Origin of the sequence: Aquabacterium sp. (genome assembly GCF_029946005.1) — a bacterium.
Classification (GTDB): Bacteria; Pseudomonadota; Gammaproteobacteria; order Burkholderiales; family Burkholderiaceae_C; genus Aquabacterium.
This window is the reverse complement of record NZ_JAQSDR010000008.1, coordinates 172,737-230,042: the sequence shown is the minus strand read 5'-3', so window position 1 is coordinate 230,042 and position 57,306 is coordinate 172,737. Positions and strand designations below refer to the sequence as shown.

The following is a 57,306-nucleotide window of genomic DNA, read 5'->3' as shown; positions in this document are numbered from 1 at the left end:
CCCCTGCTACGTCTTCCACACCTGCAATGCCTACGACCTGGACGATGGCGGCGTGATGCTGGACGTGGTGGTGCATGCCCGCATGTTCGACCGTTCGCGCATTGGGCCGGAGGCCGATGGCACCCGCATCACCTTTGAGCGCTGGCACATCGATCCGGCACGTGGCGCCGTGAAGCGCACCGTGATATCGGAGCAGAACCAGGAGTTTCCGCGTTGCAACGAGACTCTGAACACGCGCCCTTACCGCTACGCCTACACGGTGGGCTTCAGCAACGCCGAACAAGCGCGCGGACTGTTCCGCCATGATCTGCACACCGGCACCACGCTGACCCACGACCATGGCGCCGGGCGCTCCACTGGCGAGGCCGTGTTCGTACCGCGCCAAGGTGGCACGGCCGAAGACGACGGCTGGCTGATGGCCTATGTGCACGATGCCAACACCCAGCGCAGTGACCTGGTCGTGGTCAACGCGCAGGACCTGACCGGACCGCCTCAGGCCATTGTTCACCTGCCCGTGCGCGTGCCGGCAGGCTTTCACGGCAACTGGATCCCTGACAGCCACTGAGCACATCATTAAAATGGGCCGTTAACCACCCTCGGGGCCAGCCATCATGTCGCTTGAATTGATCGAAATTGAAACGGGCGACCAGCCCACGGCCAGCATCATCGTGTTGCACGGCCTGGGCGCGGATGGCAATGACTTCGTGCCGGTGGCCGAGGAGTTGAACCTGGCCTCGGTGGGGCCAGTGCGCTTCATCTTCCCGCACGCGCCCACGCGGCCGGTCACCATCAACGGTGGCCACGTGATGCGGGCCTGGTATGACATCACGGGCGCCGACCTCACGCGCCGTGAAGACGAACAAGGCCTGCGCGAATCACAAGCCACGGTCGAAGCCCTGATCGCCCGCGAGAAATCACGGGGTGTGCCCGCCTCGCGCATCGTGGTGATGGGGTTTTCGCAGGGCTGCGCCATGGCCCTGCAGACAGGGTTGCGCCATGAAGAGCGCCTGGCAGGCATCGTCGGCCTGTCAGGCTACCTGCCACTGGCCGCTCAGACGGCCACTGAACGCCACACGGGCAACCACGAGGTGCCCATCTTCATGGCGCATGGCACACACGACCCGATCGTGCCCTTCGTCCGTGCCACGGCTTCACGCGACACGCTGCAATCTTTGGGCTACCAGATCGAGTGGCATGAATACCCCATGCCGCATTCAGTCTGCGCCGCCGAGATCGCCGACCTCAACCGCTGGCTGCTGCACGTGCTGAAACCGGCCTGAGCCCGCCACCATGTTGTGGGATGTTTTTTGCCGCGTCATCGACAACTTCGGTGACATCGGTGTGTGCTGGCGCTTAAGCCATGACCTGGCAGAGCGTGGTCACGCGGTTCGGTTGTGGGTGGATGATGCCAGTGCCCTGGCCTGGATGGCCCCTGCGGCGCTTCGGTCACCGAGCGTCCAGGTGCTTCATTGGGATGCAGAAGTCCTGGAACCCGGCGACATCGTCGTCGAGGCCTTTGGCTGCAACCCGCCAGACGCCTTCGTGGCCCGCATGCAGCGCCCTGCGCCGCCAGTGTGGATCAACTTGGAATACCTGAGCGCCGAGCAGTGGGTGGAGCGCTGCCATGGCTTGCCCTCACCCGTGATGAGCGGGCCCGGCGCGGGCTTGTCCAAATGGTTTTTCTACCCGGGCTTCACCCGCGCCACAGGCGGGCTGCTGCGCGAAGCAGACTTGATGAGTGCACGGCAGGTCTGGGAGGCGACCCCGCACCAGCATCGGGACCAATGGCTGGCGACTTTGGGCATCAGCGTGCGCCCCCCGACTGCTCGGTGCCTTGCGCTTTTTTGCTATGAACAGGCCCCTGTGGGCGCCCTGTTGGATGCGCTGGCCGCCGGTGGCTATCCCACACAGGTGCTGCTCACCCCAGGCTTTGCCACGCAACTGGCCCGGCAGTGGCAAGCAGCAGCAGCGCCGACCAGCCACCTGAGCCTGCACGAGTTGCCACCACTCAGCCAGCGCGAGTTTGACCGCCTGTTATGGGCCTGCGACCTCAATTTTGTGCGCGGCGAAGACTCCGCCGTTCGCGCCCTTTGGGCCGGCCAGCCCCACCTTTGGCACATTTACCCTCAGGAAGACGGTGTTCACGCGGGCAAGCTGGAAGCCTTCATGGACCGATGGATGGCCGACTGGCCCGATGATTTGGCCTCCGACGTGCGCGGGCTTTGGCTGAGCTGGAACGGTTTGACGCCTGCTTCAGCACGGGGGTTTGAGTCGCTGAATGGCCTGTTGGACGACCCGCGATGGGCCGCCGGCAGCCATGCCTCCCGGCAAAGATTGCTTGAAATTGGTGATCTGGTGACTCAGCTTTGCGGATTTGTCCTGGATAGGCGTTAAAATCCAAGGCTTTGCTCAAACACGACCCCCTCGGGAATCCACCATGAAAACCGCACAAGAAATCCGCGCTGGCAACGTGATCATGCAGGGCAAGGACCCGATGGTCGTCCTGAGAACCGAATACAGCCGCGGTGGCCGTGGCGCCGCCACGGTCCGAATCAAGATGAAGAGCCTGCTGAACGGCTTCGGTCAAGAAACCGTGTTCAAGGCCGACGACAAGATGGACCAGGTCATCCTCGACAAGAAGGAGTGCACCTACTCCTACTTCGCCGACCCCATGTACGCCTTCATGGACGCCGAGTACAACCAGTTCGAGATCGAAACCGAGAACATGGGTGACGCGATCAACTACCTGCAAGACGGCATGGCTGCTGAAGTCGTGTTCTACGACGGCAAGGCCATCTCGGTCGAACTGCCCACGACCATCGTGCGCGAAATCGAAACCGAACCCGCCGTCAAGGGCGACACCTCTGGCAAGGTCATGAAGCCTGCCCGCGTGGTCGGCACCGGCTTCGAGATCCCCGTGCCCCTGTTCGTGGATTCGGGCGACAAGATCGAAATCGACACCCGCACGCACGAGTACAAGAAGCGCGTCTAAGTCACAGCGCTTCACCGGCACCCTCATGAGGACACCCTAGCGGTGTCCTTTTTCATTGCCGCTGCGAAAACCCATGCGCTTGTCCTGAGTCAAGCAGGGTGAATCAAGTCACCGGCTGGCCGAGTTGGCATATTCCGCGTAAATTGGTGCGCAGCGCAAGCTACTTTCTCCTGCATGGGTTTCAAAGGAGCCAGTAATACACCACCAAAGGAAACAGATGGCGGCACCAAAGACGGCGAGCCCGTCACCATGATCAGGGCGTTGCAGGGCTCATTGCAGCGCAAGCTGCTGGCCATGATGCTGCTCACCACGCTGGCAGCGTTGGTGGTGGCACTGGGCGCCATGATCACTTACGACCTGCGCGCCTACCACCGCGGTTGGGTCGATGACATGACTGCGCAAGCCCAATTGCTGGGACGGACCACCGCGCCCGCCTTGTCGATTGACGACAAGCGCGCGGCCAGCGACAACCTGGGCACCCTGCGATTTCAGCCGAAGGTCCGTGCCGCCGCCATCTATGGCCCCGACGGTTCGCTGTTCGCCACCTATGCCGCCCTGGGCGAAAAAGCCCCCCTGCCCCCGCGTGCGCAAGCCGACCAAGTCGACATCAGCAAAGCCAGCCTGGTGATCTTCACGCGCATTGTCGAGGACGACAAGGTGCTGGGCACGGTGTACTTGAAGGCCGACTATGAACTCTTTGATCGGGTCGTGAGCTACGCGGGCATCGCGGTCGGGGTTTCGGCCTTGTCGATGCTGGTCGCCTTCCTGGTGTCCATGTGGCTGCAGAAAATCGTGATGAGCCCCATCTTGGACATGGGCAAGACTGCGCGTGAGGTAGTGGCCCAGCGCGACTACTCCCGCCGTGTGAAAAAGACCAACGATGACGAGCTGGGCGAATTGGTCGACTCCTTCAACAACATGCTGATCGAGATTGAACGGCGCACGCTGGCACTGGAGACCTCCAACAGAGAGAAGGTGCGCGAGGTCGATGAGCGGCGCAACGCTCAGCACGAGATCATGCGGCTGAATGAGGAGTTGGAGCAACGCGTGCAGGAGCGCACCCGGCAGCTCGAAGCCTCGAACCAAGAACTGAATCTGGCGACGCAGGCGGCCGAAAGCGCCAACCAGGCCAAGTCCGAGTTCCTGTCCAGCATGAGCCATGAATTGCGCACCCCGCTGAACGCGATCATCGGCTTCGGCCAGTTGCTCACCTCGGACGTGATGTCGCCCACGGCCGAGCAGAAAAAGACTTTCACCGAGCACATCCTTCGGGCGGGGCGCCACCTGCTGGAGTTGATCAACGAGATCCTCAACCTGGCCCAGATCGAATCGGGTCACTTGTCGCTGTCGCTGGAGCCGGTGTCCCTTCAAGAAGTTCTGCAGGACTGCCAGACCATGGTGGAACCCCTGGGCGATCAGCGCGGCGTCCGCACACTCTTTCCCGCGTCCTGTGATCTGACCGTCATGGCCGACCGCACGCGCTTGAAGCAGGTGCTGCTCAACCTGTTGTCCAACGCGATCAAATACAACCGCGACATGGGGGCCGTGGTGGTGGACTGCAGTGCGCACGGCGAGAGGCGCATTCGGGTCGCGGTGCAAGACACGGGCATGGGGCTGACCGAGGATCAACTCAAGCTGCTCTTCCAACCTTTCAACCGACTCGGCCAGGAGGCCGGCGCGCAGGAAGGCACGGGCATCGGCCTGGTGGTGACCAAGCACCTGGTGGAATCCATGGGCGGCGAGATCGGGGTGACCAGCACGGTGGGCATGGGCAGCATGTTCTGGATCGAGCTGAACGCCAGCGAACCCATGCCGACATTCGTCCACGATGAGGTGACCACGGCCATGGCGTCCAAGATTGAGCATCACCCTCACAATTGCTACACCGTGCTCTACGTGGAAGACAACCCGGAAAGCCTCAAGCTGGTGGAGCAGATCCTGAGCACCCGGCCCGACATCCGCTTGCTCTCGGCCCCTGATGGCCGAATGGGCGTGGAACTGGCTCGGGCCCACTTGCCCGACCTGATCCTGATGGACAACAACCTGCCCGGGCTGGATGGCGCCTCGGCGCAGGCCATCTTGCGCAAAGATCCCAAGACCGAGCACATCCCGGTCATCGCGCTGACTGCCAATGCCATGCCCCGCGCCATCAACCAGGGGCTGGCGTCTGGGTTCTTCAGGTACATCACCAAGCCGATCAACGTCAAGGATTTGCTGGAGGCGATCGACGCCGGGCTGGAGTCCGCCACGGACAAAGCTGAACACTGAACGCCGATGCCTCAGCAGCCCATCCTGTATTCGTTTCGCCGCTGTCCCTATGCCATCCGCGCCCGCCTCGCCCTGAAATGCGCCCAAGTCCCGCTGGAGCTTCGCGAAGTGGTGCTTAGACACAAGCCCCAAGCCCTGCTGGCGATCTCGCCCAAAGGCACGGTGCCGGTGCTGCAACTGCCCGATGGCCGAGTCCTTGAGCAAAGCCTCGACATCATGGACTGGGCTTTGCAGCAAGCCGATCCTGAAGGCTGGCAGATTGACCGAGCTGCCCCGTTAACCCGCGATTTGATCGACCGCAACGATGGCCCTTTCAAGGCGCTGCTGGACCGCTATAAATACCCCGAGCGGCATCCTGAGCAAACGTTCTTCGACTACCGGGATCAGGCCGTCGAGTTGTGCATCCGGGACCTGAACCAACGCTTGACCGAGACGCCTTGCTTGCTGGGCGACCTGCCAAGCTTGGCCGACATGGCCATCGCTCCCTTCATCCGCCAGTTCGCCCAAGTGGATGCCGACTGGTTTGCCAGCGCACCGTTCCCCGCATTGCGGATTTGGCTGAATCAGCGGGTCGAGTCACCCTTGTTCCAGTCCGTGATGGCCAAGTACCCCGCCTGGCAGCCCGGAGATGCGCCCACCGCGTTCTAGCCAACGGCCCAGCGGGTTCATCTCATTGCCAAGCCTGGGGTCTATGTGACGGGGCGCGCAGCCCTTAGCCTTTCAGGCGGCAGACTCGCCACCATGATTCCATTTTCAATCCTTGACTTGTCCCCCATCGTCGAAGGTGGCGATGCCGCCCAGTCTTTTCGGCACACGGTGGACCTGGCCCAGCATGGTGAACGCTGGGGCTACCAACGCTTCTGGCTGGCTGAACACCATGGCATGCCAGGCATCGCCAGCGCGGCCACCGCGGTCCTGATCGGGCACGTGGCGGGGGCCACGTCCACCATCCGGGTGGGGGCTGGCGGCATCATGTTGCCCAACCATTCGCCACTTGTCATCGCCGAGCAATTTGGCACCCTGGCCTCGCTGTACCCTGGCCGTATCGACCTGGGCTTGGGGCGAGCACCCGGCTCTGATCAAGCCACGGCCCGCGCCTTGCGCCGCAATCTGGGCTCCGACGCCGACGAGTTTCCGCAAGACGTGGTCGAGCTGATGGATTACTTCTCTTCCGCGCCCAAACAACCCGTGCGCGCCGTGCCGGGCATGGGGCTCTCCGTGCCCGTCTGGATCCTGGGCTCCAGCCTGTTCGGCGCACAACTGGCCGCGGTGCTGGGCCTGCCTTACGCCTTCGCCTCTCACTTTGCCCCAGCCCAGATGCTGCAAGCGGTGGCCATGTACCGCGCCAACTTCAAACCCTCCGCGCAGCTGAGCAAGCCCCACGTCATGCTGGGCTTCAACGTGTTCGCGGCCGACAGCGACGAAGAAGGCGCTTTCCTGGCCACCTCCATGCAGCAGGCTTTTGTCAACTTGCGCAGCGGGCGCCCATCGCGCTTGCAGCCCCCCATGGCGGGTTACGCAGACCGCCTGGACCCCACGGCCCGCGCCATGCTGGACCAGGTCCTGTCATGCACCGCGATCGGCTCGCCTGCCACGGTGCGCACCGCGATCAACCAGTTCATAGAGCGCACCGGCGCCGACGAGTTGATGATCACTTCCCAGATGTTTGACCACGCCGCCCGGCTGCGCTCTTACGAAATCGCGGCAGAGCTACGGGGCGTGAAGGCGGTTTGAACTTATCCACGCCAATCCCCAGCATTTCCCCCGGTTGCCCCCAGAGTTGTCCACAGGCAGGCGGCGGCACGGCCCGTATCATCTCCACCCATGTCTGCTGTATTCCCCATTCCGTTTTCCGCCTCGGGCGCCTCTTCTTCGCTGAGCTCCGATGAAGTGTCTCGCCTGCGGGTGCCGCCGCACTCCATCGAGGCCGAACAAAGCGTGCTGGGGGGCTTGCTGCTGGACAACAGCGCCTGGGACCGGGCCGCCGACCTGCTGTCCGAAGACGACTTCTACCGCCATGAACATCAGCTGATCTTCAAGGCCATCCACCAGATGATCAACGCGTCCAAGCCAGCCGACGTGATCACCGTGTACGAGAACCTGCAGAACCTGGGCAAGTCCACCGACGTTGGTGGCATCGCCTACCTCAACGCCCTGGCGCAGAGCGTGCCCAGCGCGGCCAACATGCGCCGCTACGCTGAGATCGTGCGCGAGCGCGCGGTGCTGCGCAAGCTGGTCACCGCCAGCGATGAGATTGCCAGCGCGGCCTTCAGCCCGCAAGGCAAGCCGGTATCGACCATCCTGGACGAGGCCGAATCCAAGATCCTGAAGATCGGCGAAGAAGGCAACCGCAACAAACAGGGCTTCCACTCGATGGACAACCTCGTGGTCAGCCTGCTGGACCGCGTGCAGGAGCTGGCCGACAACGGCGCCGAAGACGTGACCGGCGTGCGCACCGGCTACGTCGAGATGGACAGCATGACCGCTGGCCTGCAAAAGGGCGACCTGATCGTTCTGGCGGCTCGCCCTTCCATGGGTAAAACCGCGTTTGCCTTGAACATCGGCGAGAACGTCGCTGTCAACGAAGGCTTGCCCGTGGCCGTGTTCTCGATGGAAATGGGCGCCTCGCAATTGGCGCTGCGGATGGTGGGCTCCATCGGCCGCATCAACCAGCAAAACCTGCGCACCGGGCGCCTGAGTGACGACGAATGGGGCCGCCTGAGCGAAACCGTCGACAAGCTCAAATCCGCCAATGTGTTCATCGACGAGACCGCCGCCTTGACTCCCAGTGAGTTGCGTTCACGCGCACGCCGCCTGGCGCGCCAGTTCGGCGGCACCCTCGGCCTGATCATCGTCGACTACCTGCAACTGATGAGCGGCTCAGGCGGCAACGAAGAAAACCGCGCCACGGTCATCGGCGAAATCTCGCGGGGCTTGAAAGCCTTGGCCAAGGAACTGCAATGCCCGGTGATCGCCCTGTCGCAGTTGAACCGAAGCGTTGAAACCCGCCCCGACAAGCGCCCCATGATGTCCGACTTGCGCGAATCCGGCGCCATTGAGCAGGATGCCGACGTCATCATGTTCATCTACCGCGATGAGTACTACAACAAGGAATCGAAAGAGCCGGGCGTGGCCGAGATCATCATCGGCAAGCAGCGTAACGGGCCTGTGGGCACCGTCAAGCTGGCCTTCGTGAAGTCCAACACCCGGTTCGAGAACCTGGCGCCAGGCAGCTACAGCAACAGCAGCGAATACTGATCGACGTCGGTTGATCAGCGGAACAGGCCCTTGAGCTGATCCTTCAGTTGCTTTTCAAGAGACTTGGCAGGTGTAGCGGGCTCGCTCGCGCCTGACGCGGCAGGTGCCACCGCGCCACCCAGTCCCAGCTTGGCCTTGAGCTCGTCTTCCAACCGGGACTTGACCGTGTTCTGCAGGGCCCCCACGGCAACCTGCGACCACGCGATCCGCCAGTCCGGCGCATCAAACGGCCCCTTCAACTTCACCGGCACCGTGACCCCATTCAAGGCATCGGCACCCACGCCGCCCTGCCCCTTGATCGTGCCGGTGACCGTCGCGCTGACGGTGTAATCCAGCTGACGCGCCATCAGGTTGATGTCGCCACGCCCGCCCAAGCGCAGGAAAGGACTCTTGGCCGCCAGGTCCTCGTTGTGGGCCACGCCGTTCGTGATCTTGAAGGTGCCCGCCATCTCGGTGAAATCGGTTTTCTCCAATTGCGATGCGCGCTGAACGGCATCGCTTTGCCCGGACAACTTCGCCTTGAACTCACGCAAGGACTTGGCCAGGTTGATGCCGCGCACCGCGCCATCGCGCAACTGCATGGCGGCCGTGCCGTTGAGTCCCGCCACCAGTTGCGACGCCTTGACCCCACTTGTATGCACATCGAGCTTGACCTGGCCAGTGCCTTCCAACACGTCCTTCTGCGCCACGTCCTTGAGCATGGCCAGGATGTCGATACCGTCGGCTTGGGCTTGCAGGGCCATGCGCTGCGGCGCGGCATCGGCCGAGCCACTGGCGACCACGCGCCCGCCCCAGGCTTTGGCCGACAGCCTGGACAAACTCAGGTGCCCCTTGTCCAGGGCTGCGTTCAATTCGGCGTCGGCCAGTTTGTATTGGCGGTACACCAGCGTGCCCGCGCTGAACTTGAATTGACCATTGATGGCCTTCAAGGCGCTCAGGTCCACAGGCGCATCAGGCGCGGCACCGCCGGGCGTGGCTGGTGCGGAAGCGGCTCCGCCCGCAGGTGCCGGCAGCAGCCGGTTCAAGTCCAAGGCCGCGAAGCGCGCATGGGCCTGCACCTGCGGCACGCCCTTGCCCAGCGTCGCTGTGCCCTCGGACGAGAATGGGTTGTCGTTGACCTGCCCCTTCAAGGCCCATTGCGCGGCCCCACCCGGTGCCATCGCGGCCCGGCCATCCATCTGAATCACCAAGGGCTGCAGCGAGGGCTCCTGGATACGGGCCTGCAGGTTCAAAGCTTCCAGCGCGCCAGCCGCTTGAACCGGTTGCGCCGACACGTTGGCGGACAACTGGCCAGCCACCTCGCGCTGGCCACCCTGCCCCGCCATGCTCACCTTGAAACCAACCTTCAGGCCCGGCACCTTGATGGCCGAGAACCCGCCCCTGGGCGACTGGCTGGCGAACTGCGCCTCCACCGCCATGGGCCCGGACAGTTTGAACTGCCCCTGCAGCGCACTGCCCTTGAGCTGATCGCCCTTGACGTCCAGCTCGGGCCAATCCAGCTTGAAGCTCAAAGCATGGCCATCCTGCTGCCCGGTCAAGGCCACGGCCAGCTTGCTCACAGCCATCAACTGCTGAGCAGGGTCGTAGGCAAAGGCATCGACGCTGACGCGGCTCTTGTCCAGCACCAGGGCCGGCTTGCCCGGCGGCCCACCGACCTGCCCCGACACCTCGGCCACCAGCGCGCGCGCCTTGAGCGACGCATGCTCACCATCCCAGGCCAACGCGCCTTCCAAACCGGCCTGCAAGGCCCGCACACCGGGCACATCGCCCGCCAAGGACAGCTTGATCTGATCGACATCGGCCGAGCCCGTGGCCAACCAGGGTGTGATGCGGAATGCGCCGTTCAAAGCGCCCTTGGCCAACTGCGGTTGGCTCACATCGAACGCGACATCCAGCTTAACGTCCGTGGGCACTCCGTCGGCCAGGCGGCCAGCGCTCAGGCTGTTCACCATCAACGCCCCTGTCAGGCCAGTCTTGGCATCCTGCACCTTAGCCTGCACCTGCTTCAACTGAATGCCCGCCACATCAAACTGCAAGGGATCGGAAGGTGCACCGGGCGATTGAGGCTGCTCGTCTTTCTTCAGCAGATCGTCGATGTTGGCGCGGCCTTGGGCATCGCGCTGGTAGGTCATCCGCACGCCCTTGGCGCTGATCTGGTCGATCACCAATTGCCGCCTGAGCAAGGGCATCACGTTGACCGACAACTCCACCTCATCCACGGCCAGGAACTCATCAGCACGCTGGTGTTCGCTCAAAGTGACCTTGGCCAGTTTGAGCCGCAATTTGGGGAAGACCTTCAACTCCATGGGCGCCCCGATCACCAAGGTGCGCTGCTTGTTCGTCTGCACCCAATCGGTCAGCAGGCTTTGGTAACGGTTGGGATCAAAGGTGATCAGCAGGTAAGACGCCCCGCCCGCCAGGCCCAGTACCACCACGCCCAATGCCAGGGCCAGACGACGCATCCAAAGTGGCATCAAGAGCTCAGTCGCGGTCGCCGCCCACAAAACCAAGGATGCTCACCAGCGACTGGAACACGTTGTAAACGTCCAGGTAGATCGCCAGGGTGGCCGAAACATAGTTGGTCTCGCCGCCGCTTGAGGCGCATACAGCATGAAGGCGGGGTTTGAGTGATTGGTCCATGCTTTGATTCTAGATCTCTGACGCCGGACCAGTCCAAAGTCTGAATAGCCAGATCCTGATCAAGGTCAAATGCCGCCACATCGACGGCGCAATGACTCGTAAAGGCAAATGGCCGCCGCAGCAGCCACGTTGAGCGACTCCTCGCCGCCAGGTTGAGGAATCGACACTGTGTGAGCACACAGCGCCATGATCTGCGGTCCCACGCCCTGCCCTTCGTGACCCAAAACCCAGGCGCAGGGCTCAGGCAGGGGCGCGCGAGGCAGTTCGTGGTCTGCATGGGAGCTGGTCGCCACCATGGGCACCTGCAAACCTGCCAAGTGCTCGGGCAAGGCCTGCTCCACCAGGTGCAATGCAAAGTGGGCGCCCATGCCGGCCCGCAGCACTTTGGGCGACCACAAAGCGGCCGTCCCCTTCATGGCGACCACCTGCAACACGCCCAAGGCCGAAGCGCTGCGCAAAATACTGCCGACATTGCCGGCGTCCTGGACGCGGTCCAGCACCACCGTGGGCACGCCCGCACGCACATCCGCCGTGGCCAGTCCATCTCCCAACAAGGGCGTCTGCACCAGGAAACCCAGGCGGGCCGGTGACTCCAGCCCCGTGAAACCCTTCCAGATCGACTCTGGCAACACGACCACCTTGTCAGCTTGGCGTGCCAGGGCCGTCAGCTTGTAGGCCAGCGGGTCACCACCATTGCCCAGGCCATGCTCACCCAGCCAGGCGGTATCGGCGATCACCGCCACAGCGGCCTTCTTGCCCCGTGCCAGGTAGGCGGAGCACAAATGATCCCCTTCCAGCCAGACTTCACCCAGCTTGCGGTAAGCGGCTGGATCCTGGGCCAGCTTGCGCAGACGCTGCACCAAAGGGTTGTCGCGCGAAGTGATGGGCTGCACGTTGGCGGGCATCACCACGGCTCGGGCCTCGCTGCCATCAAGTCAAGCGCCGCCCTGACGGGCGCAAAGCTGCGGCGATGGGCCTGAATGGCGCCATGCTCACGCAAGGCAGCCAGGTGGTCCGCCGTCGGATATCCCTTGTGCTGGTCAAAGCCATACTGAGGATGCGCTTCATGCAGTTGCAGGCACAGGCGGTCTCTGTACACCTTGGCAAGGATCGACGCGGCTGAAATGGCTTGCACCTTGTCATCGCCTTTGACGATGGCTTCGGCGGGCACCTTGAGCACAGGAATGCGGTTGCCATCGACCAGCACCAGCCCGGGCTTGAGGCGCAGGCCCTCAACCGCTCGCTTCATGGCCAGCATGGTGGCGTGCAGAATGTTGAGTTGGTCGATCTCTTCGACGCTGGCTTCGGCAATGCAACAGCACAGCGCCTTGGCCCGGATCTCGTCAAACAGGCGCTCGCGCTGGCGGGCCGTGAGCTTCTTGGAGTCGGCCAGGCCCTTGATGGGTTGCTGATCATCCAGGATGACGGCAGCGGCCACGACAGGCCCAGCCAAAGGGCCGCGTCCGGCTTCGTCCACGCCCGCCATCAGGGTGGCCACCTGCCATTGCAGGCCCAGTTGCTGCGGTTCGGTGGGTTGCTTTGGCTTAGGCACGGCGACCGTCCTCGAGGATTTGGGCAATGGCCTCGCTGGCACAACGGGCGGTATCACGCCGCAAGGTGTGGTGCAGCTCAATGAAACGCTGGCGAACCGCCAAGACCTTGGCCGGGTGGTCCAGCCAGTCCAGTACATCGGCGGCCAGTTGCTGGGGGGTGGCCGCGTCCTGAAGGCGCTCGGGCACCACGAAGTCCTTCAACAAAATGTTGGGCAAACCCACCCAGGGTAAGTAACCCAGGCGCTTCATCAGTTGCCAGCTTAAGCCACTGACGCGGTAGGCAATCACCATGGGACGCTTGAACAGCGCGGCTTCCAGCGTGGCCGTGCCACTGGCAATCAAGGTCACATCGCAGGCGGCCAAGGCCTCGTGCGAACGGCCATCCAGCAGCTGGATGTTGGCATTGGGCGCGTACTGGGCCACCAACGGCAGCACCATGTCCCGCAAGCTCGGCACCACAGGCATCACGAAACGCATGTCGGGCCGCTGGTGGCTCAGTTCGGTCACGGCCTGCAAGAACGTGGGCGCGATGTACTGGATCTCGGAGCGTCGACTGCCGGGCAACACTGCCAGCACGGGTGCATCCAGCGGTAAACCCAGGCTCTGGCGGCTGGCCTCGCACGGTGGCTCCATCGGGATGGCATCGGCCAGCGGATGGCCCACGTACGTGGCCGGGATGTTCTTGGCCGCGTACAGCTCAGGCTCGAACGGGAACATGCACAGCATGTGGTCGGTGGACTGGGCAATCTTGTTGATGCGCTTACCCCGCCATGCCCAGATCGACGGACTCACGAAATGAACCGTCTTGACGCCCTGGGCCTTCAAGCGAGCTTCCAGCCCGAAATTGAAATCAGGCGCATCGACACCGATGAACACATCCGGGCGTTGCGCCAACAGGCGATCGCCCAGTTGCCGACGGATGCCGGAGAGTTCGCTGTAGTGGCGCAGCGCATCGACAAATCCGAAAACGGACAGCTTCTCACAAGGCCACCAGGCCTCGAAGCCCTGTGCCACCATGCGGGGGCCACCAATGCCCATGGCGCTCAACTCGGGCCAGCGCGCTTTAAGCCCACCCATCAGCAGGCCGGCCAGCAAGTCACCCGAGACTTCGCCAGCCACCATGGCCACCTTGGGCGCAGCAGATCCACTCATTAAAACGGCTCCAGAGGTGCGCTCAGCGCACGATGCCGCGGGTGGACGCCACGAGGAAGTTGATCATCAAATCAACGTCCTGCCGGGCCTCGGGGTGGGTGGTGCCCAGCTCGGCGATGCGGCCCTTGGCTTCTTCCAGCGTCAGATCCTGACGGTACAAGGCGCGGTGCATTTCCTTGACCGCTTTGAGCCGCTCGGGGCCGAAACCACGGCGGCGCAATCCTTCCAGATTGATGCCGCGTGCCTCGGCCATGTTGCCCTGCGCCATCACGAAAGGCGGCAAATCCTGGCCCAAAGCCGTCGCCATGCTGGTCATCGCATAAGCGCCAATCTTGACGAACTGGTGAACGCAGGTGAAGCCACCCAGGATGACCCAATCGCCCACATGCACGTGGCCGGCAATGTGCGCGTTGTTGGCAAAGATGGTGTTGTTGCCGACCTGGCAATCGTGCGCCAGGTGGGTGTAGGCCATCATCCAGTTGTCATGGCCCAGGCGTGTGATGCCTTCATCCTGGGCCGTGCCCACGTTGAAGGTGCTGAACTCGCGGATGGTGTTGCGGTCGCCAATCACCAGTTGGGTGGGCTCGTCGGCGTACTTCTTGTCTTGCGGACTGCTCCCCAATGAAGCGAACTGGAAGATCCGATTGTCGCGGCCAATCGTGGTGTGGCCTTCGATCACACAATGCGGGCCCACGGTGGTGCCCTCGTCAATGCGCACGTGGGGACCGATGACCGTGTACGGTCCGACGCTGACGGTGTCGCCCAGTTGCGCCTGGGGATCGACCACCGCAGTGGGATGAATGCTCGCCATGTTGCTGCGCCCTCGCCTCAACCCACCGTGCGCTGCGTGCACATCAGTTGTGCCTCAACGGCCAACTCGTCACCCACCCAGCCTTTGGCATTGAACTTGTAGATACCAGCGCGATGGCGGTCAATCGTCACATCCAGAATCAACTGGTCGCCCGGCTCAACCGGCCGCTTGAAACGTGCGTTGTCGATGCCCACGAAGTAGTACACCATTTTCTCGTCGGCACTGGCACCGATGCCTTCAAACGCCAAGATGCCGGCAGCTTGTGCCAGGGCTTCCAGCATCATCACGCCAGGCATCACCGGGCGGCCCGGAAAATGGCCTTGGAAGAAGGGTTCGTTGAAGGTCACGTTCTTGACCGCGCGAATGCGCACGTTCTTTTCAATCTCCAGCACACGGTCCACCAGCAGCATGGGGTAGCGGTGCGGGAGCTTTTCAAGAATCTTGTGGATGTCCATCATCATGGTTGTTCTGTTGTTTCTCTAAGGCGCGAACGCGTTCGCGCAGGGCATGCAGATTGCGCAATGTCGCGGCGTTCTTTTCCCACGATGCATTGTCATCGAAGGGGAACACGCCACTGTACAGCCCCGGTTTGTGAATGGACCGCGAGACCAACGTGGCGGCCGAGACATTCACCCCTTCGGCCAGCGTCAGGTGACCCAATACCATGCCGCCACCGCCCACGGTGCAATGCGCGCCAATGACGGCGCTGCCCGCCACGCCAGCGCAACCGGCCATGGCCACGTGTGCGCCGATCTGGACGTTGTGCCCGATCTGGACCAGGTTGTCGAGCTTGACCCCATCGCCTAGGACGGTGTCGCCCAAGGCGCCGCGGTCCACACAGGTATTGGCGCCGATCTCGACGTCATCCCCAATGCGCACGGCGCCCAACTGTTCGATTTTCTCCCAGCGGCCCTGCGTTGGGGCAAAGCCGAAGCCATCGGCCCCAATCACCACACCGCTGTGGAACAGGCAGCGCTCGCCAATCCTGCAATCAAAGCCGATGTTGACACTGGCGGCCAAACGAGTGCCCGCGCCAATGCGGGCGCCTCGCCCGATCACGCAGTGGGGCCCGATCACCGCGCCAGCACCAATGACCGCACCGGCCTCCACCACCACCAAGGGACCAATGCTGACGCCCTCACCCAAGCTGGCGCTTGGGTCGATCACGGCACTGGGGTGGACACCGGCTGGCGCTTGAGGGCGCGTGCGGCTGGCCCACCACTGCGTCAGCCTGGCAAAGTACAGGTAAGGATCGTCCGTGACGATGACCGCGCCACGGGCTGCGGCCTCCGCCTTCAACGCGCCAGACACGATCACGCAACCGGCCGAAGTACTGGCCAGCTGGGCTCGGTATTTGGGGTGGGCCAGGAAGGTGATCGTGTCAGCTTGTGCCTGCTCGATCGGCGCGATGCGGGCAATCGGTAAAGCTGCCGACCCCAACAACTCACCACCCAGTGCCGCGACGATCTGACCGAGCTGAACCATGGACGTCGAGCCGGTCGGGTTGACCGCCCGGCTCACTTGCCAAGCGCGGTGTTGAGGGACTTGATCACCTTGTCGGTGATGTCCACGCGCGGGCTGGCAAACACGGCCTCCTGAACGATCAGGTCGTATTTTTCCTGATCAAAAATTTGCTTGACCACGCGGTTGGCGCGGTCGAGCACTGAGGCCAATTCTTCGTTCTTGCGCTGGTTCAGGTCTTCCTGGAACTCACGGCGTTTGCGTTGGAACTCGCGGTCTTGCTCCACCAAGTCGCGTTGGCGGCGACCCCGCTCACCCTCGACCAAGGTGGGCGCGTCTTTCTCGAACCTGTCAGAGGCCGATTTGATGCGCTGAGCCGTTTCGGTCAACTCTTTCTCGCGGCGGCTGAATTCAACCTCCAGCTTGGCTTGTGCGGCCTTGGCAGGCGTAGCGTCACGCAGGACACGGTCAAGATTGACGTAACCAATCTTGAATTCCTGGGCTGAGGCCGTGGCCGCGGCCACCAGCAAACCGGTGACCATCAGGGTCTTGAGGACGGATTTCATGGTCAGAATGCGGTACCGATCTGGAACTGGAGTTTCTGGATTTTATCCACATCGAACTTGCGGAAAGGCTGGCCGTAGCTGAGTTTAAGCGGCCCCACCGGTGAGACCCAGCTGACGCCTACGCCCATGGACAGGCGGAAATCATCCAGCTTGATAGGCTCTTCACTGCCCCAGACATTACCAGCGTCCAGGTATCCAAACAAGCGCAGGGTGCGGTCATTGCCAGCCCCAGGGAATGGCACATACAACTCGTTATTGATGTTGATGCGCTTGGTGCCCCCAATGTAGGCGCCCGTATTGTCGAGCATGCCCAGCGAGTTTTGTTCGAAACCCCGCACCGTGCCCAGGCCCCCGCCATAGAAATTCTTGAAGAAGGGGTACTCTTTCCCCGCCAAGCCCACACCGTAGCCAATTTGGGCATTGAAGCCAAAGGTGAAACGGTTGGTCAGCGGGAAATACTGCTGGAACTGGTAATCACCGCGCAAGTAGCGCGTGTCGCCCGCCACACCCCACTCCATGTTGACGCGTTGATAACGGCCCTGGTTGGGCGCGATCGTGCTATCGCGTGAATCACGAGCCCAGCCCACCGTCAATGGGATCGACAAACTGCTTTCGCCGAAGTTGCGGCGGTACGTCTTGTAGTTGTCAGGCAACCCCACCTCGCCCTTGATGGTGGTCTGTTCAGCGCCCAGGCCAAAGAACACGGTGTCGAATTCGGTGAAAGGCACGCCAAAACGGATGGTGGCACCAGGGGTCACGATTTCATAGTCGCCCCCCTGGCTGCTCAGCGGGCGTGAAGTCCGGTAGAACACGTCCACCGCACGCGAAATGCCGCCATCGGTGAAGTACGGATCGACCGTACTGACCACCAACGTGCGGTTGTACTTGCTGGTGTTGACTTCAACGCCCAGGTAGTTGCCGGTGCCAAAGATGTTGTCTTGCTTGATCGAGGCGGTCAGGGACAACTTTTCGGCGCTGGAGAAACCCGCCCCCAGCATCAGGTTGCCGGTGGGCTTTTCTTCCACCGTGATGGTCAGGTCCACCTGGTCTTGCGTACCCGGCACTTCCACCGTGTCGATGCCGACTTGCTTGAAATAGCCCAGGCGGTCCACGCGGTCGCGTGACAGCTTGATCTTCTGGCCGTCGTACCACGCCGATTCGAACTGACGGAACTCGCGGCGGATCACTTCATCACGCGTGCGCGAATTGCCGGCCACGTTCACCCGGCGCACGTACACGCGACGTTGCGGCTGCGAACTGAACACGGCCACGACCGTGCCTTTGTCGCGGTTCAACTCGGGGCGGAAATCTACGCGGGCGAAGGCATAGCCAAAGGCCGCGAATCGGTCGGTGAATGCTTTCGTGGTTGTGGCGATGTCTTCAGCGCGGTAGGAATCGCCCGGCTTGACGGCCACCAGGGAGCGGAAGACTTCGTCCTTGCCCAGGTAATCACCCTCCAGCTTCACGCCGGTCACGGTGTAGCGAGGGCCTTCCGTCACATTGATGGCGATGGAGATGTCTTGTTTGTCTGGCGAGATGGCCACTTGGGTGGACTCGACCCGGAACTCCAGGTAGCCACGGTTCAGGTAATAGGCCTTGATCGTTTCCAGGTCGGCGTTCAGCTTGGCCCGCGCGTACTGGTCGGACTTGGTGTACCAAGTCAGCCAACCGCCCGTGGTCAGGTCCATCTGCGACAGCAAGGTGCTTTCAGAGAACGCCTTGGCGCCGGTGATCCGGATGCTCTTGATCTTGGCCGTTTCGCCTTCGGTCACGCTGAAGGTCACGTTGACACGGTTGCGGTCCACCGGGGTGATGGTGGTCACAACCTCAATGCCGTACAGGCTGCGCGACAGGTACTGGCGCTTCAGCTCGGTCTCGGCGCGGTCGGCCAGGGCGCGGTCAAAAGGCTGGCCCTCGCCGATGCCGATGTCCTTGAGCGCCTTGACCAGGTTGTCTTTGTCGAACTCCTTGGTGCCCACGAATTCGACCTTGGAGATGACCGGGCGCTCTTCCACGACCACCACGACCACGCTGCCATCAATCTGGATGCGCACGTCCTTGAACAGCCCCGTGGCAAACAGCGAACGCAAACCAGCCGAGCCCTTGTCGTCCGTGTAGGTGTCCCCCACCCGGAAAGGCAAAGAGGCGAACACGGTGCCCGCGTCAGCCCGCTGCAGGCCCTCGACACGGATGTCCTTGAGCACGAAGGGCTCCACCGCGAAAGCGGCGGTGTGGAACATGGTCACAGCGATGAGCGCGGCGGCCAGGGTCGGTTTGAACCGATGGACAGTCTTGGAAGGGAATTGCATGCAAAGATCAGTGCGAGCCCAACATTCGGGCCAAATCGTTGTAGAGGGCAAGTGACATCATGGTGAGCATGATGGCCACGCCACCGCGTTGCAACCGCTCCATCCATACTTCTGAGATGGGTCGGCCGGTGAGTCCTTCAAAAAGATAATACATGAGGTGCCCGCCATCCAGAACCGGCAGTGGCAGCAGATTGAGCACGCCCAGACTGACGCTGACCAGCGCCAGAAAACCCAGGTAATGTACCCAACCCATTTCGGCCGAGCGCCCCGCGTAATCGGCAATGGTCAAAGGCCCGCTGAGATTTTTCAGCGAAGCCTGCCCCACCACCATCTTGCCCAGCATTTCGAGGCTCATGCGAGAGACGTCCCAGGTGCGGTTGAGCGCGAGCGTCAAGCCCTCAAGTGGCCCGTAGCTCACATCGACAACCGCAGGCGGCGATCCGATGCCGGCCTCAATGCGCGCCAGCTGCTTGCCGTCCACGTCTTTCATGGCCGGGGTGACGGTGATGTCCAGGTTTTGCCCACCGCGAAGCACCTTCAACTGGATAGGTTTGATCTGCCCCTGATCGTGGCTGGCACCTATCAGTTGCCGCAATTGGGCGGCGTCCGTGGGCACCTGGCCATTGATCTGCAAGATGCGATCACCCGCCTTCAGGCCAGCCCGCTCGGCAGGACCACCGGCGATGGCCTGGGCAATGATCGGTTCGACAAACGGCCCCGTCAGGCCAATGCGGTCCAGCAACTTGGCGTCCACATCGGCCGCCGGAATCCGGCTCAGCGCCAAGGTCAATGTGCGGCTGCCGCGCTGCTGTGGCTCGCCTGTGCCAGAAGCGTTGTGGCTGACCTGCAGGCGCAAGTCGCGCCCCGCCAAAGCGGCCTGGGTGAACTGCCACTGCAAATCGCTCATCGAGCGGATGGCTTGCCAGCCCTCCTCGGAGGCGTCGTCAGCGCCCACCTGGGCGACCGACAGGATTTCATCTCGCGCCTGTAAGCCAGCCTGATCGGCCAGGCTTTCGGCTTTGGGCTGCGCCATCCAGGGGCGCAGCTCCTGCACGCCAGCCCAATTGACGCAGGCATACAGCAACACCGCGAGCAGCAAATTGGCCGCTGGCCCGGCGGCCACGATGAAGGCCCGTTGCTTGAGCGGCTTGCGGTTGAACGCGCGGCTCAATTCTGAGGGCGCCACCGCGCCTTCGCGCTCGTCCAGCATCTTCACATAGCCGCCCAGCGGCAGCGCCGACACCACGAACTCGGTCTCACCATGCATACGGCGCCAAAGCACGCGCCCAAAGCCCACGGAAAACCGCAGCACCTTGACGTCGCATGCCAAGGCCGCACGGTAATGCCCGTATTCATGGATGACCACCAGCACACCGATGGTCACTAAAAATGCCAACACCGTCAACAACATGGCAAGGCTCCGGTTAAATCAGCGGCTCAAGCCAGATGAAATCACCTGGGCGATGCGCCTGGCCTTGGCGTCGAGCGCCAGCAGACCGTCGACGCTGTCGCAGCAGCCGGACTCTACCCCGCAATCGACCAGACTTTGGGCGTTGACCACATGAATCTGGTCAAAGCGGATGCGCCCGGTCAGGAAAGCATCCACCGCCACTTCGTTGGCCGCATTGAGCACACAGGTGCTGCCTGCAGGGCCATTCAGGGTGTCCCAGGCCAATTGAAGCCCCGGGTAACGGTGTGCGTCAGCCTCTTCGAAGGTCAAGGCGGACAGGCGGGTAAAGTCAAGTAAATCAGCCCCCGACTCGATCCGATTCGGCCACGACAGGCCGTAAGCAATGGGCACACGCATGTCCGGTGTGCCCAACTGCGCCAGCACCGAGCGGTCACGGCACACCACCATCGAGTGGATGATGCTTTGCGGGTGCAAGACCACCTTGATTCGGTCGGGCTTGAGGCCAAACAGCCAGCGCGCCTCGATCACCTCCAGCGCCTTGTTCATCATCGTGGCCGAATCGACCGAGATCTTGCGGCCCATGACCCAATTGGGGTGGGCACAGGCCTGATCAGGCGTGACATCGCGCAAGGTGGCTGGGTCCCGCTGGCGAAAGGGCCCCCCCGACGCCGTCAGCACGATGTGGTCGATGCGTTCGGCCCAGGTGCCGACATCTTCCGGCAAGCATTGAAAGATGGCCGAGTGCTCACTGTCGATGGGCAGCAAGGTTGCGCCACCTTCGGCCACCGCGCTCATGAACAAGGCACCGCCCACGACCAAAGCCTCCTTGTTGGCCAGCAGCAAACGCTTGCCCGAACGCGCCGCCGCCAGGCAAGGGGCCAAACCGGCCGCGCCCACGATGGCTGCCATCACGACGTCAACTTCAGGATGAGAGGCGATGTCGCACAAGGCCTTTTCGCCGCTGAGCACTTCGGTCGACAAACCTGCTTGCGCAATGCCTTCGCGCAGACGCTGCGCCGCATCCTCGTGTGACATCACGGCAAACCGAGGACGCCATTTCGCGCATTGCGCCAGCAACTCCTCCACGCGGCGCCCGCCACTGAGGGCAAACACCTCGAAACGATCCGGATGCCGGGCAACCACGTCCAGCGTGTTGGTTCCGATTGAACCGGTGGAACCCAGCACGCACAGACGCTGGCGACGGCCCGTGGGGATGGAGGTGTCAACCATGGCACAAGGACATCAAAGCAAGCACCAAAGGCAGCACGGGCAACAAGGCATCGATCCGGTCCAGCACCCCACCATGTCCTGGCAGCAACTGGCTGCTGTCCTTGGCACCGGCCTGGCGCTTGATGAGTGACTCGAACAAATCGCCCACCACACTCATGCCCACCAGGAAGACAATGCTCAGCACCAGGCCAACGGGCCCCAAGCCCGACAGCAGGTGGCTGTACATGCTGGGTGAATCAACCGACCAACTGCGGTCAACCGCGATCCAGGCCACCGCGAGCAGAAGCACGGCCAACATGCCGGACCAAACACCCTCCCAACTCTTGCCCGGGCTGATGCTGATGGCCAGCTTGCGGCGCCCAAAGGCACGGCCACCAAAATAGGCACCAATGTCAGCCGCCCACACCAGGCAGAAAACCGACAACAGAAAATTGAGCCCTTGGGCCTTGCTTTCAGTCAGAGCCAGCCATGCCACCACCAGGATGCCGAGCCCGAGCAGCGCACGCAAAGCCGAAGGTGACTGCTTCCAGTACACGGTGCCCCAACGCAGGGCCGAAGCCCCACCCAGCACCCACAAGACACCAGTGACCCACCACACTGCCGCAGGCACCACGAAACCAGCCAATGCATGACCGGAGACGTGGACATGGGCGGCAGCCGCGCCTCCAAGGCTCGGGTCAGACCATCCCCAAGGATCCAGATGAACAGCCTCTGCGACGACAAAGCCCAGCCCGGCCACCGCAGCGCCCATGGCCCAGGCACGCACACCCGGCCACCCATTCAAGCGCGCCCACTCCCAACCTGCGGCGCTGACGAACAACAAGCCCAAAGCGGCGAAGGGCCACAGGGCCTGTGCAGCCAGAGCAGGCAACAGGATGGCCATGAGGATCAGCGCCGTAATCACGCGTTGCTTGAGCATGTTCAGAATCTCTCTGACGTGGATTCGTCTTTGTCAACCGCGCCACCCACGGCGCCCTCGCCTTGACCCGAAGCCCCGACATCGCCAAAACGCCGCTCGCGAATGGCGAACGCCGTCAAAGCCTTGTCGATTTCAGCGGCATCGAAATCCGGCCACAGACAATCGGTGAAATACAACTCGGCGTACGCGCTTTGCCACAACAGGAAGTTGGACAGTCGAACCTCGCCACCCGTGCGGATGAACAAATCGGGATCGGGCGCATAGCTCATGGCCATGAAGCGCGACAACTCTGTTTCGTTCAGCGCCTCTGCCGATAAGCCCGCGGCCATCGCCTTCTGACATGCCTGGACAATGTCCCAGCGGCCACCGTAATTGAAAGCCACGGTCAAGGTCAAGCGGCTGTTGTCGCGGGTGCGGGCTTCTGCATCCAGCAAAGCGTTGCGGATCTTCTCTGCCACGGTGCTCAGGTCACCCGCGATGCGGATGCGCACGCCATCGGCCTTGAGCTTGGCGATGTGCTTGGACAAGGCCACCAGCAACAGGCTCATCAGGCCAGAGACTTCTTCCTCAGGGCGCTTCCAGTTTTCTGACGAAAATGCAAACACCGTCAGGTAGTCGATATCGCGGTCAGCGCAGGCCTGCACCACGGAGATCAAGGCATCGACACCGGCCTTGTGGCCCACGCCACGGGGCATGAGGCGTTTGCGAGCCCAACGCCCATTGCCATCCATGACGATGGCGACGTGGCGGGGGGCCGATGTCAGGTTGGAAGGATTGCGCTTGGCCATGTTGGCTCCAAAACAGATTGAGGCGGTCAAACCGCCTCAGACTGCATCGAGATCAATGAAAAGCCGATCAAACCGCCAGGATCTCGGCTTCTTTGGCCTGAACCAACTTGTCGACCTCGATGATCACGCGGTCGGTCAGCTTCTGAACCTCATCCTGCGAGCGGCGGTCATCGTCCTCGGTGACTTCCTTGTCCTTGAGCAGGCGCTTGGCTTGCTCATTGGCATCGCGGCGCAGATTGCGCACGGCAATCTTGGCGTCTTCGGCCTGAGCCTTGACAATCTTGATCAGGTCCTTGCGGCGCTCTTCGGTCAGCGCAGGCATCGGCACGCGAATCAGGTCACCTTGCGAAGCAGGATTCAGGCCCAGGTCGGATTCGCGGATCGCTTTTTCGATCTTGGCACCCATGCCCTTTTCCCAAGGCTGCACGCTGATGTTGCGCGCATCGATCAGGGTCACATTGGCAACCTGGCTGATGGGCACCAGCGAGCCGTAATAGTCCACCTGCACCTGATCAAGGATGCCAGGGTGGGCGCGGCCCGTGCGGATCTTGCTCAGATCACCCTTGAAGGAGTCGATGCTTTTGAGCATCTTCTGCTCAAGGGATTTTTTAATGTCTGCAATGCTCATGAAATGCTCCGGATCACACGTGGACCAGGGTGCCTTCATCCTCGCCCATCACCACACGCTTGAGGGCGCCGGGCTTGAAGATGGAAAACACCTTGAGGGGCAGATTCTGGTCGCGGCACAGCGCAAACGCTGTCGCGTCCAGCACTTGGAGATTCTTGATCAAGGCTTCGTCGAAGGTGATGGTGCTGTAGCGCGTGGCCAGCGGATCCTTCTTGGGATCGGCGCTGTAAACGCCATCAACCTTGGTGGCCTTGAGCATGATCTCAGCACCGATTTCGGCACCGCGCAAAGCGGCGGCCGTGTCGGTGGTGAAGAAGGGGTTGCCCGTGCCAGCGGCGAAAATCACCACCTTGCCTTCTTCGAGGTACTGCAAAGCCTTGGGACGCACATAGGGCTCCACGACCTGCTCTATGTTGATGGCCGACATGACCCGAGCGGTCATGCCTTCCTGGCGCATGGTGTCGGCCAGGGCCAGCGAATTCATGACAGTGGCCAGCATGCCCATGTAGTCGGCTGTGGCGCGGTCCATTCCGACCGAACCACCCGCGACGCCACGGAAAATATTGCCACCACCAATGACGACTGCGACCTCGCATCCCAGCTTCGTGATCTCCTGGATTTCTTGCACCATGCGGACAATGGTGGCGCGGTTGATGCCAAAGGCATCATCGCCCATGAGGGCCTCACCGGAGAGTTTCAGAAGGATGCGCTTATAGGCGGCCATGCAGACGTCCTTAAGTAATTGTTGTAATCAGAGTCACCGTGGGCCGCTTAAGTTTCCTCAAACAACCCACGGACGGGTCGAAAATTACTGACCCTTGGCGGCGGCCATGGTGGCGGCCACTTCCGCAGCGAAGTCGTCCTGCTTTTTCTCGATGCCTTCACCCACGATGTACATCGTGAAGCCTGTGACCGCCGTGTTGGCCGACTTCAGGTACTGCTCGACGGTTTGCTTGCCATCGGCGGCCTTCACGAAGACCTGGTTGAACAGGGAGACTTCCTTCAGGTACTTCTGGACAGCGCCTTCGATCATCTTGGTGGCGATGTCGGCGGGCTTGCCGGACTCTGCAGCCTTGGCGGTGGCCACGCTGCGCTCGATCTCGATCAAGGCGGCAGGTACGTCAGACGACGACAGCGACACGGGCTTCATGGCCGCCACATGCATGGCGACATCCTTGGCAGCCGTGTCGTCACCGGTGTACTCGACGACGACGCCGATGCGCGCACCGTGCAGGTAGCTGGCCAGCTTCTGGTCACCGCTGAAGCGCTTGAAACGACGGATGGTGATGTTCTCACCGATCTTGCCGATCAGGGCCGCCCGGGTGGCTTCAACCGTTTGGCCGGAGATTTCCAGGTTCGACAGCGCGGCCACGTCGGCCGGATTTTGCTTGGCGATCAGTTCGGCAACCGACTTGCTGAAGCCCAGGAAGTCGTCGTTCTTCGAGACGAAGTCGGTTTCGCAGTTGATTTCAACCAGGGCGCCGTTGGTGCCGTCGATGAAGGACATGACCACGCCGTCGGCGGTCACGCGCGACGCAGCTTTGGAGGCCTTGCTACCCAGCTTGACGCGCAGAATTTCTTCAGCCTTGACCGAATCGCCTTCGGCTTCGGTCAGGGCTTTCTTGCACTCCATCATGGGAGCGTCGGTCTTGGCGCGCAGTTCAGCGACCATGCTTGCGGTGATGGCGGGCATATGCTTTCTCCGTAAATCTGAAATCTGTTGTGAAAAAGGGGCTGAATCAGCCCCTGTGGTGCTCAGTCAGAGGCGATCAAGCCGCTTCGCTGACTTCCACGAATTCGTCGCCATCGGCAGCCACGGCTTGCACGACTTCGTTCACGGCGTTGGCACGGCCTTCCAGCACGGCATCGGCCACGGCCTTGGCGTACATCGCCACAGCCTTGGAAGAGTCGTCGTTGCCGGGAATGACGTAGTCAATGCCTTCAGGCGAGTGATTCGTGTCAACCACGCCGATCACGGGGATGCCCAGCTTCTTGGCTTCCAGGATGGCAATCTTGTGGTAACCCACATCAATCACGAACAGAGCGTCAGGCAGAGCACTCATGTCCTGAATGCCACCGATGTCTTTTTCGAGCTTGGCCAGGTCGCGTTGGAACAGCAGACCTTCTTTTTTGCTCAGTTGTTCCAGGCCACCGGCTTCGATCTGAGCCTGCATGTCTTTCAGCTTCTTGAGCGAACCCTTGACCGTCTTGAAGTTGGTCAGCATGCCGCCCAACCAGCGTTGATCAACGAAAGGAACGCCAGCGCGCTGAGCTTCGGAAGACACGGCTTCACGGGCTTGACGCTTGGTGCCGATCATCATGATCGTGCCGCGGCGAGCCGACAGTTGGCGCACGAACTTCAGGGCATCCTCGAACGCGGGCAGCGTTTTTTCGAGGTTGATGATGTGAATTTTGTTGCGATGGCCGAAGATGTACGGAGCCATCTTGGGGTTCCAGAAGCGGGTTTGGTGACCAAAGTGGACACCGGCTTCCAGCATTTCGCGCATGGACACTGCCATAAGTAACTCCAGAGGTTGGGTCTAGAAGCCATCAAAAATCACACCGATGCGTTGTTGCACCGGTTGCGACACCTGAGGTTTGTTGGCTTCGGGATTTGCGGTTTAGATTGTTTTATCCGAACCATTTCGGAAAAACCCCAAGATTTTAGCACGAAGGCGGGACCCGCCGCGCACGCAACCGCTGGAACTCAGCGCTTTCGCGAAGTCTTGCGCCCCACCGGCCCGTTAGGCGCCGACTTGCCGCCCTTTCCTGAGGCGGCTCCCGCAGGCTTGCCCGCCGCAGACGCCCGCTTGGCAGAACGCTTGGTTTCACGGTCCAGGCGCTGGACATCCGCCAGCTCGTCCTGAGCCGAGGCCAATGGAGCACGCCCAGGAACTTCTGCGCCGCGGTGACGACGACGCCCCCCTCCGCCGCCACCACTGGCGGGCTGATCCTCACCTTCACGCACCAGGCGAAAATCGATCTTCCGGCTGTCCAGATCGACCCGACTGACCTGGACCCGAACGCGAGCACCCGAGGCGTAGCGCAAACCACTGCGCTCGCCACGCAGCTCCTGGCGGGCCTCGTCAAAGCGGAAATACTCGCCACCCAGTTCGGTGATGTGCACCAGCCCTTCGACGTACAAGCCATCCAAGTGAATGAACAAGCCGAAACTGGTCACCGTGCTAACCGTACCGCCATATTCCTCACCCAAGCGCTCGCGCATGAACATGCACTTGAGCCAGGCTTCGACGTCGCGAGAGGCCTCGTCGGCGCGCCGCTCGTTCGAGCTGCAATGGATCCCCGCAGTTTCCCAGGCAGCAGCCTCTTCTGGCGGCAGCTTGATGCGCGCCGCGACCTTGACGGGCGGCTTGGGTAGCCCCTTGGCAGACTGGGCCGCACCGCCCTTGGCACCCGGGCGCCCCTTGAAGTAACTCGGCGATGACTGCACCGGCGGCAGTTTCAGGATGTAGCGATCACTGCCCAGCAGGGCTTTGATCACGCGGTGAACCAGCAAATCCGGGTAACGGCGGATAGGACTGGTGAAGTGGGTGTACGCCTCGTAGGCCAAGCCAAAGTGTCCGCTGTTCGTGGGCGTGTAAATGGCCTGCTGCATGGAGCGCAACAACATGGTGTGGATCTGCTGCGCGTCGGGGCGATCCTTGCTGGCGTGCGCCAATGCCTGGAATTCGCCGGGCGTGGGGTCGTCGCTGATGCTCAGACCCAGACCGAGCGCCTTGAGGTAGTTCTTGAGCAGCGTGCGCTTCTCGGGGGTTGGCCCCTCGTGAACCCGGTAAAGCGATGGCTGCTTGGCGCGCGAAATGAAGTCGGCCGAGCACACATTGGCCGCCAGCATGGCCTCTTCGATCAGCTTGTGCGCCTCGGTGCGCACGCGCGGCACGATCTTGGAGATCTTGCCGTTGTCGTCGCACACGATCTGCGTTTCGGTGGTTTCGAAATCAACCGCACCGCGCACCGCGCGCGACTTCAGCAACGCGCGGTACACCTCGTGCAGGTCCAGCAGGTGCGGCACCAGCTCAGCACGCCGCTGAGCCTCTGGCCCCCGCGTGTTGCCCAGGATGGCAGCCACCTCGGTGTAGGTGAAGCGCGCATGCGAGCAAATCACAGCCGGGTAAAACTGGTAAGCGTGGACTTCGCCTTCAGCCGTGACCAGCATGTCGCACACCATGGACAGGCGCTCGACCTCGGGATTGAGCGAGCACAAGCCGTTGGACAGCTTCTCCGGGAGCATGGGAATCACTCGCCGCGGGAAGTACACCGACGTCGCGCGCTCATACGCATCGCGGTCCAGCGGCTCACCGGGCTTGACGTAGTGGCTCACATCGGCAATGGCCACCAACAAGCGCCAGCCATTCGGCCCTTTGCTGCGCCCGATCTTGGCGGGCTCGCAGTAAACGGCATCGTCGAAGTCGCGCGCATCTTCGCCATCGATGGTGACCAGCGGCACGTCGGTCAAATCAATGCGGTTCTTGCGATCAGCCGGGCGAAGCTTTTCAGGCAACTTGGCGGCCTGCGCCAGCACGTCGTCATTGAAACGATGCGGCACCTCGTACTTGCGCACTGCGATTTCGATTTCCATGCCGGGGTCGTCGATGCCCCCCAGGACCTCGACCACGCGGCCAACCGGCTGGGCATGCAGCGAAGGCAATTCTGTGAGCTCCACCGAGACAACCTGCCCTGGCTCCGCATTGGCAATGCCCTTGGCAGGAATCAGGATGTCTTGTCCAAAACGGCGATCTTCGGGCGCCACCACCCAGGCGCCCCCCTCATGCAGCAAGCGCCCAATGATGGGTGTTTTGCGGCGCTCCAGGATTTCAAGCACCTGTCCCTCGGGGCGACCCTTGCGGTCGAAGCGCAACACACGGACCTTGACGCGGTCCCGGTGCATGACGCTGCGCATCTCTTGTGGCGGGATGTAGATGGTGGATTCGCCATCGTCGGTGCTCACGAAACCGTGGCCATCACGGTGGCCATGCACGGTCCCGACGATTTCACTCATCAGGCTCACTAAATGTTGTGTTTGAGTTGTCATATGTCTTATTTTGATGCTATAATTGCGCTCTTCGCAGTTGGCGCCGGAAACATATTTCCGGATGCTGAAAGCGAGGGAAGCTGCAGATTTCTGGCCCAGGTGGCGGAATTGGTAGACGCACTAGTTTCAGGTACTAGCGGGTAACTCCGTGGAGGTTCGAGTCCTCTCCTGGGCACCAGATGCTGCGGTTGATTTTGCTGGAAAATCGGTTGAAAAAATCGAAAAGATTGAACACCTGCCCAGGTGGCGGAATTGGTAGACGCACTAGTTTCAGGTACTAGCGGGTAACTCCGTGGAGGTTCGAGTCCTCTCCTGGGCACCAGATTCAAAAAAAGCCGCATGAATAACATCATGCGGCTTTTTTATCGTCCTTGAAGATCAGATAAACCGGGGCGCAAGAAAAAAGGCAACAGACCCTCGGCCTGTTGCCTTTCGTGAACACCGCCATCCAGCCTGAAGTCAAACCGGGAAGCGCTTGAGCAAAGCATCAGGCCGCAAGGTGTCGTAGTCTTCGAAGGGCTGATGGATCCATGGACTGGTGGGCAAGGTCTCCACAAAGAAGTCCGGCGTGTAGCTGGACACACCTTTGACCCACAACACGGCCGACTTCAATTCGGTGATGGCCGGCATGCTGCGCAAGCGATCCACCACCGCGCGCAAGGTCACGCCCGAATCAGCCAAGTCGTCGACCAACAACACTCGGCCAGCCAACTCGCCCTTGGGCATGGTGATGTACTGAGCCATGTCAAGGCGCCCTTGAAGGGTGCCGCCGTCATCGCGGTAAGAGCTGGTTGCCATGATGCCCAGAGGCCGGTCGAAAATGCGCGACAGCACATCGCCTGGACGCAGACCGCCTCGTGCCAGGCAAAGGATCTGATCGAACTCCCAGCCCGATTGATGCACCTGCAGCGCCAGGCGCTCGGTCAGGTGGTGGTACTCCTCCCAAGACACATACAAGTGCCTGCCGTCATCGGTGAGCATGGGGTCTCCTATCTCGTGATCTCGAATGCTAGGGCTGGCTGCCATGGCCGGATTGCGCTTCAAAGCACGTCATCTTTGTAAGGATGGCGAAGCAGGATGGTGTGGTCACGGTCGGGGCCGGTGGACACCATGTCGATAGGCGCGCCAATGAAACCTTGCACGCGCTCCAGGTAGGCGCGGGCATTGGCGGGCAGTTTGTCCCACTCGGTGATGCCGAAGGTCGTGCCCTCCCAACCAGGGAAGCTTTCGTAGATGGGCTCGCAGGCGATGATCTCGTCGGCGTCCAGCGGCAGGATGTCCACGCGCTGACCATTGAGTTGGTAGCCAGTGCAGACCTTGATTTCATCCAGGCCGTCCAGCACGTCCAGCTTGGTGATGCACAAACCGGAGATGCCATTGATCAGCACCGAGCGCTTCAAGGCCGCCGCATCAAGCCAACCGCAACGACGAGCGCGACCGGTGACGGTACCGCGCTCCTGGCCCACGGTGGACAGGTGATAGCCGACCGTGCCGGGCGCTTCCCAATCCAGTTCTGTCGGGAAGGGACCGCTGCCCACGCGGGTGGTGTAGGCCTTGGTGATGCCCAGGATGTAGTGCAGTTTGTCAGGGCCGACGCCCGAACCTGCCGCGGCATTGCCCGCCACGCAGTTGCTGGACGTGACGTAGGGATAGGTGCCATGGTCGATGTCGAGCAAGGTGCCTTGCGCGCCTTCGAAGAGGATGCTGCCACCCTTGATGTTGGTCTCGTGCAAACGAACGCCCACGTCGGCCAGCATGGGCACGATCTGCTGGGCCGCCTTCATGGCGTTGTCGTAGATGGGCTGGAATTCCAGCGCGGTGCCGTTGAGGTAGCCGGTCAAGGCAAAGTTGTGCAGCTCCAGCAGTTCGTGCAGCTTCTTGGCGAAGCGCTCGGGGTGCTTCAAATCCTGCACGCGCAGTGCACGGCGCGCCACTTTGTCTTCATAAGCGGGGCCAATGCCCTTGCCGGTGGTGCCGATCTTGCCGTTGCCGCTGGACTCGCGCAGCAACTCTCTGGCCTTGTCCACTTCAACGTGAAAAGGCAGGATCAGCGGGCAGGATTCGCTGATGAACAGGCGCGAGCGCACGTTCAGGCCCGCGGCTTCCAGGCGCTCGATTTCGAGCAGCAAGTGGGCAGGATCGACCACCACGCCGTTGCCGATGTAGCAGGCCACGCCGTCGCGCATGATGCCCGAGGGGATCAGTTGCAACGCGGTTTTCTTGCCGTTGATGACCAGCGTGTGGCCAGCGTTGTGACCACCTTGAAAACGCACCACACCCGAGGCATGGTCGGTGAGCCAGTCGACGACCTTGCCCTTGCCTTCGTCACCCCATTGGGTGCCGACGACCACGACGTTGCGGCCGGTTGATGCAGTGCGGGGACGAGCCGACGCGGTTGAGCTTTGCATGACTGAATCCTGTAATTCCAAAAAAAGCCGGAGGTATCGAGGCTTGCTGAATGATGACTAGCGCGAACGCACCGACCACTGTCCGTTGAGCAGCGCCAGTTCGCGGTCGCAGTCAAACTCTTGGACTTCGTGTTCATGACCAGGTAGCACACACACCACGGTGTGCCCCTCTTGACGCAGTTGCCGCACGGCTTGGCGCAATGCGGGATCCTCACCCCACGGGGCACGGATCGCCGAACGCGGCGGAGAGCCGTCACGGCCCGACAAAAGATCGCCCACGATTTTGAGATCAAGGCTGAAGCCCACGGCCGGACGGCGGCGCCCAAAGATGGCGCCAACTTCATCGTAGCGTCCACCGCGCAACAGGGCATCGGCATGGCCTTCGCCATAAACGGCAAAACGGGAGCCGCTGTAATAGGCGTAACCGCTGAGGTCGGCCAAGTCAAAACCAATGCGCACTTCGGGATGCGAGCGGCGCAGATTCGTGACCAACCATTGCAGGTCGTCCAGCGCAGCGCGGACCAGGGGATGGTCGGGCAACGCGCGCCGGGCCTCGGCCAGGATCTCTTCGCTTCCGTACAGACGGGTCAAGGCCACCAGGGATTGAACCGCTTGTGGTGACCAAGGGCTGGCCAGCTCACGCAGCGTGGCCGCGTCTTTGGCTGCCAAGGCGGCCAGCAAGGCATCTTGGGTGTCGGCATCCAGGCGGTCGGCCACGCCCAGGCCTTGCAGCACACCCTGAACCAGGCGCACATCAGCCAAGTCGAGCACCAGGCCTTTCAGCCCAATGGCTTGCAGGCCTTCGAGGGCCAACTCTTGCACTTCGAGGTCGGCTTCCAGGCCTGCGTGGCCAAAGATTTCAGCGCCAAATTGCAGGGGCTCACGGCTGGCATGCGGACTGGCGGGCCGCGTGTGCAGCACCGGACCGCAATAGCAAAGCCGGGTCAGGCTGTCACGGTTGAGCAGGTGCGCATCAATGCGGGCCACCTGGGGCGTGCTGTCGGCGCGAACGCCCAGCGTGCGACCGCTGAGTTGGTCCACCAACTTGAAAGTCTTGAGGTCGAGCGCATGGCCGGTGCCTGACAGGAGGGACTCGATGTGCTCCAACAAAGGAGGCATCACCAACTCGTAGCCGCAACCACGCGCTGCGTCCAACCAGGTTCGGCGCAACTCTTCGAGGCGTCGAGCCTGAGCAGGCAAGACATCAGCAATGTGCTCTGGCAGCAGCCAAGCAGACGACATAAGAAATGGGGAGGGGGTTAAAAACCGGATTTTACCGGGGTCTGGCGACAATTTGACGGCCAAATTTCGACCCGGAACGAATCTGCACCTGAACCAATGGAATTGGCGCTTAAAAAGGCCTGGTTCCGGTCACGGCAGCACCCAGAAAAAGACCAAGCCGACCAAAATGCAGCCCAGCCCCATGAAACGAAGCTGGCCATCACTCAGGCTAAGCGCTTGCTCGAACACCCGCCGCCATGCAGCAGGGTTCAGCAACGGGAGCAAGCCTTCAATCACCAGTACCAGGGCCAATGCCGACCACAGTGAGTTGGACATGAGTCAAGCCTGTCGGCTAGCTTCTGAACTTATTTCCTCGCGGGCGCAGGCGCAGAACCGCTGTTACCACGCATGGCCTTGAAGAACTCGCTGTTTGGATCAAGCACCATCACGTCCGTCTTGCTTCGGAAAGTGGTTCGGTAGGCTTCCAAGCTGCGGTAGAACTGAGCAAACTGGGGATCCTTGCCAAAGGCTTCGGCGTAGATGGTCGATGCCTTGGCATCGCCCTCGCCCTTGACCTTCTGGGCATCGCGGTAGGCTTCGGCCACTATGACTTCACGCTGACGATCGGCATCAGCGCGGATCTTTTCGCTGTCGGCAAAGCCAGTAGAACGCAACTCGTTGGCCACGCGCTTGCGTTCGGACTCCATGCGGCGATAGACCGATTCGGTGATGTTGGCCGAGAAGTCAACACGCTTGATTCGCACGTCAACGATGACGATGCCAAAGGCCTTGGCATCATCGGCGAGGCGCTGAATCACACCCTGCATGACTTTTTCACGCTCGGTGGACAACACCGCACCAACGGTGCGCTTGGTCACCTCTTCATTGAGCGCGGCCTGCACGATGGGGCTCAGGCGATTCTCGATGTTTCGAATGTCCGTGCCATTGTTGCGGATGAACTGGCGTGGATCAGTGATACGCCATTTGACCAGCCAGTCGATCACCAGGCTTTTCTTCTCAGCCGTGAAGATGGGGCGCGACTCTACGCTGTCCAGCGTTTGAATGCGGCGATCCAGGAACACCACATTCTGCAGCGGGGCAGGCAGCTTGAATTTGAGGCCGGGCTCGCTCTTGACGTCCTTGATCTCGCCCAAGGCATAGACCACGGCGAACTGGCGTTGATCGACCACGAACAAGGTCGAGGCCAGGATGATGATGACCAGCAATGCGCCAGCCACGAAGATTCCAATGCGGTTCATGTCAGGTTCCTTGCCTTTGACATTCAGCGACTGTCACGGCTGCGCAAGCCGTCACGTGATCGGGGGTCTGTTGCGAGGGGGGGGCCACCTGCGGCAGCAGCACTGCCAGTCTCGGCAACCGCCGCATTGCCATTGGTGGCTGGCGTACTGGTAGACGTTGCGCCTGGCGCATTGCCCGAAGCAGCACTCATCTGCACAATCTTGTCCAACGGCAAATAAAGCAAGTTGGAACCGGAGCGAGAGTCCACCATGACCTTAGTCACATTGCCATACACCTGCTGCATCGCATCGATGTAGAGGCGATCGCGCGTCACGCCAGGCGCCTTCTGGTACTCGGTCAACACCGACTTGAAGCGCTGCGCATCACCTTCGGCGTGTGCCACGACGTTGGCAGAGTAAGCCGCGGCCTCTTCCCGAAGCCGGGCGGCGGTGCCTTGCGCCTTGGGAATCACGTCATTGGCGTAGGCCTGTCCTTCGTTCTTGGCACGCTCGCGGTCAGCACCAGCCTTGAAGGCATCATCGAAAGCGGCCTGCACCGGCTCAGGCGCCTGCACGCTTTGCACGTTGACGTTGGCGATGATGACACCGGCATTGACCTTGTTGACCTGGGCCTGAATGGACTTGACCAGTTCGGCAGCAATGGCGTCGCGCTGCTCATAGAGCACCGAGTCCATGGTGCTGTTGCCCACGATTTCGCGCACGGCCGATTCGGCGGCCTGGGCCACGGCTTCATCGGAACTGCGGTTCTCGAACAGGTACTGTCGGGCATCGCTCAAGCGGTATTGAACCGTGAAGCGGATGTCGACGATGTTCTCGTCACGGGTCAGCATGGAGGACTCGCGTGAACCAGTCGCCTGCATCACCGAATTGGTGCCCACGTCGATCGACCGCAATTGGGTCAGGTTGACGATTTCGTGGCTCTGAAAGGGGTATGGCGCGCGCCATTGGAAGCCGGCTTCGGCGGTGTGGCTGAAACGCCCGAAGGACATCACCACGGCCTGCTGGCCTTCCTGAACAATGAAGAAGCCGCTGCCCAGCCAAATCAAGGCCACCAAGCCCGCAATCAAACCAATGCCGATGCCAGCGTTGTTGCCATCGGGGGACAAGCCGCCACCAGAACTGTTGTTGTTGCTACTGTCACCGCCGCCTTTGCCTGCGAACAAGCCGCTGAGCTTGCGGTTGAAGTCTCGCCACAGTTCGTCAAGATCGGGCGGGCCTTCATTGCGGCCATTGTTGTAGACCACTTGTGACCCGGCTGATTGCGGCAAAGCGAGCTTGAGCGCTCGGAGGCCAAGCCAGCCCAGCCGCCGACCAGTGCCAGCGGACAATTGAGCCGCAGCAGCCAACACACTCAAGGCTGGCTGACGAGGGTTTTCAGGCACTTGGCCTGGCTCCAGGGATTGCATGTTCATGATTGGACAGTCGTCGAAGGAGTTTCCAGGAGTCCGGCATCGGGCTCCTGCTGAGAATTGTGGGAATTGTGCATTGTGAATGGGCTTTGCAAACCGGGAAACGCACCAGGGTCTTCGCCCAGGCCGTTCAAAGCGGCTTCGGCAATGACTTGCCGCAACACGTCCAGCCCCTGCCCGCGCAAAGCGCTGACGAAAACGCGCAGGCAACGGCGACCGGAAGGCAGCTCGAACACATCCAACGTGTGCCGGGGCTGCTGGTGCTCGGGCAGGCAATCGCACTTGTTGAAGACCAGCACTTGGGGAATGTCGGCCGCTCCGATGTCGCCGAGCACGCGGATCACTTCGGTGAGTTGCTCCATCAGCACGGGGCTAGCGGCATCCACCACGTGCAGCAGCAAGTCGGCCTCGGTCGCTTCCTGCAAGGTCGCCTCGAAAGACTCCACCAGGGTGTGCGGCAGGTCGCGGATGAAACCCACGGTGTCGGACAAGGTGACACTGCGCTGCGCCTGGGCCAGGTAGAACTGGCGCGTGGTGGTGTCCAGCGTGGCGAACAACTGGTCGGCCGCGTAGGTGCCCGCTTTGGTGAAGGCGTTGAACAAGGTCGACTTGCCCGCGTTGGTGTAGCCCACCAGCGACACGCGGAAAGTGCCCGTGCGTTCACGTGAGCGACGCTGGGTGTTGCGCTGGCGCTTGACCTTGACCAGTTGCTCTTTCAGCGATTTGATGCGCTGATCGATCATGCGTCGGTCCAGCTCGATCTGAGTTTCGCCAGGGCCGCCGCGCATGCCGGCGCCACCGCGTTGGCGCTCCAGGTGAGACCAGCGACGAACCAGGCGGGTGGAGAGGTATTTCAGGCGGGCCAGCTCGACTTGCAGCTTGCCCTCGTGGCTTCTGGCACGCGCACCGAAGATCTCGAGGATCAAACCAGTGCGGTCCAAAACCTCAACGCCAAGGTGGCGCTCAAGGTTGCGTTGTTGAGCGGGAGAAATCGCCTGGTCAAAGATCACAGCCTGCGCTTGATGCAGCGTGACCAATTCTTTGATCTCATTGGCCTTGCCCGAGCCGACAAAAAAAGCGGGGTCGGGCGCCTTGCGTTTGGCCGTGACTTTTTCGACGGGCTGATCGCCCGCGGATTCAGCCAGCAAGGCAAGCTCGTCAAGGGTGGGATCAAAGGACGATCCCGGCCCAAAATCGACGCCCACCAGCACGACCCGAGGTGCATCGGAGAGTTTTTGCACAGACTGCGATGAGGATGTCAAGGCGTCGGTGCGTCAATGCAAGACGGATCGGTGCTGGATGAGCGAGAAGACATGGCTGACAAAATCAGGCCGCGTCTTCGGTAGAGTCGTTGGCGTGAAAATTCACCGCACGGCCAGGCACGACGGTCGAAATCGCGTGCTTGTAGACCATTTGGGTGACCGTGTTGCGAAGCAGCACCACGTATTGGTCAAACGACTCGATGTGTCCCTGGAGTTTGATGCCGTTGACCAAATAAATGGACACCGGCACATGTTCTCTGCGCAAGAGATTCAAGAAGGGGTCTTGTAGGAGTTGCCCTTTGTTGCTCACGATATGCTCCGTGTTGAAAAGTTTCGGACTTGACACCTTAACACAGCCCCTTACGCCTGATCGGTGAAGGGATTGTGAAGCGGGGTAAAGAGACTGCTATTTATCGACGAACGGATTGCTGGACGATTTCGTCTGGATGCGCAAGGGCGTGCCGGTAAGCTTGAAATGCGCCCTGAAACGGGCTTCCAGGTACCGCTTGTAGGAGTCCGTGAGGTGTTCCAGCGAGTTGCCGTGGATGACGATGATGGGCGGATTTTGGCCACCTTGGTGCGCGTAACGCAGTTTTGGACGCGAAATGCCGCCCCGCTTGGGCTGCTGGAATTCAACAGCCTCCAGCAGCAGGCGCGTCAAAATCGGCGTGGGCATTTTCCGCGTGGCCGAAGACCAGGCGTCGGCGATCGATTTCCAGACCGGGCCCAAGCCTTGGCGCTTGATGGCCGAAATGTGCAAGATCGGCGCGAATTTCAAGAAGGCCAGGCGGGTCTCGATGGATCGGGCCAACAGTTCGCGCTGGTAGCTGTCCACCGCATCCCACTTGTTGATGGCCAGGACCACGGCGCGGCCTGATTCAAGGATGAAGCCGGCGATGTGGGCATCCTGGTCGGTGACGCCTTGTGTGGCATCCAGCAGCAACAGGACCACGTTGGCGTCGGAGATGGCTTGCAGGGTTTTGACGACGGAAAATTTCTCGATCGCTTCAAACACTTTGCCCTTGCGGCGCAGGCCAGCGGTGTCGATCAACTCAAAGCGTTGCCCTTCGCGCTCAAAAGGCACGCTGATGGCGTCGCGGGTGGTGCCGGGCATGTCAAAGGCCACCAGGCGCTCTTCCCCCAGCCAGGTGTTGATCAGGGTGGATTTGCCCACGTTGGGGCGCCCTGCCACGGCCAGCTTGATCGGGGCATTGACATCGATTTCAACCGCCTCGTCCTCGTCTTCCTCATCCCCGAAGAAGTCGTCCAGCGCCATGTCGAGCAGGCTGCGAATGCCCTGCCCGTGCGCGGACGAAATGGGGATCGGATCGCCGATGCCCAACTCGAAAAACTCGGCCAGATGCACACCTTCCTGCATGCCTTCGGCCTTGTTGGCGGCCAGCAGCACCTTTTTGTTGGCCGTGCGCAGGTAGCGGGCGATGTCGTGGTCCTGAGCAGACAAGCCACCCCGGGCATCAACCACGAAGACGACGGCATCGGCCTCGGCCACGGCCTGGCGAGTCTGCTTGGCCATCTCCTTGAAGATGCCTTCAGTGCAGTCCGGCTCGAAGCCACCGGTGTCGATGACAAGGAACTCGCGCGAGCCCAGCCGGCCTTCACCGTAGTGGCGGTCGCGGGTCAGCCCGGCGAAGTCGGCCACGATCGCATCGCGGCTTTTGGTCAGGCGGTTGAACAACGTCGATTTGCCGACGTTGGGTCGTCCGACCAACGCAATGACAGGTTTCATGAAACTCCAGGGAAACTTTTAATTGGCACGCAAAGCGTAAAGCGTGCCGGAACGGGTGGCGAGCAACAGCAGGCCGTCGGAGACCACCGGGGCGGCGCTCAAGGGGTTGTCCAGGGAAATGCGCGCCACGGTACGGCCGTCGTCCGAGGCCAGGATGTGCAACTGTCCGTCGCCATCGGCCACGGCGATCAGCCTGCCCCAAACAGCCGGAGCGCTCAGCTTGCGGTGGGTGAAACGGTCAACGCGCCAGCGGATTTCACCGTTTTCTGTGCGCCAGGAGGTCAGGCGGTCGGCGCCGTCCGCGCCCACCACGGAGGTCTCGTCGGCGGCCACGGCCTGGGTGCCCGACTGAGGGCGTGACCAGCGCAAACTGCCGCGATTCATCTCGATACAAGCCACCGACAGCTGGAAAGCGCGAACACAGATTTCATCGTCCGCACGGGCGCCGGGGCCAACCAGGTCGGCCAGACGCTCGACTTCATTGGTGCCACGCGGCGTACCAACGCTGAAATCGAAACGGGGGGCCCCCTTCAAAGGATCCAGACCCACGAAACGGGCACCCTGCCCCACCACCAAGGTGTCGCGGAAGGCGGACAACAGGCCAGGCGTGGACAGCGACAAGGGATCGCCACCAGGGCGCTGGTAATTCCAGAGCCAGCGGCCGTCCAGGACGTCATAGGCGCGCACGCTCCGGTCCACGCTTTGCACAAAAACGCGCTCACCGGCTACCAGGGGTGCGGTGATGACACGGCCTGGTAGGCGCTCGCGCCACAGGACTTTGCCTTGGTCAAAGGTGATCAGCTCATTGTCGGTGGTGACCACCGCAGCATAGCGGCCATCGCTGCCCACCGCAGCGCTGAGCTTGGCGTTGGCTTGGGCACGCCAGCGTTCCTGGCCAGTTTTGACATCCACCGACAAAATTTGCCCATCGGTGGCAGCCCAGGTCACCGCACCCTTGGTCACAGCCAGGGAGGCGGGACCATCCATCGATCCCAGGCGCTTGCTCCAGACCGTGGTGATGGCCTGGGTCGGGGTGAAGGTCTCAAGTGATGCGGGCTTAGGCTTGGTCGAGCCACAAGCCGACAACAGTGCAACGGCGGCGGCCAAAGCCGTGGCGCCAAGAGCGCGTCGGAAAGGAGTCATGGTCAGAGGATGGTCCATGGACAGAGGTTCGGGTGAGAAATCAGTTCGTGGGGGCCAGGCCGGGCGGCATGCCCGAAGGCGCAGCAGCGCCGGTGCTTGGCACTTGCAGAGGCTGAGGCGCCTGGCCTGCAGCCGTCAGTTTGCCCTCCACGAAACGGCGGTAGTCAACCGTGGCAGGCAAAGCTTTCCAGGCTTCCTGGTAGGCCTTGACGGCTTCTTCTTTCTTGCCTTGCGCGAACAGGATGTCGCCACGCCGATCGGCGATCAAGGCAGCGTAGGCCTTGGGCATCTCGGCGCTCAACACCTTCAATGCCTCGTCATGCTGTTTTGCATCGAGCATTAAGCCAGCCAAGCGCAAGCGGCCGATGGCCACCAAGTCTTTATTTTTGCCGCTGTCCACCAACCACTGAAGGCTGGCTCGCGCCAACTCAGGCTTTTGCCGGCTTACCTCGACCTTGGCGACCAGCAAAGCGCCTTGCTCCGCAAAGGTGGTGCCAGCGTAGCTGTCCTTCAGGTCGGCAAACACCTTAGCGGCCTTGTCGACTTCACCGGCACTGGCGGCACGGTCCAGCTCTTCGTACAGGCTTCCCGCCCCCACAGACAGCTTTTGCTGCCAGTACAGGTAGCCGGTCCATGCTGCATAGCCGCCCAGAGCCAGCACCAGCACCCAGGTGACCAGATTGCCGTACTGTTTCCAGAAGTGCTTGACCTGATCAAGCTGCTCTTGTTGTTCAAGGTCGTAAGTGGCCATGACGTTTTTATTGGTGTAGGTGGAAGCGGTGGATTATGACTGGCGATGGGCTAGCAATGACGCCGCCCATTCCCCAGGCTGAGCGAGAGGTCGCGCAACTTGCTCGCCACCGTCGCGCAAGGGCTTGACCGAGACCTGCCCTTGGGCAACCTCGTCGGGGCCGAAGATCAGGGCGAAGAGGGCGCCACTGGCATCGGCTTTCTTGAACTGGGCCTTGGGGCTGGCGGGGCCATCTTTACCTGCGGGATTGAGCAAGACGCGGACACCTGCCTGGCGCAGTGCTTCGACGGTGCTCATCACGGTGGACAGGGGTGTGCCCGCGAACACCAGCGCGACAGCGTCAGGCGCAGTGGACGGTGACTCGATGCCCAGTTCTTGCAACAGGAGCAGCAAGCGCTCCATGCCCAGACCCCAGCCCACAGCGGGTGCGGGCTTGCCGCCCAATTGTTCGATCAGGCCATCGTAGCGGCCGCCGCCACAGATGGTGCCTTGCGCGCCCAGGCGATCGGTGACCCACTCGAACACGGTGAGGTTGTAGTAGTCCATGCCACGCACCAGGCGCGGGTTGACCTTGTAGACCACCCCGGCGGCGTCCAGCACCTGCTTGACGGCATTGAAGTGGGCCAAAGAAGCCTCGCCCAGGAAATCCATGAGCTTGGGGGCGGCCTCGACCACCGGCTGCATGGCCGGGTTCTTGGTATCGAGGATGCGCAGCGGGTTGCTGTGCAGGCGACGGCGCGCGTCTTCGTCCAGCAAGCTGGCATGCTGCTCCAGGTGCTTGATCAGGGCCTCGCGGTGAGCGCGGCGCTCTTCAGGCTGGCCCAGGCTGTTGAGCTCCAGGCGCACATCCGTGCCCACGTTCAAACCCAGGTCGCGCCACAGGGCCACGGTCATCAGGATCAACTCGGCATCGACATCCGGGCCTGCGAAGCCCAACGCCTCGGCGCCGACCTGGTGAAACTGGCGGTAGCGGCCTTTTTGCGGGCGCTCGTGGCGGAACATGGGGCCGATGTAGAACAGACGCTTGCCGCCTTCATACAAGAAGCTGTGCTCGTTCATGGCACGCACCACGCCCGCGGTGCCTTCGGGGCGCAAGGTGAGCTTGTCGCCATTGAGGCTGTCGGCAAAGGAGTACATCTCCTTTTCGACGATGTCGGTGACCTCGCCCAGGCCGCGCACGAACAGCGCGGTGGGTTCGACGATGGGGGTGCGGATATTGCTGTAACCGTAGCGGCGCATGAGGGCGCGCACGGTTTCTTCGAGCCATTCCCAGCGCGCCGATTCGGGCGGCAGGATGTCGTTCATGCCTTTGATGGCTTGGAGGATGTCGGCCATGAAAATGAAAGTCGAGACGGTGTCTGTGAGAGAGCGGCGCAGAGCCTGCGCCGGGAAAGAAAATCAGGCCTGGATGGCTGTGCCGAAACGCCGATCGATGTAGTCTTGCACCAGCTTCTGGAAGTCATCGGCGATGCGGTCGCCGCGCAGGGTCAGGGCTTTCTCGCCATCAATGAACACCGGCGCAGCGGGTGCTTCGCCAGTGCCGGGCAGGCTGATGCCGATGTCGGCATGCTTGCTTTCACCGGGGCCGTTGACGATGCAACCCATCACGGCCACCTTCATGTTTTCGACGCCGGGGTACTTGACGCGCCAGACAGGCATCTGGGCACGCAGGAAGTCATCGATCTGCTTGGCCAGTTCCTGGAAGGTGGTGCTGGTGGTGCGGCCACAGCCCGGACAGGCGGTGACGCTGGGCACGAAGGTGCGCAAGCCCAAGGCTTGCAAGATCTCAAGCGCCACCACGACTTCTTGTGTGCGCGACTCGCCGGGCTGGGGCGTGAGGGAGACGCGGATGGTGTCGCCAATGCCCTCTTGCATCAGCACCGACAGCGCGGCTGCCGATGCCACCGTGCCTTTGGTGCCCATGCCAGCTTCGGTCAAACCCAGGTGCAGGGGGTAGTCGCAGCGCTGAGCCAAACCCCGGTAGACGCTGATGAGATCCTGTACACCGCTGACCTTGCAAGACAAGATGATCTGCTCGGGCGCCATGCCTAATTCACGGGCGGCCTGAGCCGACTCAAGCGCCGAATTGATCAGGGCTTGGTACATCACCTGCTGGGTGGTCCAGGGCTGAGCGCGCCGGGCGTTTTCGTCCATCAGCGAGGCCATCAGTTCCTGGTCCAGACTGCCCCAGTTGACGCCGATGCGCACGACCTTGTCGTACTTGAGTGCGGCCTCGATCATCTGCGCGAACTGCTTGTCGCGTTTGTCGCCTTTGCCCACATTGCCCGGGTTGATCCGGTACTTGGACAAGGTCTTGGCGCACTCGGGGTAGTCGGTCAGCAGGCGGTGACCGTTGTAGTGGAAATCGCCCACCAAGGGCACGTCGATGCCCATGCGGTCGAGTTGCTCGCGGATGTGTGGCACGGCTTCGGCGGCCTCCGGCGTGTTGACCGTGATGCGCACAAGCTCGGAGCCGGCAATCGCCAGCTCCTTGACTTGGATGGCCGTGCCAATGACATCGACCGTGTCGGTGTTCGTCATGGACTGCACGCAAACGGGGGCATCACCCCCGATGGTCACGACACGCTGCCCCCAGACGACGCGGGCCTGACGCGAGCGCCGTGATGCTGGTCTGGCGACCTCGATCGGGCTGTCCAAAGAAGAGGAAAAGTCGTTCATTTCAGTTCAAGCCGCGCGACATTGTTGCGTGTGTGAGGGGTCAGTTCAACCGGCTGGCCTTGGTAGATCACGCCCAGGGCCGAAGAGTTTCCAAGGTGCAGCTTGAAAGGTGGCATGCCCGTCAACTCGACGGTTTCACCCTCTTTGAGGTGACGGGACAGCAAGACTCCCTTGCCATCGCGAATCTCGACCCAGGCAGCTCGACTGCTTTTGAGCACCAAAGCCCCATCACCCGCACTGACTGGGGATGACGTGGCGAGCAGTGGCGCCTCAGCCGCGGCCGCAGAGGCGGCCAAGTCGGGTACGGCCGATGAGGCAGGAGCCTCGGATGGCGAAGGCACCACCGCAGGGGAGCTGACCGCCTCGATCGAGGGCGAGGGAGCCTCTGGCACCGATGCGGGCGCAGCCACCGTGTCGGCGGCCACCGGTTGCTGGCTTGGCAGAGCCCAACGCGGCCACTGAACAGTGTCAGGCATGAAATAGACCACCAGCGAAGCCAACAGCAGCACGATTGGCGCCAGCCATTGCGGCTTGAGCAAGGCTTTTAAATCAAACGACTCGCCGGAATCAAAAGACAAATTGGCACCGCGCGACTCCTTGAACGGTTGGTTCAAAGCGGGCTTTTGCGGTGACAAGGGAATGGCCTGGGCCGCAGGCAAAGCAGCCAACACAGGCGCCGGATCGATCTTCAGGCTGCGACACACCGTCATCGCCAGCGCACGCGTGAAATTGGCATCGGGCAATTGATCATGTCGACCGCTTTCAAGCGCCTCGAGCTTGGCCGGAGTAACCTTGATCATCGAGGCCAAAGCATCGATTTCCAGGTTCTGAGCCTGCCGGGCTCCACGCAGCAAGTCGCCCGCTTTGGCACCCAAGGGGGAGCTTGCGCTGAACGCAGTGGGATCACTCATCGAAACGCCCCAACTCCAACGCCGTGGCTTCGCGCGAATTGGGGAAGCGGCTGCGCAAAATCCCGGCCAGCTCATCGCGGCCACCCACGTTGCCCATGCGATTCTCGACACGCGCACCTAACCAGATGGACTCAGGTGTGATTTGCTCTGGAATGTTGTTCACACGGCGAATGTAAAAGCGTGCGCGCTCATATTCACCTCGACGGTACAACACGGAGGACAGGTTGTAGGCGGTGGCGGGGTTGGCCACATCCAACTCGTAAGAACGCGCCAGGGACTTCTCGGCCTCGGGCAACAAACCCGCGCGAATCTGGCAGACACCGCGCGCCATCAGGGTCTTACTGGTGGCAATGCTTTGCGGCAAATTGGCGGCGCGCTCGAAAAGAGCATCGGCCTCAGGGTAGCGTTGCTTGCTGCACAACCACCAGGCGTAGTTGTGGATGGCACTGCCGTTGCGCTCATCCAGTTGAATGGCGCGCTTGAAACTTTCGTCGGCCAGCGCAGGTTCACTCATGGCGCTGTAGATCAGGCCCCGCAACTCATGCGCCTCGGACATCCGGCCGTCCATGGCCAGCACGTGCTTGAGTTCGTCCAGTGCCGTGGTCAGTTGCCCTTGCGCAAAATATGCGGTCGCCAGCTCTAGCCGGATGCGGGCCCGCTTGCGCGCATCGCTTTCATCCGAGGCAGTGACCACATCGTCGGATACAGAAGCCGCGGCCGACCTGGCCATGGTTTTGCTGGGGGATGCACGCTCATTCTGTGGCGCATTGGCGCAGCCCGCCAGAGAACCAAGACTCAAGGCCACAACAACGCCCAGGCCAGCCAGCAGCGTACAACGGGAAATGGTCATGCGGTCGGTCTCCTGCGCCGGGAACGGGCCGCCGGCGCTCAATTCGATGGGAGGGTGCCGCGGCCAGCGGCCCCCGGGATCAGGGTGACAACAACAGGTTGACGGGTCATTCGACCCTTGGCGTTGGTGCGGTCCTGCACTTCACCGGCGAGTTGACCACAAGCGGCGTCGATGTCATCGCCACGCGTTTTGCGCACGGTGGTGATGAGGCCAGCATCCGCCAGGATTCGGGCGAAGGCCTGCACACGGGCGTTGTCGGAACGATGCAGGCCGGATGCAGGGAAAGGATTGAAAGGAATGAGGTTGAACTTGCACGAAATGCGGCCCCGCACCAAGTCAATCAATTGGTAAGCATGCTCGTCAGTATCGTTGACGCCGTCGAGCATGCAGTATTCAAAGGTGATGAAATCACGGGGCGCGGCCGCCAAGTAGTCTGAGCAGGCCGACAGCAACTCGTCAATCGGGTATTTGCGGTTGATGGGCACCAGCTCATCTCGCAGCAAATCGTTGGGGGCGTGCAAAGACACAGCCAAAGCCACCGGGCAGTCGTTCTTGAGCCGCTCGATCATGGGCACCACGCCCGACGTGGACACCGTGACGCGGCGACGTGACAGGCCATAGCCATGGTCATCCAGCATCATGCGCAAGGCTGGCATCACGGCCGAATAATTCTGCAAGGGCTCACCCATGCCCATCATGACCACATTGCTGATCACGCGCTCGGTTTGCCCCAGCCGTTTGCGCAGCGAATGTTCGGCATACCAGAGCTGGGCAATGATTTCGCCGGTGGTCAGGTTGCGACTGAAGCCTTGATGACCCGTCGAGCAAAAGCGGCAACCCACGGCGCAACCGGCCTGAGACGAGATGCACAAAGTGGCCCGATCGTCCTCGGGGATGTAGACGCTCTCAACCGCATTGCCTGCACCGACATCAAACAACCATTTGATGGTGCCATCGGAAGAAACGTGTTCGCTGATGATCGGCAGTGGCTTGAGGGTGGCAATACCCTGCAGCTTGCCTCGCAGCGATTTGGCCAGGTCCGACATCTGATCGAAATCGGAGGCGCCTTTTTGATGGATCCAGCGGAACAGTTGGGTGGCGCGAAAGCGCTTCTCACCCAGTTGTTCACAGAACGCGGCCAAGCCATCCAGGTCGAAATCAAGAAGGTTGACAGCGCTCATGGGCAATCGACTTAGCGGCTGTAAACGTTCAGGCCGGGAAAGAAGAAAGCGATTTCTTGAGCAGCGGTTTCCGCGGCGTCAGAACCGTGAACGGCGTTGGCGTCGATGCTGTCAGCGAAATCGGCGCGGATGGTGCCTTTTTCGGCCTTCTTGGGGTCAGTGGCGCCCATCAGGTCGCGGTTCTTGCCGATGGCGCCTTCGCCTTCGAGCACTTGGATGAACACGGGGCCGGAGACCATGAAGTCGACCAAGTCCTTGAAGAAGCCACGCTCTTTGTGCACGCCGTAGAAGGTTTCGGCTTCTTGACGCGACAGTTGCACCAGCTTGGCGGCGGCGATTTTCAGGCCAGCGCCTTCAAAACGGGCCACGATCTGACCGATCACGTTCTTGGCGACGGCGTCAGGCTTGATGATTGACAGGGTGCGTTCGATAGTCATTATTAAGTTCTCCTAAGTCTAGATTTGACAAAACCCAGCATTGTATCGCCGGGATATTTCATTTGGGACGTCAAGCTGCGGCTTACCCGCAAGCGCGCGGGTCAGCGACGACCGCGACCACCGCCACCGCCGCCACCGCCGCCGTGATTGCCACCGCCCCCACCACCGCCCTGTCCGCCACCGCCGCCGCCACGTCCGGAACGACCGCCCACCTTGTTAAAGTAGGCATCGGCGCCGATGTAGCCGACAGAGGTCTGCAAGGGGTCGGGCTGACGCGGGCCTCCCTTGGGCTCGCTGCCCCGATCCGCATTGTGATCAGGACGGCCAAAACCCTGGGTGATGCGCTTGGAGCCCTTGGCGAAACGTTTGTCGAAGGTTTGCTCCAGCGGATTGGGGATGGGGCCAATATTGTCGAAATCGTCGTTGTGCTCACCTTGAGGCCCCTGCTGGGCCTGAACACCACCACCTTGTGGCCGGTCCATGGGCGGGCGTCCCGGACGATTTTGGTTCTGATTGTTGCGGCCCTGATTGCCACCTTGACTTCCGCCGCCTTGCGGGCCATACCCGCCCTGCCCCTGCTGGGGACCCCGGCCGCTGCCTTGCTGCCCACGGCCTGCGCCGGGACCGCCTTGCCTGCCTTTGAAATTGTCTTGCCCTTGAGGGGCTTGCTGCTGGCCGCCACCTTGGGGCTTGCCATTTCGGCCGCCCTCTTGGCGACCACCCTCTTGGCGGCCACCCTTCTGGAAATTGTCCGGGCGGTCAAAACCAGCCAGTGACTTCACGGCGCGAACGTCGGACTCGCCCAATTCGACCCAGACACCGCGCTTGAGGCCACGTGGCAGCACGATGGCGCCATAGCGCACGCGGATCAGGCGGCTGACGGCCAGGCCCACGGTTTCGAACAACTTGCGCACTTCGCGGTTGCGGCCTTCGGTGATGACCACGCGGTACCAATGGTTCACGCCTTCGCCACCGCCATTCTCGATGGACTTGAAGGAGGCCATCTGGCCTTCGATGCTGACGCCTTCGAGCAGCTTGTTCTTGGACGACTCCGGCAGCGTGCCCAGCACGCGCACAGCGTATTCGCGCTCCACGCCAAAGCGAGGATGCATCAACTGATTGGCCAGTTCGCCCGAGGTGGTGAACAGCAACAGGCCTTCTGTGTTCAGATCCAGACGGCCCACCGACATCCATTTGCCATTTTGCAAACGCGGCAAGCGACGGAACACGGTTGGACGGCCTTGCGGGTCGTCATGGGTAACCACTTCGCCCACGGGCTTGTGATAAGCCAGGATGCGCGCGGGTTGAGGCGCGATGCGGATCCGGATGGGCTTGCCACCAATCTTGACCTGATCACCATAGGACACGCGCTGGCCGATGTGAGCCGCGTGACCGTTGACCGTGATGCGGCCATCTTCGATCATCTGCTCGATGTCGCGGCGCGAACCCACACCCGACTGGGCCAGGACCTTTTGCAGCTTGGGCGCATCGGGCTCAGGGCGCAGCACGCGCTTTTGCGGATCGGCCTCGGTGCCCTCGGACTCTGCTTCGGGGGCTTCATCACGCACCGTGTCGAAGTCGCCCGACAGCAATTCGGCAAACACTTCATTGGCCTGCTCGGCCGCGATCGCCGCACGACGCGAGGGCAGTTGCTCTGGGTCACGGGCCTCATCGCCCTCGCCGTCCAGGGACTCACGGTCGGTTTCGGCGCTCTGCTCGCCAGCCTGTTCAGCCGCATTGCGCGCAGGACGGTCACCTCGCGGACCCCGGGGGCCGCGATCTCGGCGACCACGCTCGCCACGCTCCTCAGAGCGAGGCTCAGCATCGCCCTGGGCGGCTTGCTCGCCCTCTTGCGACGCCAGTACAGACTCAGGCGCTGCCTCGTTCACATCAGGTCCCAATTGCAAGAAACCGTCACCAGCGGGCTCCCGGACCAACGGCGCCTCTTCGCTGACCGCCTCCAGCTGCACGGGCTTTTTGCGCGGGGCGCGCTTGGGCTTGGCCTCAACAGCTTCTTCAACCGCAGGCTCAATCACGGTCAGCGGCACGTCCTCGGCCACCACTGCGGCCTTGCGGCGGCGCGGGGCAGGCTTGGCAACAACCTCTTCGACCGGAACTTCAGCCTCTGGCTCAACCTGGCTTTCGGCGGCCTTGGTGCGACGAGCCCGCTTGGGCTTGGGCGCATCTTCGGGCGCATTGAGCGCGGACGGGTCCAGCTCAGGTGAGGATTCGTTGGGGTCTTGCATAGGCGCGTTGTCTGAAGAAATCATGGAGCAGAAGAGGGTTCGGCGGGATCGGCTGGGTCAGCCGCATCGACATCGGGGGTAGGAGGATGTTCGGACTCGAGCAATTCGGCTTGCGCTTCCAACAGCGTGCCCTGCCCTTGTTCGTCGTGTTTTTGTTGTGCAGCGTTGGCCGCAGCCTGGGCCGCTGCTTCGGGGTCATTGTCCAGACCGGGCAACATCCCCTGGGCGCCGAGCATGCCGTCCAAAGCGGGCAGCTGGTCCAGCGACCTCAAGCCCATGTCGTCCAGGAAATGGCGGGTGGTGGCATAAAGCCCCGGTCGCCCGGGCGCATCTCGGTGACCAATCACCTCGATCCAGCCACGGTCTTCAAGCTGCTTGACCATCTGCGTGCTGACGGTCACACCCCGGATGTCTTCGATGTCACCCCGGGTGACCGGCTGCTTGTAAGCAATGATGGCCAGGGTTTCCATCGTGGCACGCGAGTACTTGGGCGGCTTTTCAGGGTTGAGCCTGTCGAGGTACTCCTGCACATCGGCCGTGGTTTGAAAACGCCAACCCGAAGCTGACTCTCGCAACTCCACACCCCGACCATCCCACTGCTGAGAAATGTCGGCCAGCAAAGCACGGACCCCGTCGGCCGACAAGGTGTCTTCGAAGAGGGCACGCATTTCACGCACCGTCATGGGCTGATGTGCGCATAAAAGCGCCGCTTCTAAGACGCGTTGAGCGTCCTGAGGATTGAGGACTTCCATCTCTTCAATCGGTAAACACACGCCACCCGTTCAAGGTGGAGGTTCAAACGCCACGCGCCCTGGCTGTCGGGCTGCGTGACACGGACCCAAGTGGCATAGACCAGCAAATGAATGCACACGCCTGATGACCGAATTGACCGCCTGGTGAGGCTGTTGGGTTTTTGGCTTTAAGCCTTGGGTTTGATCTTCGCCCCGGTGAGGGGCATCCGCTTATGGGCAAAGTCGTCAGATCAAACGCCCTTTGCCGGATGGTTGGCACGCCTTGGCAATACCACCTGATTTGCGAGTCATTATGCACCAGTTGCAGGTTTTTGGTTGGCCATTTGCAGGCGCCCCCAAGCCTGGGCCAGATCGTCAGGCAAAGCCGATTCGAATTGAAGGGCTTTGCCGGTGATCGGATGGTCAAAAGCCAGGCGGTAGGCGTGCAAGGCCTGCCGGGTCAGACCCAAGGCGGGTGCGCCAGCGTAAACCGCATCGGCCACCAGGGGATGCTTGCGGCTGGCCATGTGGACACGGATTTGATGGGTGCGCCCCGTGTGCAAAGTGCACTCCACCGCACTGAAAGCCCGGCGAATCGGCCCTTGAGGATGGTCTTCGTCCAACACCGCACGCCCAAGGCAGCGGACATCGGTGCGCGCCGGTTTGCCTGAGGCAAGGACCGCCATTTTCACGCGCGAGGCCGGGTCGCGGCCAATGGGCGCTTCCACCGTGAATGAGTCGGCCACGGCGCCATGCACCAGCGCCACGTATTGACGCTTGACCACACGGTCGGCGATGGCCCTGGACAAGGCCGTCACGGCTTCCAGCGTTTTGCCCACGACCATCAAACCACTGGTGTCTTTGTCCAGGCGGTGAACAATGCCGGCCCTTGGCAGGTTGACCGCGCCCGCATGGTGGGCGAGCAAACCGTTCATCAGGGTGCCATTCCAATGGCCCGCCGCAGGGTGCACGACCATGCCCGCCGCCTTGTTGATGACCAACAAGTGTTCGTCTTCGAACACGATGGGCAACACCATGGGTTCGGCGACAAAAGCCTGGCTCTGTGCGGTGGCCCGCAATTCGACCCACACCTGCTGGCCACTGGTGACCTTGCGCGAAGGCGAGTCAGCCAATTTGCCGTCAACGCGCACGCAACCCGCTTCGATCAAGCCCTTGAGGTGGCTGCGCGAGAACTCACCCGCCAAGCCGACCAACCAGGCGTCCAGCCTCTGGCCATGCTGAGCGACCGCGACCACACCCTCCCGGGTCAGCACAGGCAAAGGGTGACTGACAGGCGCCGCACTGTCGGCACCCCAATCGTCGTCAGAAGCGTCAATGTCCAAAAGCGGTGAAGGTGAAGCAGGGGATCGGGACATGAAAGCTTTGCAAACGCGTGAATGAAAGGGCTGGTGCCATGCTTCTATACTGCCGGGTATTGCGCACCCTCGTGCGAAACTCTATGCGACTCCAAACTCCGCCTTATACACCCGTGAAACTGCTGAAAAACACCTTGTGGGGCCGGTCATCTGGCGTGAAAACCGGCTTGGTCGGCAGCTTGGCCGTCGTCCTGATGGTGCTCAGCCTGAGTGGCTGTGGATCAACGCCTGAAGACGAGTTTGGCGGCATGGCCGCCGACAAATTGTACGCAGACGCGAAAGAAGAAGCGGCTGATGGCAATTACGAGAACGCGATCAAGCGCCTGGAAAAAGTGGAAGCTCGGGCCTCGGGCACGATGCTGGCCCAGCAAGCGCAACTGGATTTGGCCTATGCCTATTACAAGACAGGCGAAAAGGCTCAGGCCCTGGCCAAGCTAGAACGCTTCATCAGGCTGCACCCCACCAGTCCCGCCGTGGATTACGCCATGTACCTTCAAGGCCTGGTGAACTTCAATGACGACCTGGGCTTGTTTGGCCGTGTGGCCCGCCAGGATCTGGCAGAACGTGACCAGCAAGCGGCACGCGATGCCTACGAGTCTTTCAAGCAGTTGTCCACGCGATTCCCGACGTCAAAGTACGCCGCCGATGCCAAGCTGCGCATGAACTACATCGTCAATTCGCTGGCCTCCGGCGAAGTGCATGTGGCGCGCTACTACCTGCGCCGTGGCGCCTACTTGGCCGCAGCCAACCGGGCGCAGCAGGCCTTGACTGACTACCGGAGCTCCCCCGCCATCGAAGAAGCATTGTTCATCATGGTGCGTGCCTACGATCAGCTGGGCCTGATCCCGCTGCGCGATGATGCCGAGCGGGTGCTGAAGCAAAGCTTTCCCAACAGTCCTTACCTGACCGGCGGCGTCAAGGGCTCCGACAAGCCCTGGTGGCAACTTTGGTGATCTGACAGAGGCTCTTGGCCTTAATTGGCGGAACTGCCTCCCGCCGTGAATCCGGTCAAGCGGCCTTGGTCATGAACCGCGGGACCTTCGGCAGGCACGTCCACCGGCTCTTCCACGGGCGTGGTCTCTGAAGAAGACTCGCCCTCGACCGCCGCCAGGCGGAGTTGGTGCACAAAGCGACGCCCACGGTCATAGGGGAATACGTCGTGCACATAGCCGGCCTTGATGCGCTCCTTGTGCTGCTGCCAGAAGTCGGCCTCCAGCAGGTCCGCGTGGTGCTTCATGAAAATCGCACGCACGCGCGGGTCGCCCAGCAAGAAGGGCCCGAAGGTTTCTGGAAACACGTCATGTGGGCCCACTGAATACCAGACCTCACCCGACATTTCTTCTTCTTCATTGCGCGGCAATGGCACCTTGCGGAAGTTGCAGTCGGTGATGTATTCGATCTCGTCGTAGTCGTAGAACACGACCTTGCCGTTGCGCGTGACGCCGAAGTTCTTCCAGAGCATGTCGCCCGGGAAGATGTTGGCCGCGACCAGGTCCTTGAGCGCGTTGCCATACTCGATGACCGCGTGTTCCAGTTGCTCGCCATCGGCTTCCTGGAGGTAGATGTTGAGCGGCACCATGCGCCGCTCGATGTAGAGGTGCTTGAGGATGAGCACATCGCCCTCTTCCTCCATCACACTGGGCGAGAAATGCTTGAGCTCAGCGATCAGTTCGTCATCGAAGCGGTCGCGCGGGAACGCCACGTTGGTGAACTCGAGCGAGTCGGCCATGCGGCCCACGCGGTCGTGCTGCTTCACCAGCACGTACTTGGACATGATGAGGTCGCGCGTGGTTTCCTTCTGCGGCGGGAAAAAGTCCTTGATCACCTTGAAAACGAAGGGGTACGAGGGCAGATCAAACACCAGCATGACCATGCCCTTGATGCCCGGGGCAATGCGGAACTTGTCGCTGGAATGCCGCAGGTGGAACAGGAAGTCGCGGTAGAACAGGTTCTTGCCGTGCTTTTGCAGGCCCAGGGCGCTGTAAATCTCAGCGCGGGGCTTGCGCGGCATCAGGGTGCGCAGGAATTGCACATAGGCCGAAGGCACTTCCATGTCCACCATGAAGTAGGCGCGGGCAAAGCTGAACAGGGCCAGCAGATCGTCCTCACCAAACAGGGCCGCGTCGATGTACAGGCGCTTCTTGGAGTTGTGCAGGATGGGGATGGCAAACGGCAGACTGCGGAAACCGTTGATCACCTTGCCCACGATGTAGGCGCCCTTGTTTCGGAAGAACAAGGACGACAGGACCTGAATCTGGAAATTGGTGCGCAAACGCACATTGCCCACTTGCTCTTGCAAGGCCTCGAACACAAAGCCGACGTCGCGGTTCAGGTCTTCAAAGGGCTCGTCCAGCTCGTAGCTCTGAATCACCGTTTTGAGCATGGCGCGCAAGTTCTCACGCGTGGGGTAGTAGGCGCGGAAAGTGGGCTTGGCCTTGGGGTCTTCGTCTTCGATGTACTCGGTGGACACGGCCGGCCGCACGAAGATGAAATCGTTGCGGAAATAGCGCCGGTGCAGCATCCGGATCGTGACCGAGTTAAAGAAGGTCTCGGCCAGCTCAGGTTGGCGGTGGTTGGTCAGCAGGCCGATGTAGAACAGTTTGATCTGGTGCCAGACCTCCATCGGCAGTTCGCTGGCCAGGTAATCATTTTCCAGGCGCGCCACGGCTTCGTTCACGCGCAGATCGTAGAACTCGATGCGCACACGCTGGGCCAGTTGCTGACCATGCCAATCGGCCTGCTCGAAACGAACCTTGGCGTCGGCGCTGGTTTCGCGAAAAATCTTGTAATGGCGGTCAAACCCATCGAGCATGGCCTTGGCGATTTCAAAGGCGCGCGAATCGGTCAGTTGCGTTGGGAGCATGGATCGGCCTGAAATTAAACCGCTGAGTCAGCGGCGGGTTGTGGAGAGTGGCGTTTTTTCAGCGCGGACAGGGCTTCGGCATAGGCCGCACCCAGGGCTTCTGGGTGTTCCACGGTCATGCGCATGTCCTTGATGTGACCATCATGCAAGCCGTAGACCCACCCGTGCACGACGACCTCCTGGCCTCGCTCCCAGGCATCTTGCACCACGGTGGTCTGGCACACGTTCAAGCTTTGCTCCAGCACATTGAGCTCGCACAGGGCGTTCAGCCTGGCCGACCCATCAGGGAGTTGATAGAGCCAGTCGCGGTGCAGATTGCGCACGTCCTGCACATGGCGCAGCCAGTTGTCGGCAATGCCGATGCGCAGGTTGTTCATGGCCGCCTTGACGCCGCTGCAACCGTAATGCCCCACCACGATGATGTGCTTGACCTTGAGCGAATCAATCGCGAATTGCATCACCGACAGGCAGTTCAGGTCCGAGTGCACCACGACGTTTGCCACATTTCGGTGCACGAACAATTCACCGGGCAGCAGGCCGACGATTTCATTGGCCGGAACGCGGCTGTCGCTGCAGCCGATCCACAGGTACTGGGGGGACTGCTGCTGCTGCAAGCGGGTGAAGAAACCGGGCGTGCGGTTTTCAATGTCGCGAGCCCAGGCTCGGTTTTTGTCGAACAGGGATTCAAGTGTCATGGATGAGAGTGTAGTCAGGCTTGATGGGTCACAATTCCCGGATGCAAGAGACTTCACTCCCGACGATTGACTACCCCTTGGGCGACACTCTGCCCGCCACTGGCCAAGCCCTGAGCGTGGCGCCCGGCGTGCGCTGGATTCGCATGGCCTTGCCATTCGCACTGGACCACATCAATTTGTGGCTGTTGCGCGATGAGCTGGATGGCCAAGCAGGCTGGACGATCATTGACTGCGGCATCGCCAACCAGGAAACCCAGGATGCCTGGGAACAGGTGTTTGCCACCCAGTTGGAAGGCTTGCCGGTGCTCAGGGTCATCGTGACTCACATGCACCCCGACCATGTCGGCAACGCCCATTGGTTGACCGAACGCTGGAGCGCCCCCGAACGCCCCTGCCGCCTGTGGATGAGCGCCACCGATTTTCACGCGGCGCACCTGGCCAGCAAGCACACCAACAATTTTGGCGGTGAGCGGGCCGCGGCTTTCTTTGCCAGCCACGGACTGACCGACCCGGAATCGGTGGCCAAAATCCGCGCCCGGACCAACTACTTCAGCGCCATGGTGCCCGACATGCCCGAGGCGTTTCACCGCTTGCGCGATGGACTGGCCGTGAAGATCGGCCCACACACGTGGACGTGCCACGTGGGACACGGACACGCCCCCGAGCACATGGCCCTGCACTGTCTTGAACTGGGCGTGCTTATTTCTGGTGACATGGTGCTGCCTCGGATATCGACCAACATCAGCGTCTATGACGCCGAGCCAGAAGCCGATTCACTCACCTTGTTCTTGCAGTCTTTGGACCGCATGCGGGCGCTGCCCGCCGACACCTTGGTTTTGCCTTCTCACGGCAAGCCGTTTTCGGGCCTGCATGCGCGCATCGATCAATTGCACGCGCACCACCAGGACCGCCTGGCCGAAGTCATCACCGCGTGCCAGCAACAAGCCACCACGGCCGCCGACCTGCTGCCGGTGCTGTTCAAACGCAAGCTTGATCTGCACCAGACCACCTTTGCCATGGGCGAGGCCGTGGCCCACCTTCATGCCTTGTGGCACCAGGGCACACTCGCGCGCACCCTGGGCGACGATGGCATCTACCGGTTCAGCTGCTGACGCTTGGCAGCCGCGTGGTTCGACGGCGGAGAACCCCGCCGACGATCAACAATCCGGCCAGCGCACTGGCCCAGGCTTCAGCTTCAGGCACCATGGCCACGACCACGCCATTGATCCCGAGGACATAGAGGCGACCAAGGTAGTCTTCACCAAAAGTGGTTGGGCCACTCAGGCCCGTGCCGGCCAGCAACGCAGACGTGTCATCGCGCCAATCCACCGGCTTGCCATCTGCGCCCAGGTAAAAAGAAAACACGCGGTCAGAGACAAAGTCCGCGAAGAAATACCGTCTATCGGCATCGCCAATGCTCGGACCCCGGTAGACATAGCCGCCTGTGATGGAGTTGCCCAAACCACCCGGGGCGCCCAGGTGGGCATATTCAAAGAGGGGGTCAGTCAAGCCTGGGGCCTCTCCCCCCACCCCCGGTGTGGCGATGGAGCCTTCACGCAAGCGCCAGCCGTAGTTGTGACCGCCCGGGTCACCGGCTTTTTCCAAATTGATTTCTTCGAAAACATCTTGACCGACATCAGCGATCCAGAAATCGCCGGTTTGCCGATCAAAGCTGTTGCGCCAGGGGTTGCGAACCCCCAGCGCCCAGATTTCGGGCCGGGTGCCCGCCTGGTCCACGAAAGGGTTGTCGGTGGCCACGCTGTAGCCCGCACCGGCACCACTCACGTCGATCCGAAGCACTTTGCCCAACAGGCTGTTCCGGTTCTGCCCATTGCCATGCGGGTCATTGGCATCGCCACCGTCACCAGTCGCAATGTAAAGGTTCTGGTTGTCCCCAGGCCTGAAGGCCAGCCAGCCCGCCTTGTGGTTACCGTAGGGCTCCTGCGGAATGCTGATGACGCTTTGGGCTGAACCTGCATTGGCCACATTGCTGGACGGATTGGCGACGGTGTATCGCTCGACGACCGTGTTCAGCGTGGTTTTGTCAATGTAGTTGACGTAGAACCTGCCGTTGCTGGCGTAGCCGGGGTCGAACGCCAAACCCAACAACCCGCGCTCGCCTGCGGTATCCACCTTGGCCGAAAGGTCCAGAAACGGCGTTGCCAGCGTCTGACCATTGGCAATGATCTTGACGAGACCGCCCTTTTCAAGGACAAAAAGGCGGTTGTCTCCGGTGGGCGCGGTCAAGTAGACGGGCTGGCTCAAATCGCTGGCCACCACCGCGCCGCTGAGGGCGTGGGCCCCGGACATCGCCACAGCCAGCACCATGGCGGCACCCCACCTTGCCAGAACAAAGCGTCCTCTCATGAATTTCTCCTTGTGGCCTATGTTGGCCAGGTGCGAAGATTAAGCAGGAAAGGCTGGACCTATCAAGACAAGGGCTTTTCAGGCCCAGTCCGGGATGACAGCATGCCGCAATTGCTCGCGGGCTTTCTCATAGCCGGGCATAACGGACATGACCACTTCCCAAAACCGAGGGCTGTGGTTCATTTCACGAAGGTGGGCCAGTTCGTGCACCACGACGTAGTCGATCACATGGTCGGCAAAATGCATCAGGCGCCAATGCAGGCGGATGGAGCCATCCACGCTGGCGCTGCCCCAGCGTGTGCGCGCCGATGACAGGCTGATCCGGCTGACGCTCACCCCCATCAGCGGGGCGAAATGCTTCACGCGCGCATCGAAGCGTTGTTTGGCCTGCTTCTTCAACCAGGCCTGGAAGGCATCACCGATGAGGTTGGACGCTACATCTGGGTTCAAACCCAAGGTCAGGGCCGTGCCCTCTTCACTCAGACGGACACCTTTGGCACCGGCGTCCAGCACCAGGGTAAGCGGCTCGCCCAGGTAAGGCAAAACCGCGCCATGCTGCCACTCGATGCGAGAGGCCTTTTGCTTCAAGGCTCGCTCGCGCTGCTCGACCAGCTTGTTGCAGATCCAGCGGGATTTGGCGTGCAGGGCGGTCTCGATGTCCCCCGAGGACACCCACCGGGGGGCGCGCACGCTCAATCCTTCGGAGCTGACGACCATGCCAATGCTGCGGC

Annotated in this window: 52 protein-coding genes, 2 tRNA genes and 1 pseudogene (2 of these 55 running past the window's edge); 12 read left to right on the top strand and 43 right to left on the bottom strand. The window is 61.6% G+C overall.

The features are described from left to right. From PSV38_RS06065 to dnaB, 8 genes are all read left to right on the top strand, one after another. Positions 1-565: the 3' portion of a carotenoid oxygenase family protein gene (locus PSV38_RS06065; protein ID WP_300545934.1), read on the top strand. It extends 851 nt beyond the left edge of the window; only the last 565 of its 1,416 coding nucleotides appear in the window; the start codon falls outside the window, past its left edge; the stop codon is at positions 563-565. Between the two features lie 46 nt (positions 566-611). Continuing rightward, entirely contained in the window at positions 612-1,280 is a 669-nt protein-coding gene (locus PSV38_RS06060) for a dienelactone hydrolase family protein (protein ID WP_300545932.1), read from the top strand. A gap of 10 nt (positions 1,281-1,290) precedes the next feature. Further along, on the top strand, positions 1,291-2,394 hold the full coding sequence (gene earP, locus PSV38_RS06055) for an elongation factor P maturation arginine rhamnosyltransferase EarP (protein ID WP_300545931.1): 1,104 nt from the start codon (positions 1,291-1,293) through the stop codon (positions 2,392-2,394). Positions 2,395-2,437: 43 nt separating this feature from the next. Continuing rightward, positions 2,438-2,992: an elongation factor P gene (gene efp, locus PSV38_RS06050; RefSeq protein ID WP_300545930.1), complete on the top strand. Its 555-nt coding sequence runs from the start codon at positions 2,438-2,440 to the stop codon at positions 2,990-2,992. A gap of 249 nt (positions 2,993-3,241) precedes the next feature. Beyond that, positions 3,242-5,260 (top strand): ATP-binding protein, encoded by a 2,019-nt coding sequence (locus tag PSV38_RS06045; protein ID WP_300545928.1) that lies wholly within the window; start codon positions 3,242-3,244, stop codon positions 5,258-5,260. A 6-nt stretch (positions 5,261-5,266) separates the two neighbouring features. Next, complete coding sequence (locus PSV38_RS06040) at positions 5,267-5,908, top strand: glutathione S-transferase (RefSeq protein ID WP_300545927.1); 642 nt, start codon at positions 5,267-5,269, stop codon at positions 5,906-5,908. A 93-nt stretch (positions 5,909-6,001) separates the two neighbouring features. Further along, positions 6,002-6,994, top strand: coding sequence for an LLM class flavin-dependent oxidoreductase (locus tag PSV38_RS06035; RefSeq protein ID WP_300545926.1), 993 nt, complete (start codon positions 6,002-6,004; stop codon positions 6,992-6,994). A gap of 90 nt (positions 6,995-7,084) precedes the next feature. Further along, positions 7,085-8,518 carry a replicative DNA helicase gene (dnaB, locus tag PSV38_RS06030; RefSeq protein ID WP_300545925.1) on the top strand — a complete coding sequence of 478 codons (1,434 nt, stop codon included), beginning with the start codon at positions 7,085-7,087 and terminating at the stop codon, positions 8,516-8,518. 14 nt (positions 8,519-8,532) lie between these two features. Here the strand turns inward: dnaB and PSV38_RS06025 are convergent, their stop codons facing one another. The 19 genes and pseudogenes from PSV38_RS06025 to rnr form a co-directional block, all read right to left on the bottom strand. Further along, entirely contained in the window at positions 8,533-10,992 is a 2,460-nt protein-coding gene (locus tag PSV38_RS06025) for an AsmA family protein (protein WP_300545923.1), read from the bottom strand. A 7-nt stretch (positions 10,993-10,999) separates the two neighbouring features. After that, positions 11,000-11,110, bottom strand: a pseudogene (locus PSV38_RS06020) (BAX inhibitor (BI)-1/YccA family protein); the annotation flags it as partial. A gap of 113 nt (positions 11,111-11,223) precedes the next feature. Then, positions 11,224-12,063: an RNA methyltransferase gene (locus tag PSV38_RS06015; protein ID WP_300545921.1), complete on the bottom strand. Its 840-nt coding sequence runs from the start codon at positions 12,061-12,063 to the stop codon at positions 11,224-11,226. After that, complete coding sequence (gene rnhB / locus PSV38_RS06010) at positions 12,063-12,644, bottom strand: ribonuclease HII (protein ID WP_300546043.1); 582 nt, start codon at positions 12,642-12,644, stop codon at positions 12,063-12,065. Before rnhB ends, PSV38_RS06015 begins: the two co-directional genes overlap by 1 nt. A 58-nt stretch (positions 12,645-12,702) precedes the next feature. Beyond that, complete coding sequence (gene lpxB, locus PSV38_RS06005) at positions 12,703-13,863, bottom strand: lipid-A-disaccharide synthase (RefSeq protein ID WP_300545919.1); 1,161 nt, start codon at positions 13,861-13,863, stop codon at positions 12,703-12,705. Between the two features lie 22 nt (positions 13,864-13,885). Beyond that, a complete protein-coding gene (gene lpxA / locus PSV38_RS06000; RefSeq protein WP_300545918.1) occupies positions 13,886-14,674 on the bottom strand; it encodes an acyl-ACP--UDP-N-acetylglucosamine O-acyltransferase in 789 nt (262 codons plus the stop codon). Between the two features lie 17 nt (positions 14,675-14,691). After that, positions 14,692-15,132, bottom strand: coding sequence for a 3-hydroxyacyl-ACP dehydratase FabZ (gene fabZ / locus PSV38_RS05995; RefSeq protein WP_300546041.1), 441 nt, complete (start codon positions 15,130-15,132; stop codon positions 14,692-14,694). Next, a complete protein-coding gene (gene lpxD, locus PSV38_RS05990; protein WP_300546040.1) occupies positions 15,107-16,159 on the bottom strand; it encodes a UDP-3-O-(3-hydroxymyristoyl)glucosamine N-acyltransferase in 1,053 nt (350 codons plus the stop codon). The genes fabZ and lpxD overlap by 26 nt, the downstream gene beginning before the upstream one ends. A gap of 32 nt (positions 16,160-16,191) precedes the next feature. After that, on the bottom strand, positions 16,192-16,701 hold the full coding sequence (locus PSV38_RS05985) for an OmpH family outer membrane protein (protein WP_300545917.1): 510 nt from the start codon (positions 16,699-16,701) through the stop codon (positions 16,192-16,194). 2 nt (positions 16,702-16,703) lie between these two features. Continuing rightward, positions 16,704-18,941: an outer membrane protein assembly factor BamA gene (gene bamA / locus PSV38_RS05980; RefSeq protein WP_300546039.1), complete on the bottom strand. Its 2,238-nt coding sequence runs from the start codon at positions 18,939-18,941 to the stop codon at positions 16,704-16,706. Positions 18,942-19,017: 76 nt separating this feature from the next. Further along, positions 19,018-20,421: an RIP metalloprotease RseP gene (gene rseP / locus PSV38_RS05975; RefSeq protein WP_300545915.1), complete on the bottom strand. Its 1,404-nt coding sequence runs from the start codon at positions 20,419-20,421 to the stop codon at positions 19,018-19,020. A gap of 18 nt (positions 20,422-20,439) precedes the next feature. After that, a complete protein-coding gene (gene ispC, locus PSV38_RS05970) occupies positions 20,440-21,651 on the bottom strand; it encodes a 1-deoxy-D-xylulose-5-phosphate reductoisomerase (RefSeq protein WP_300545913.1) in 1,212 nt (403 codons plus the stop codon). After that, on the bottom strand, positions 21,644-22,570 hold the full coding sequence (locus tag PSV38_RS05965) for a phosphatidate cytidylyltransferase (RefSeq protein ID WP_300545912.1): 927 nt from the start codon (positions 22,568-22,570) through the stop codon (positions 21,644-21,646). Before PSV38_RS05965 ends, ispC begins: the two co-directional genes overlap by 8 nt. Before the next feature lie 2 nt (positions 22,571-22,572). After that, positions 22,573-23,358 carry a polyprenyl diphosphate synthase gene (gene uppS / locus PSV38_RS05960; RefSeq protein ID WP_300545911.1) on the bottom strand — a complete coding sequence of 262 codons (786 nt, stop codon included), beginning with the start codon at positions 23,356-23,358 and terminating at the stop codon, positions 22,573-22,575. A gap of 67 nt (positions 23,359-23,425) precedes the next feature. Continuing rightward, a complete protein-coding gene (gene frr, locus PSV38_RS05955; protein ID WP_300545909.1) occupies positions 23,426-23,986 on the bottom strand; it encodes a ribosome recycling factor in 561 nt (186 codons plus the stop codon). A gap of 13 nt (positions 23,987-23,999) precedes the next feature. Continuing rightward, on the bottom strand, positions 24,000-24,710 hold the full coding sequence (gene pyrH / locus PSV38_RS05950; protein WP_300545907.1) for a UMP kinase: 711 nt from the start codon (positions 24,708-24,710) through the stop codon (positions 24,000-24,002). Positions 24,711-24,794: 84 nt separating this feature from the next. Next, positions 24,795-25,679 carry a translation elongation factor Ts gene (gene tsf / locus PSV38_RS05945; protein ID WP_300545905.1) on the bottom strand — a complete coding sequence of 295 codons (885 nt, stop codon included), beginning with the start codon at positions 25,677-25,679 and terminating at the stop codon, positions 24,795-24,797. Between the two features lie 76 nt (positions 25,680-25,755). Continuing rightward, on the bottom strand, positions 25,756-26,505 hold the full coding sequence (gene rpsB, locus PSV38_RS05940) for a 30S ribosomal protein S2 (RefSeq protein WP_300545903.1): 750 nt from the start codon (positions 26,503-26,505) through the stop codon (positions 25,756-25,758). A gap of 188 nt (positions 26,506-26,693) precedes the next feature. Further along, complete coding sequence (rnr, locus tag PSV38_RS05935; RefSeq protein ID WP_300545902.1) at positions 26,694-29,039, bottom strand: ribonuclease R; 2,346 nt, start codon at positions 29,037-29,039, stop codon at positions 26,694-26,696. 93 nt (positions 29,040-29,132) lie between these two features. Here rnr and PSV38_RS05930 point away from each other — a divergent pair. Together PSV38_RS05930 and PSV38_RS05925 are read left to right on the top strand one after the other, a co-directional pair. Further along, positions 29,133-29,217, top strand: a tRNA-Leu gene (locus PSV38_RS05930). Positions 29,218-29,276: 59 nt separating this feature from the next. Beyond that, a tRNA-Leu gene (locus PSV38_RS05925) sits at positions 29,277-29,361 on the top strand. 137 nt (positions 29,362-29,498) lie between these two features. Here the strand turns inward: PSV38_RS05925 and PSV38_RS05920 are convergent. The 20 genes from PSV38_RS05920 to PSV38_RS05825 form a co-directional block, all read right to left on the bottom strand. Next, positions 29,499-30,020, bottom strand: a complete 522-nt coding sequence (locus tag PSV38_RS05920) for a phosphoribosyltransferase (RefSeq protein ID WP_300545901.1) — start codon at positions 30,018-30,020, stop codon at positions 29,499-29,501. A gap of 59 nt (positions 30,021-30,079) precedes the next feature. Beyond that, positions 30,080-31,447, bottom strand: coding sequence for an adenylosuccinate synthase (locus PSV38_RS05915; protein ID WP_300545899.1), 1,368 nt, complete (start codon positions 31,445-31,447; stop codon positions 30,080-30,082). Between the two features lie 57 nt (positions 31,448-31,504). Continuing rightward, positions 31,505-32,689 carry an ATP phosphoribosyltransferase regulatory subunit gene (locus PSV38_RS05910; RefSeq protein WP_300545897.1) on the bottom strand — a complete coding sequence of 395 codons (1,185 nt, stop codon included), beginning with the start codon at positions 32,687-32,689 and terminating at the stop codon, positions 31,505-31,507. 129 nt (positions 32,690-32,818) lie between these two features. Beyond that, the gene (locus PSV38_RS05905) at positions 32,819-33,004 is read right to left on the bottom strand and encodes a DUF2065 domain-containing protein (protein WP_300545895.1); all 186 of its coding nucleotides are present in this window, start codon (positions 33,002-33,004) and stop codon (positions 32,819-32,821) included. A gap of 29 nt (positions 33,005-33,033) precedes the next feature. After that, positions 33,034-33,927, bottom strand: a complete 894-nt coding sequence (gene hflC / locus PSV38_RS05900) for a protease modulator HflC (RefSeq protein ID WP_300545893.1) — start codon at positions 33,925-33,927, stop codon at positions 33,034-33,036. A 23-nt stretch (positions 33,928-33,950) separates the two neighbouring features. Next, on the bottom strand, positions 33,951-35,339 hold the full coding sequence (hflK, locus tag PSV38_RS05895; RefSeq protein WP_300545891.1) for an FtsH protease activity modulator HflK: 1,389 nt from the start codon (positions 35,337-35,339) through the stop codon (positions 33,951-33,953). Beyond that, on the bottom strand, positions 35,336-36,598 hold the full coding sequence (hflX, locus tag PSV38_RS05890; protein ID WP_300545889.1) for a GTPase HflX: 1,263 nt from the start codon (positions 36,596-36,598) through the stop codon (positions 35,336-35,338). The genes hflK and hflX overlap by 4 nt, the downstream gene beginning before the upstream one ends. Positions 36,599-36,662: 64 nt before the next feature. Further along, a complete protein-coding gene (hfq, locus tag PSV38_RS05885) occupies positions 36,663-36,908 on the bottom strand; it encodes an RNA chaperone Hfq (RefSeq protein ID WP_230181491.1) in 246 nt (81 codons plus the stop codon). A gap of 96 nt (positions 36,909-37,004) precedes the next feature. Beyond that, positions 37,005-38,345 carry a ribosome biogenesis GTPase Der gene (gene der, locus PSV38_RS05880; RefSeq protein WP_300545886.1) on the bottom strand — a complete coding sequence of 447 codons (1,341 nt, stop codon included), beginning with the start codon at positions 38,343-38,345 and terminating at the stop codon, positions 37,005-37,007. An 18-nt stretch (positions 38,346-38,363) separates the two neighbouring features. Then, positions 38,364-39,488 carry an outer membrane protein assembly factor BamB gene (bamB, locus tag PSV38_RS05875; RefSeq protein WP_300545884.1) on the bottom strand — a complete coding sequence of 375 codons (1,125 nt, stop codon included), beginning with the start codon at positions 39,486-39,488 and terminating at the stop codon, positions 38,364-38,366. Positions 39,489-39,528: 40 nt separating this feature from the next. Next, positions 39,529-40,239 carry a tetratricopeptide repeat protein gene (locus PSV38_RS05870; protein ID WP_300545881.1) on the bottom strand — a complete coding sequence of 237 codons (711 nt, stop codon included), beginning with the start codon at positions 40,237-40,239 and terminating at the stop codon, positions 39,529-39,531. 33 nt (positions 40,240-40,272) lie between these two features. Continuing rightward, complete coding sequence (gene hisS / locus PSV38_RS05865; RefSeq protein WP_300545879.1) at positions 40,273-41,574, bottom strand: histidine--tRNA ligase; 1,302 nt, start codon at positions 41,572-41,574, stop codon at positions 40,273-40,275. A 63-nt stretch (positions 41,575-41,637) separates the two neighbouring features. Continuing rightward, the gene (gene ispG, locus PSV38_RS05860) at positions 41,638-42,918 is read right to left on the bottom strand and encodes a flavodoxin-dependent (E)-4-hydroxy-3-methylbut-2-enyl-diphosphate synthase (RefSeq protein WP_300545877.1); all 1,281 of its coding nucleotides are present in this window, start codon (positions 42,916-42,918) and stop codon (positions 41,638-41,640) included. Then, positions 42,915-43,829 (bottom strand): helix-turn-helix domain-containing protein, encoded by a 915-nt coding sequence (locus tag PSV38_RS05855; protein ID WP_300545875.1) that lies wholly within the window; start codon positions 43,827-43,829, stop codon positions 42,915-42,917. Before PSV38_RS05855 ends, ispG begins: the two co-directional genes overlap by 4 nt. Then, a complete protein-coding gene (gene pilW, locus PSV38_RS05850) occupies positions 43,822-44,679 on the bottom strand; it encodes a type IV pilus biogenesis/stability protein PilW (RefSeq protein WP_300545873.1) in 858 nt (285 codons plus the stop codon). Before pilW ends, PSV38_RS05855 begins: the two co-directional genes overlap by 8 nt. A gap of 38 nt (positions 44,680-44,717) precedes the next feature. Next, entirely contained in the window at positions 44,718-45,860 is a 1,143-nt protein-coding gene (gene rlmN, locus PSV38_RS05845) for a 23S rRNA (adenine(2503)-C(2))-methyltransferase RlmN (RefSeq protein ID WP_300545871.1), read from the bottom strand. An 11-nt stretch (positions 45,861-45,871) separates the two neighbouring features. Then, positions 45,872-46,297, bottom strand: coding sequence for a nucleoside-diphosphate kinase (gene ndk, locus PSV38_RS05840; RefSeq protein WP_300545868.1), 426 nt, complete (start codon positions 46,295-46,297; stop codon positions 45,872-45,874). Between the two features lie 101 nt (positions 46,298-46,398). Continuing rightward, complete coding sequence (rluB, locus tag PSV38_RS05835) at positions 46,399-48,567, bottom strand: 23S rRNA pseudouridine(2605) synthase RluB (RefSeq protein ID WP_300545866.1); 2,169 nt, start codon at positions 48,565-48,567, stop codon at positions 46,399-46,401. Further along, a complete protein-coding gene (gene scpB / locus PSV38_RS05830) occupies positions 48,564-49,295 on the bottom strand; it encodes an SMC-Scp complex subunit ScpB (RefSeq protein WP_300545864.1) in 732 nt (243 codons plus the stop codon). Before scpB ends, rluB begins: the two co-directional genes overlap by 4 nt. Positions 49,296-49,585: 290 nt before the next feature. Then, complete coding sequence (locus PSV38_RS05825) at positions 49,586-50,617, bottom strand: RluA family pseudouridine synthase (protein ID WP_300545862.1); 1,032 nt, start codon at positions 50,615-50,617, stop codon at positions 49,586-49,588. Between the two features lie 188 nt (positions 50,618-50,805). On the opposite strand from PSV38_RS05825, the gene PSV38_RS05820 reads away from it, so the two are divergent. Then, the gene (locus PSV38_RS05820; RefSeq protein WP_300546038.1) at positions 50,806-51,603 is read left to right on the top strand and encodes an outer membrane protein assembly factor BamD; all 798 of its coding nucleotides are present in this window, start codon (positions 50,806-50,808) and stop codon (positions 51,601-51,603) included. A 20-nt stretch (positions 51,604-51,623) separates the two neighbouring features. Here the strand turns inward: PSV38_RS05820 and aceK are convergent, their stop codons facing one another. Together aceK and can are read right to left on the bottom strand one after the other, a co-directional pair. Then, the gene (gene aceK, locus PSV38_RS05815; protein WP_300545860.1) at positions 51,624-53,513 is read right to left on the bottom strand and encodes a bifunctional isocitrate dehydrogenase kinase/phosphatase; all 1,890 of its coding nucleotides are present in this window, start codon (positions 53,511-53,513) and stop codon (positions 51,624-51,626) included. Positions 53,514-53,527: 14 nt separating this feature from the next. After that, the gene (gene can, locus PSV38_RS05810; RefSeq protein WP_300545859.1) at positions 53,528-54,208 is read right to left on the bottom strand and encodes a carbonate dehydratase; all 681 of its coding nucleotides are present in this window, start codon (positions 54,206-54,208) and stop codon (positions 53,528-53,530) included. 41 nt (positions 54,209-54,249) lie between these two features. Here can and PSV38_RS05805 point away from each other — a divergent pair, with 41 nt between their 5' ends. Next, positions 54,250-55,320 carry an MBL fold metallo-hydrolase gene (locus PSV38_RS05805; RefSeq protein ID WP_300545856.1) on the top strand — a complete coding sequence of 357 codons (1,071 nt, stop codon included), beginning with the start codon at positions 54,250-54,252 and terminating at the stop codon, positions 55,318-55,320. Here the strand turns inward: PSV38_RS05805 and PSV38_RS05800 are convergent. Next, complete coding sequence (locus PSV38_RS05800; protein ID WP_300545853.1) at positions 55,310-56,575, bottom strand: PQQ-dependent sugar dehydrogenase; 1,266 nt, start codon at positions 56,573-56,575, stop codon at positions 55,310-55,312. The two genes, PSV38_RS05805 and PSV38_RS05800, sit on opposite strands and share 11 nt — an antisense overlap. Positions 56,576-56,653: 78 nt before the next feature. After that, positions 56,654-57,306 carry the 3' portion of a SprT family zinc-dependent metalloprotease gene (locus PSV38_RS05795; protein WP_300545851.1) on the bottom strand. 232 nt of this gene lie beyond the right edge of the window, so only the last 653 of its 885 coding nucleotides appear in the window; the start codon falls outside the window, past its right edge; the stop codon is at positions 56,654-56,656.

Excerpts from the sequence above, each read along its gene's own strand:
- PSV38_RS05915 (WP_300545899.1), bottom strand. The coding sequence starts at position 31,447 with ATGCAAAGCTCAACCGCGTCGGCTCGTCCCCGCACTGCATCAACCGGC.
- PSV38_RS05985 (WP_300545917.1), bottom strand. The coding sequence starts at position 16,701 with ATGAAATCCGTCCTCAAGACCCTGATGGTCACCGGTTTGCTGGTGGCC.
- hisS (WP_300545879.1), bottom strand. The coding sequence starts at position 41,574 with ATGGCCGACATCCTCCAAGCCATCAAAGGCATGAACGACATCCTGCCG.
- ispG (WP_300545877.1), bottom strand. The coding sequence starts at position 42,918 with ATGAACGACTTTTCCTCTTCTTTGGACAGCCCGATCGAGGTCGCCAGA.
- efp (WP_300545930.1), top strand. The coding sequence starts at position 2,438 with ATGAAAACCGCACAAGAAATCCGCGCTGGCAACGTGATCATGCAGGGC.
- hflC (WP_300545893.1), bottom strand. The coding sequence starts at position 33,927 with ATGAACCGCATTGGAATCTTCGTGGCTGGCGCATTGCTGGTCATCATC.
- PSV38_RS06060 (WP_300545932.1), top strand. The coding sequence starts at position 612 with ATGTCGCTTGAATTGATCGAAATTGAAACGGGCGACCAGCCCACGGCC.
- lpxB (WP_300545919.1), bottom strand. The coding sequence starts at position 13,863 with ATGAGTGGATCTGCTGCGCCCAAGGTGGCCATGGTGGCTGGCGAAGTC.
- tsf (WP_300545905.1), bottom strand. The coding sequence starts at position 25,679 with ATGCCCGCCATCACCGCAAGCATGGTCGCTGAACTGCGCGCCAAGACC.
- ndk (WP_300545868.1), bottom strand. The coding sequence starts at position 46,297 with ATGACTATCGAACGCACCCTGTCAATCATCAAGCCTGACGCCGTCGCC.
- PSV38_RS06045 (WP_300545928.1), top strand. The coding sequence starts at position 3,242 with ATGATCAGGGCGTTGCAGGGCTCATTGCAGCGCAAGCTGCTGGCCATG.
- pyrH (WP_300545907.1), bottom strand. The coding sequence starts at position 24,710 with ATGGCCGCCTATAAGCGCATCCTTCTGAAACTCTCCGGTGAGGCCCTC.
- PSV38_RS05805 (WP_300545856.1), top strand. The coding sequence starts at position 54,250 with ATGCAAGAGACTTCACTCCCGACGATTGACTACCCCTTGGGCGACACT.
- PSV38_RS06015 (WP_300545921.1), bottom strand. The coding sequence starts at position 12,063 with ATGCCCGCCAACGTGCAGCCCATCACTTCGCGCGACAACCCTTTGGTG.
- PSV38_RS05870 (WP_300545881.1), bottom strand. The coding sequence starts at position 40,239 with ATGGCCACTTACGACCTTGAACAACAAGAGCAGCTTGATCAGGTCAAG.
- scpB (WP_300545864.1), bottom strand. The coding sequence starts at position 49,295 with ATGGAAGTCCTCAATCCTCAGGACGCTCAACGCGTCTTAGAAGCGGCG.
- frr (WP_300545909.1), bottom strand. The coding sequence starts at position 23,986 with ATGAGCATTGCAGACATTAAAAAATCCCTTGAGCAGAAGATGCTCAAA.
- PSV38_RS05920 (WP_300545901.1), bottom strand. The coding sequence starts at position 30,020 with ATGCTCACCGATGACGGCAGGCACTTGTATGTGTCTTGGGAGGAGTAC.
- rpsB (WP_300545903.1), bottom strand. The coding sequence starts at position 26,505 with ATGGCAGTGTCCATGCGCGAAATGCTGGAAGCCGGTGTCCACTTTGGT.
- der (WP_300545886.1), bottom strand. The coding sequence starts at position 38,345 with ATGAAACCTGTCATTGCGTTGGTCGGACGACCCAACGTCGGCAAATCG.
- rluB (WP_300545866.1), bottom strand. The coding sequence starts at position 48,567 with ATGATTTCTTCAGACAACGCGCCTATGCAAGACCCCAACGAATCCTCA.
- pilW (WP_300545873.1), bottom strand. The coding sequence starts at position 44,679 with ATGACCATTTCCCGTTGTACGCTGCTGGCTGGCCTGGGCGTTGTTGTG.
- lpxD (WP_300546040.1), bottom strand. The coding sequence starts at position 16,159 with ATGGTTCAGCTCGGTCAGATCGTCGCGGCACTGGGTGGTGAGTTGTTG.
- PSV38_RS06040 (WP_300545927.1), top strand. The coding sequence starts at position 5,267 with ATGCCTCAGCAGCCCATCCTGTATTCGTTTCGCCGCTGTCCCTATGCC.
- PSV38_RS05905 (WP_300545895.1), bottom strand. The coding sequence starts at position 33,004 with ATGTCCAACTCACTGTGGTCGGCATTGGCCCTGGTACTGGTGATTGAA.
- ispC (WP_300545913.1), bottom strand. The coding sequence starts at position 21,651 with ATGGTTGACACCTCCATCCCCACGGGCCGTCGCCAGCGTCTGTGCGTG.
- earP (WP_300545931.1), top strand. The coding sequence starts at position 1,291 with ATGTTGTGGGATGTTTTTTGCCGCGTCATCGACAACTTCGGTGACATC.
- can (WP_300545859.1), bottom strand. The coding sequence starts at position 54,208 with ATGACACTTGAATCCCTGTTCGACAAAAACCGAGCCTGGGCTCGCGAC.
- rlmN (WP_300545871.1), bottom strand. The coding sequence starts at position 45,860 with ATGAGCGCTGTCAACCTTCTTGATTTCGACCTGGATGGCTTGGCCGCG.
- PSV38_RS05965 (WP_300545912.1), bottom strand. The coding sequence starts at position 22,570 with ATGCTCAAGCAACGCGTGATTACGGCGCTGATCCTCATGGCCATCCTG.
- PSV38_RS05855 (WP_300545875.1), bottom strand. The coding sequence starts at position 43,829 with ATGAGTGATCCCACTGCGTTCAGCGCAAGCTCCCCCTTGGGTGCCAAA.
- uppS (WP_300545911.1), bottom strand. The coding sequence starts at position 23,358 with ATGGCCAAGCGCAATCCTTCCAACCTGACATCGGCCCCCCGCCACGTC.
- rseP (WP_300545915.1), bottom strand. The coding sequence starts at position 20,421 with ATGTTGTTGACGGTGTTGGCATTTTTAGTGACCATCGGTGTGCTGGTG.
- PSV38_RS06035 (WP_300545926.1), top strand. The coding sequence starts at position 6,002 with ATGATTCCATTTTCAATCCTTGACTTGTCCCCCATCGTCGAAGGTGGC.
- rnhB (WP_300546043.1), bottom strand. The coding sequence starts at position 12,644 with ATGGCGGGCGTGGACGAAGCCGGACGCGGCCCTTTGGCTGGGCCTGTC.
- hflK (WP_300545891.1), bottom strand. The coding sequence starts at position 35,339 with ATGAACATGCAATCCCTGGAGCCAGGCCAAGTGCCTGAAAACCCTCGT.
- fabZ (WP_300546041.1), bottom strand. The coding sequence starts at position 15,132 with ATGATGGACATCCACAAGATTCTTGAAAAGCTCCCGCACCGCTACCCC.
- bamA (WP_300546039.1), bottom strand. The coding sequence starts at position 18,941 with ATGTTCCACACCGCCGCTTTCGCGGTGGAGCCCTTCGTGCTCAAGGAC.
- PSV38_RS05910 (WP_300545897.1), bottom strand. The coding sequence starts at position 32,689 with ATGTCGTCTGCTTGGCTGCTGCCAGAGCACATTGCTGATGTCTTGCCT.
- bamB (WP_300545884.1), bottom strand. The coding sequence starts at position 39,488 with ATGACTCCTTTCCGACGCGCTCTTGGCGCCACGGCTTTGGCCGCCGCC.
- rnr (WP_300545902.1), bottom strand. The coding sequence starts at position 29,039 with ATGACAACTCAAACACAACATTTAGTGAGCCTGATGAGTGAAATCGTC.
- lpxA (WP_300545918.1), bottom strand. The coding sequence starts at position 14,674 with ATGGCGAGCATTCATCCCACTGCGGTGGTCGATCCCCAGGCGCAACTG.
- aceK (WP_300545860.1), bottom strand. The coding sequence starts at position 53,513 with ATGCTCCCAACGCAACTGACCGATTCGCGCGCCTTTGAAATCGCCAAG.
- dnaB (WP_300545925.1), top strand. The coding sequence starts at position 7,085 with ATGTCTGCTGTATTCCCCATTCCGTTTTCCGCCTCGGGCGCCTCTTCT.
- PSV38_RS05800 (WP_300545853.1), bottom strand. The coding sequence starts at position 56,575 with ATGAGAGGACGCTTTGTTCTGGCAAGGTGGGGTGCCGCCATGGTGCTG.
- PSV38_RS06025 (WP_300545923.1), bottom strand. The coding sequence starts at position 10,992 with ATGCCACTTTGGATGCGTCGTCTGGCCCTGGCATTGGGCGTGGTGGTA.